The organism is Desulfoluna butyratoxydans (assembly GCF_900699765.1).
Classification (GTDB): Bacteria; Desulfobacterota; Desulfobacteria; order Desulfobacterales; family Desulfolunaceae; genus Desulfoluna; species Desulfoluna butyratoxydans.
The window spans coordinates 230,686-288,356 of the sequence record NZ_CAADHO010000005.1 but is presented as its reverse complement, the minus strand read 5'-3'; the positions used below and the strand labels follow the sequence as shown (position 1 = coordinate 288,356).

Genomic DNA, 57,671 nt, shown 5'->3' with positions numbered 1-57,671 from the left:
ATGTAGAAGTACAGCCCCCCGTCACCTGCAATACGGCCTATGCCGATCACTGTCTCGCCTTCCATGGCTACAACGGAGAACAGCGAATTGTTCAAAGCGATCTCAGTGGCGATCAGGTCTGTCTCCCACCAGCCGACCAGGTCCCTTAGTTTTTGGTACTCTTCGATAGAAGGCAAACGGTGCTTGATTTCCATAGGTTGGGACTCCAATAGGTGTATGGTGCGTGCTCCATACGATGGGGCTCGCCCGAAGCGCGATAGTATTTCAGGTTTGACAACAATTCTCATGCTGGTGGAGCTCAAGGGTTGTCGGTCTCTGGTAGGGTGGGAAAAGCCCGAGGCGTGCCCATCTTTAAGCAAAATAGAGCCGAAGCCGAGTTATTTTAAGTGGCATGTCCCATCCGGGCGCATTAGAAATGAGTGGGGTAGGGCTTCTGTAAAGAATTCCCTGGCTACCCCATTCGACAATTCCTCACCACAAGTTTGTTTGCAGCATGTGTGTGCCGGATTCCTCCCGCATGCTCATCTTCAAAGGTATAACTTTTTTTCAGGATGGTCTCCCATTCTGAGTACCTCTCGTACAGTTCCCCTTCGCGAAACAAACCGACGCAAAGTGGTGCCAAGTCCGGCGGAGCAGGGATAGCATCAGTGAAGACAGTGATGACGTTGAATCCGGAGGGCGCTGTGTGAGCCTTGAACCTCTCAATCATCTCTTCCCACTGGCTGGGCTTAACGAAGTGGAGACAGCCATGGGAAATGATCAAATCATATTCCTCCGGAAACTCGAAACGGGTCATATCCCCAACGCTGCTGTGTATTGTGAGCCCGTCGCGGGCCGCCAGCATATCAAGCTTTCGAATTCCGGCCTCAGATATATCTACGGCCGTCACAGTAAATCCTGCCCGGGCAAGCGGGATGGCATTTCTGCCATCGCCACACCCAAGGTCGAGCACCTTGGCCCTGGCCGGTAAAAGGGGAATCAGGTCCAGTACTTCCTTCCCCGCATTGCCAAAACTTTTGGCATGAAGATCAGCGTAGGTTGTCTCCCAGAGAGGGCGCATTATGATCTCTTTTTGGTGCCTGCGGTGTTTAGTTGTGTGCCGCGTGCGGCACATTTCAATAAGAATGAGCTATGATGGATGAGCTTCACCTTTCCACCCAGATATTTTTTCGCGGGTTGTTCCTTCCGGGGGTCTAACTCTTTTGATCAGCCGAACCGCCGAGGCACCCGGCCGTATGCCAGGTTGTGTGGGAAGGTCCTATCTCGTCACATGCCTTCTTTGTAGGTCTTATACTTTTTTGAATAATGAAATTCCGAATAAAAATGGTAGTATAGCAGAGAATGGCGTTGCGATTAAGTGGCTTGACCCAAAAGGATCTGCTCCAATGCGCTGAATTGTTGACCCAATAAGGTGTATACAAATTATCAATACGACGCCCAATTTTACAAAGAACCAATTTAATTTTATCTTCTCACCGCACTTCATGCATGGCCATCCAGCAAACAGAAGGGGTAAAGACAAATTAAAAACTTCCCACAGTTCGCATGCATTTTTATGACAATAAGGACACTCAAGTGATTTCATAAGTTTCCTTTTTAGAAAACCCTTGCTGGTACGTATAAAGGGAGCAGACCTAAAGACCTATACATTTAACACAAGCTTTTTTTACTTTTTGAGCCATTAGAATTCGCCTTAAAATGGGGGGCGATTCTGAAGGTGCATCCCCGCCACAAGAGTGAAAATTGCCGAATTAATCCAGCGCACGAATATTACCCGTTATTATTTTTGTTAAATGGGTGACCCCTACACCTTATCATCGGCATCTTCAGGATAAAATGTATATCCACGCCCAGGGCTTCGCCTCAAATACTCAAACATTCCAACCGGGACAATTTCCTCTACGTAAATCATTGGAGGGTCATCCCTTTGATTTAACGTTCTTTGTGTTAGATCAGGGCATTTTTTAATGAGGCCAATGGCACGTGTTTCAGCCTCATTTGCGTTAGTTGCTTTGACCCATCTTGTCGTGAAGAAACCATATTTTTCCGGTGTCGTTTCCTCAAAGTTGAAAAGGAAATTCGTGCCGTTTAAAGAAATTCTGTATCTTTTCATTGTTCTTCCTGCGAGATGTGCATGTAATTTTGGGACATTTTTTTGAAGTGTTCGGCTCCTGAGGGGCAAAAATGGAACATCGATGGTCCGCCTGCAATGACAAAATCACTTACTCGTCATCTCCTTTGCCCTGGGTACTTAACTTTTAAGTCATACGACCAAAGCCTCCAATTTTCAATTGAAAAAAACCGTCTTCCCTCGATAGGAACGTGTCCAACACGTGGCTCTTTTTGGCATATTGAGAGAGTCAGGATGGTCATAACGGGCCTGGTTTTCATGGGCTCACGTCAAATACATCCATGAACTTTTGCAATCAGTTGGTTTCTGATACTGGGAGGGGGGCTGCGGGAAGGCTTATCTGTCGGGGTTCGCTAATAAGGCTTTATCGGAAATTATTTCAGCAAAGATCGAAATGAATAACCCCATGATTTAGTGTTGAAAAAACTATTGACACGCCATGGGGATGGCATTAGGGTGGGGCGTAATAACTAGTTATTGCGAAGTTTTTGGAATTCATGATGCGACCCGACAGGATGCGCCAACATCCTGCCAGGCCTGACCAAAACAACCTTGATAGGAGGTCGTCATGGCTACACGGTTTTTTACACCACACACATCCCCATTTCAAGTCGTATTTTCCTCTATCCGCGCAACCTTGCGCCCCTTTCACCAACGCAACCGTCGTTACAAATGGCCAATGAACAGTGGGTACTAGGTTATAGGTCCCCACAGATTAGGTAATGGGTGATAGGGGATTGGCTATGGGCTAATCACATCCGGCGCGTTTCCTGTGCCTCCCCTATTGCCTGTTCATCGCCATGGCACACTGAGTGCACCGACATTCCACACACAAAAATAAACGGGAGTTCCTCATGATCTCATCGGATAGCCAACCCGGCCGCCGCATGTTTTCAGGGTCGGAAATATCTGAACTCTGCGATGCCATCAAAGACGTACACCGTTTGCTTACATCCGTGGGTTCGTTCTTTTCCGAACTGGAAGATGCCGAAGCCCCGGGGGGAAACGGCCTTCAGATCGATTTTAAGAAATGGGGCCTTCGCACCATCACCGAAGACCTTCTGGATCGTCAATACCAGGCCGTGGATCGGATTGTGTCGTTTTACAGGGCAGAGCAGGAGAGGATGGCGGCGAAGAGGAGGGGATAAAGCCCGCAGGGCTCAGGGCATTGCGGAGCGGGAGGCGCTATATGCTGGTGTGAGGGGGAGTGACGCGCCTGATGGGCACGCTCCGTTTTGCCCGTCCTGCGTGGTTTGGTGAAATGATGGTTTGTGTGCGGTATTGTTGGAATAAAGCGTGTTGTGAGGCTTTGGGGAGGCGGGTGTGAGGGTGTTGTTGAGCTTGAATGTCCATTAATTTTGATCTTTGGTTTATCGGGTTAACGGGACTTACAAATTTTACTGGAAAGTAACATATCGACATTCAAAATTCAGACCTAACCCAACATGGAGACACAGGGATTACCCATACAAAACAGCGACGACCCAGAAATCCCCGGCTACCCGAATAAGTTTTTTTGAAAACCTATAATTTTGAAGGTATTATATAAGGCTATAAGGTGCTAATATTTAGACTTTTTATATTGCATGGTGTTGTAAAATATTATTTATAGTATTCATTTGTAAGAAGAACACTTCTTGCATTTTTTTAAATACCAAGAGTATTTTGAGCCACACTTGCACTCCCAATTTTCACGTTGCAAAGCAATCCATTCGCTTGTACCAATTTCCTTTAACAAAAGTAGGTTTTTTATTGCTTCATAATGATGAGGGATTCCGTCATTGTTGAAATTTTCAAGTTTTATGCATGGAAATTCATTGCATTGACTACAAAATTCAATTTCTTTTTTTTCAGCGCAATCTTTAATTTCACATTTTCCACATTGATTTTCTAACCTACACCCTGGACAAAATTCTAAAGGGAGATCTCGAAATTTTTCATATTTTGCAGGCATACATTCAATGTGATCTCTTTCATTCGTATCAAAGGCAACTTTGAAGCTACAAGCCCCACAATACAAACCACAATACAAACCACAATATGCTATCAGTTTATTGGGCATTCTCTTTTATTCCAGATATTTAAGGTCGGTTTAAGGCTTTATTTTAAACATAAGGCGTGTTTCATCTGCCTGGCGCAGAAGCACTACAGGGGGTGATATTTGACAGCCTGCTCGAAATAAAGGCAGCCGATAAACCGCGGTAGAATCCGGTCGGCTTGAAGGTAATTGTATACACCCGGCATGGGCGTAATTTTATGATGTGTAAGGGAAGTTCTCTATGCGTGAATCATGTTGACCAATCAACGGCTTAGCATAAGCGCTATCCAAATACAAGGACGGCAACGTGAGTTTCGTCTGGAGGAGATGGAGCAGAACGGAATCACGAGCGTCAGCGAGAACGACCGGAGGGAGTGGTAACTCTACGGCAAATCTACGAGCCGACGAACAGAAACAGCATATAAGGCCAAGTCGCTGGATGAGTCAGCACAACATGACGAAGTCCAGGATTCGAGGGGATATGGTAAATGCTGCGGTTGTGTAAAGAAAGATTACGTTCTTACACCCCTCAAGGGGGTACTAAACTGAGTCCGGGGAGGCCTGTTCGACTTTGCGGCCGTATGGCAGCGCTGATTGTGGTAACACAGGCAGTGATGGAACAGGAATCAGCAGAGGTCATAGTATGTGTAGGAATACGTCATTGACGGAGTGACGTTTGGAAACGAGCAGCGAGACACCCCGAGGTAATCGCAGGAGGACTCACCCTGCCGAAGGACCGAACATGAGGAACAACGGTGCAACCATGTGTGCTGTTGCTACAATAAATCCGACAGGAGGAGTATGGAACAGGCGCGGCGTGGGTTGCGTGCCCTTGAAGGGTTAAAAGTGGAAACCGTCATCTTGATATAGGGTTAGCTTTTAACATTTTTTCCTGGCTACGACCCGGATATCTTGGTGAAACGCCCGGTGCGGACCCGCATGCCGGGTGGTGTGGGGGCTGGGGGAGAAACCCCCGGCTATCCGATTCGCCGATATTTTTAATAAATAACATATTGTAAACCTGGGGAAGAGGACCTTCTTGATGGGCCTTCTTTCTTAACTCGCGTAGATTGTTTGGCTACATAACATCTAAGAGAGGTTGAAGGCGTGGGTATGAGAGTTTCGGCTTTATTATAAGACGCAATAGCGTCATCACCCATGCCCATTCTTTCGCAAGAAACAGCGTATTTGAAACACGCAACAAAGTTGTCCGGAAAATCTTTTAGTGCGGCGGTTAATTTTGCATGGGCAGAGGCCGGGTCTCCCCATTTCAATTCTTGCCTCACTTTCTTTAGCCGAATCTTGAGTTCTTGATTCTCCTCTCCACGTATAGCAGACCGCTCAAGGAACGAAAATTCAAATTCACCACGGCGTTTACCCCAAAAATACGAAACAATATAAAACTGATAAATGACAACAAAGCATATTGGGAAGGACATTGGAGAAATCAAGGATATGCCCACCCTAATTGCAAAAATCCCGAGAACAAGTCCAGTGCCTGCAGCCATTAAAGAATTAACGGCCCAGAAATAAACGTAGTGCCCTAGTTTGACTCTCATATTGTTTTGTCCAGTTCACATCATGGGTTCCAAGGCGAACGCCATACTTCACCCGACGGGCGCGGGTACATGACGGTGTTTGATATTTGAAAACTATCGGCCAACGAACAGGGCCGAAAAGCAGCACTTGCGGTCGGTCGGCGTGCAAGTGTTTGTTCGGCTTTACTCCTATATTCATGATATATAAATAATCATTGAATAATTATTATTTGCAGCCTGATTGTAATATGAAACAAGCTTCAAATAATAATCAAGAATTGGTTCGACAGAGCATTCTCCCCATTCGGTAAATTCGGGATAAATTTCATGGTTGTTAAAACTTAAAGGACTGTACACTCTTCGTATTTGTTCTACAGAAAACCGATTCAACTCTTCGGTGATATCTCAGAACTTCTGAAGAATTTAATAGCATAGGTGGATCATACCCCATATTTTCACCAATGGGTTTTCCGCCTAAAACAAACTTTTCTAAAGGTGAATTACCACCTTCAAATTTACTGTTAACTAAAAAGTGAATAGCTTGCCAGTACTGATCAACGGATAATTCCTTTGATTCACGAAGTTGGTCGATCATCGGAATATATGACTTCACCACACCAAATTTCACTTGTAATTCGAAATTAAGATCATTTATCAATTCTGAATTGGAGTTAACTTGGTTAAGGTCATTCTGGTATTTTGTATTCTGCCTTATTTGTTAATTCTCTAAATAACGTATGTATTGGTCAAGGGATGTTATGTCAGCTGAGATTGAACCAACTAAGTAGTTAACAAAAAAAGGATACTCCAAAAGGAGTGGTACAATTTTTTGAGGAACAGCTTTGAAATGGCCATGCATTCCCATGGTGTAGATCCTTGTGTTGTAGAAGCCGAACGCGTGGCTATGCCGACCCAAAAAGCTGATAGGGGTAGCGGGTGAAGTTACGAAAGACTTGGCCAGCTTTTTGGGGGCGGCCATGAGTCAATTGTTATGTTTTTATAACGCTTTTGTCTACAGAGTGACAACGACCTAAGTACCAACCAAAAAGCCCCGGAGCACCCCGAAATAGAAAAATACCCAATGAAAAATTTGCCACTGCCCCAACAAGCCAGGGCACATAGCTCGAAGGACTCATTTGAATGTCAATATTTGAAGGTGTGAAATAATAAACAGAAAGATTCGTAGAGAGCGTTAAGAAATCGATGAAGCCACGAGAAATGTGATATAACCCCAAGATACAAAAGAGCATTCGGTATATTAGTATTTCTGTCGAGATAGAGCTAATAGAAAAGTATTTTTGTGAAATTGATTCCGTCTTTTTTAGAAGTGCGATTCCAAATATTAACATAAAAGCTGGCCCGATAAGGGAACTACACAGTACGATAATGCTATCGAGGCCTAACTCGTGACCAAATTGACGATTTATTGTGTTGCCAATAATTCCAAGACTCTCACTCAAGAGATTGATGCCACAAACGATAGCAGCCAAACCAACACTAACAATTCCTGCGCGAGCCAATATCGCTGCCTTATTTTCCGTATCCATTATTCAGGTTCCTCAATATGGATTAACAATAGAGTGTACTGAAACATAACGCTGAATTAACCGCGCGGGCGACGAGGGCCGACACCGGTAAATAGTTTAAATTATGTAAAAACCGAAGGCGCTCGCCAAAGAGCAGCTGTAAGCCCGTCCGGTGAAATGGCTTGTGTACGACCGACATGGGCGTAATCTTATGAGATGACCCGGAAGTTTAAGCGGGAGGTCCTCTTTGCGTGAATCCTGCTTACCAAACAACGGTTTAGCATAAGCACTATCCTAAGACAAGGGCGGCGCCGTGAGGTTTCGTCTGGAGGAGATGGAGCGGAACGGAATCACGAGCGTCAGCGAGAACGACCGGAGGGCTTGGTCACTCTATGGCAAATCTATGAGCCGACGAACAGAAACAGCATATAAGGTCAAGTCTCTGGATGAGTCAGCACAACATGACGAAGTCCAGGATTCAGAGTGATATGGTAAATGCTGCGGTTGTGTAAAGAAAGATTACGTTCTTACACCCCTCAAGGGGGTACTAAACTGAGTCCGGGGAGGCCTGTTCGACTTTGCAGCCGTATGGAAGCGCTGATTGTGGCAACACAGGCAGTGGTCGAACAGGAGTCAGCAGAGGTCATAGTAGGTGTAGGAATACGTCATTGAGGGAGTGACGTTTGGAAACGAGCCGCGAGACACCCCGAGGTAATCGCTGGAGGACTCACCCTGCCGAAGGACCGAACATGAAGAACAACGGTGCAACCATGTGCTCTGTTGCTACAATAAATCCGACAGGAGGAGTATGGAACAGGCGCGGCGTGGGTTACGTGCCCTTGAAGGGTTAAAAGTGGAAACCGTCATCTTGGTATAAGATTCGTTTTTAACACTTTTTCCTGGCTACGGCCCGGATATCTTTGTGAAACGCCAGGTGCGGACCCGCATGCCGGGTGGTGTGGGGGCTGGGGGAGAGAAACCCCCGGCTACCCGATTATATGTCTGTTCTCAGAGTTGAAAAAGCCAAATTAGATGTCTTCCAATAACACAGCTGTACCCGTGTATATTGATTGCGATACTTGCCACCTTGAGCCTTGTTTTTCATACGTTCCAGTGTTTAGTTTAACATCTACAACGCCATTTGCCCCTAACTGCCGAGCTTCATTTAGGAGACTTAGTAGTGCTTCTTTTTCACTTAGTTCGAACTCCGCAGTCCCTGTAGCTTGCGTTTTAGAGATACCACGTACACCGCCAATAACACTGAGAACTTCACGCCCTTCAATCTGAGAGCCAGTAATAAAAACTATGTCCTTTCTGGCTTGAATCAATTCCATTTCAATATTAGTTATACTTGTTATTGCTGCTTTGTCGCGCTTTTTGTTCGTAGTAAAAATGGAAACAAAAACCAAAAAGATAAAAACCGATATGAAAATTATAAGACCCACCACAAATTAGCTCCTTTTATTACAACTATGATTATGCTAAGACCACAAACAGCACATTTCAATTTTATTAACAAGTTAATACTGCATTCAAACGTTCCTATTGATCGAATACAGAGATTTAAAGACATATAACGCTTAAATAACCGGCGTTGCAAAGTTGCGGAGCGAGGAACGAGCGGAGCAGCTTTGTGACGTCCGAGTTTATTTTATTGTCATCTTTTTGTTGTTAAAACATTCGGAATATCAGTTGTATAAGAACCGATTTCTTCTCCATTTGTTGCTGAAACAATTTTGATTAAGCCATCTAAATTTGTATAAAAGATCTCACCATTTTTGTGTGAAATTTGTCCAATGGGAATATTATCATATGTTTGAACAACCCAAGATTTCTCACCATTTTTCATGTCAATGGCCGAAATCTCACCATTGTTTCTAATGAAAATGAAGTTATCATCGAATGTGTATGAAAAATTTATAAATTCACATTTATTATCCCATAGTAGTTCACCGCTAAGACGATCTATTGCATAGATTTGTGTTGACCCAATTATCAATACCATATCTTTTGTTGAAATTATCTGACTTCCAGTGACATCACTTATTTCAGTCCGCCAATTTTCTTTTCCATTCGATTTGTCAATTGAATGAATAAAACTTTGTGAACTTAATGTTTTTTGATCAATTATCTGAGAGGTAAAATATATATTTTTTGAATCAACTGCTAATGAACAGTAAATAACAGAAGGAAAGGTAGAGTTGTCCTTTGTTCGCTCAATACGATCATAAGATATAATAAATTTTTCAAGCAAGATTGGCGTCAAATAGTACAATATGACAACTGAAAATGCGCCACTCAAAAAAAGGGTAATGCTTTTAATCATTGGTATTTGACCCTCTATTCGGTTTACATCATGATTGTGTAAGATAACGACGCAAATAACCGGCTGCCAAAAGGAAGCAGAGCGAAGCGGCGCGACTTTTGGCAGTCCATGTTAATTTGCCTTGTTAGGCACAAAATCAATTGTTCTATGTTAATTAAGACAACATTTTTTGTATTTTTTTCCGCTTCCACAGGGACAGGGTTCATTTCGTCCTATTTTACGACCATGCCTTTTTTTTGTTCGGAAATTGAACTTCCTTCCATTGCTTAAAATCTGAGGAGCAGGTAAATCTTTTGTCAATTCATCCATTTGATCTGACTGCTCCCAGTCGAAGCTCAACTCCAAACCAAATTTAATCCTTTTGCTTTTGGGAACGATACATAACCCAAACCAAGTTTTAGCTTTAAGAGCATATTTCCTTTTGTGGCAATGATTCCTTAGCCTTGGGGCACTAACTTCTGACCTATCACTATTGCAATGGATCGTTAGCCCACTTTGTCCCTTATCAAAGCCTAACGTGAGGTCGTGATGTTTACTATCTTGCATGTGTAAATTGCATAAATGATCTATACTATTATTTATTTGGTTTACCGTGTCACTGCTTAAGGATAGCAGCATAAAACCAAGGTCAATAGTGGCAGGGTCATCCAGATTATCTATTTCATTAATAATCTGGCCAAAGGTTGTACCCCTAAATTTTGTCAGTATTCCATCTGGTGTATCTACACCAGGTGTTTTGTACCTTCTGTTTAACATAGATAGATCTAAATCTGCACAAATGTCATCTCCTAATTGGATCATTGATACATCGTTTTCTATCCAGAGGTTCTGCTTAAGATGATAAGACAGTATCGTTAGTTCATGATTAGATAAAATTCGCTCAGAATATGTAACTCTTCGGTTGATATAACTCAAAAAATATAGTGGGGACTGTAACATTTCAGTCATTACGTCTAAAAGAAACACATCCATTATAAATGGAGGCATAATTTCATTAGTCGTATTGTACTTAAGAAACTGCCGTGCTTGAAAACTAAGTGCCGGATAATGATCTGAAATAACACAAAACGGATATATTTCGCGATAATTTCTATTTAAGGTTAACTCATTACCATCCGAATCTATTAATTTATAATTTTGATCGTTTAAAAACTCTGAACAAGAAAATGCTTGATCGTATGCGTCTTGAACTGCTTTTTTAAAATCTTCACGAAGACAATTATCATTACCTTTTCTGGCGGCTATTGTGAGTTTTTTAGACTTTGCTTGTAACACAATAGCGCGATTGGAAAAGACAACAAGAACATCTATCTCTCCAACTCTTGTTTTTTTATCTTTGTAAATATCTATATTTGTAAAAACACGGTTCTCACCAAATACAAGTTTTAAACGCTCCTCTGAAAACTTCTCTGTGAACAAGCCTCTATTTTCTTTGGCTTTATTTTTATAGCCTTTATCATCGTTAAACCAAAAGAAAGGAGTTTCATACATAGCTTCTACTAAACTGTAGTTCTGAAAAAGCAGATATTCAGTGTCGCTAACTTTTATTATTGGATAAGCATTTAGAGGATTAAAATCATCTAAGGCGGCAAAAGTATTATTGTCGATACTCTCAGGAACTACAAAAGACTCAATGAAGGATTTTGTAATACTTATTTCGATGCCAGATAATTCTGAAAGTTCTTCCGCAGTAAAAGTGAAGCTCGGATAAATTGTCCATTCATTAGGATGTTTTTCTGTTAAAGCCGGAAATACTTTGTTGATTTTGTTATTTTGTAGCTGCCCAAGCGAAGATACTAAAATCCAAGCCTGCTCAACTGAATACCCTTTATTGTCTTGAAACCATTTACTGTCATGTTTATACTTAATTAATGAAAGGTCTTTATATTGAAAGTTATAAGCTGATTCCCCACCATAAAATATAGATTCTCTGAGCATATCCCCATTCTTAAAAGGATTGAAGTCAGGATCTGATAGTTTATTTGGATCAATTAGTTCCTTAATCGGGGGCATCATAGCCTTGTGAAGTTCAAGTAAAAGTGCATCAGTTCTGTCTATGTACTCTTGAATTTTAGCTGGCCCAGGATGAGTAGTGTCGAGTGTCGTTTTGCAAGCAAGACCTATGATCGTTGATATTTCTGTCCGTACAAGCCTTTCTGTTGTATACTGGCGCAATACATCATCAACATTCATTTCATCAGTATAACCTATTGTGTTATCTCTAAAACAAAAGTAAGCAATTGCATGTACATAACCTGAAGATTGGCAAATACTTTCCAATTCGCTAAATATCTCGTTTTCAGTCCGTTTTTCTGATTCCATCGGTATTATCCCTACAAGATATATATTGGTGCCTAACATATATTATGGTGCATTAATCGCTCAATAAAACGATCAAATGCATCATAAACTGTCATTGACGTGGGCTATTGTGCCTTTTTGCGCAATAAAGTCGGTATATCTGTGAACAAGTGCATTTTCCAGTTTGATTGTCCTATGTGCTGTTTTTTTGCGGTCGCAGTTGTATTAACTCCGAGTGTTCTATCGAAACAGGGCAATACCTGAAATTGACACAACATTTCAATTGATTGTCGTCATTAGTCATACGCCTGAAATCGTGAATTTTCAATTTAAAACGAGTTTTGATTTTTTGGGTGTATTGTCGGGGAATATTTGTGTTTGACTGTGACGTTGGGAGAAGGGCGGGGCGTTAGATGGGCACGCTTCGCTTTGCCCATCCTACGTGGGGTGGAGGGGTGTTGGTTTGGGGGGGGGGCGGGAATTGTGTGGGGTCGTAACCTATGGATTTTGTGTCGGTATGGGCGGGGGCGGGCCTGGTGTGAGGGGGCTCGGGGTGCTCGATGGGCACGCTCCGCTTTGCCCATCCTACGTGGGGTGGAGGGGTGTTGGTTTGGGGGACGGGAATTGTGTGGGGTCGTAACCTATGGATTTTGTGTTGGTATGGGCGGGGGCGGGCCTGGTGTGAGGGGGCTTCGGGGTGCTCGATGGGCACGCTCCGCTTTGCCCATCCTACGTGGGGTGGAGGGGTGTTGGTTTGGGGGGGGGATTGTGTGGGGTCGCAACCTATGGATTTTGTGTCGGTATGGGTGGAGGCGGGCCTGGTGTGCGGGGGCTCCGGGGTGTTCGATGGGCACGCTCCGCTTTGCCATCCTACGTGGGGTGGAGGGGTGTTGGTTTGGGGGGGGGCGGGAATTGTGTGGGGTCGCAACCTATGGATTTTGTGTCGGTATGGGTAGGGGCGGGCCTGGGGTGAGGGGGCTTCGGGGTGCTCGATGGGCACGCTTCGCTTTGCCCATCCTACGTGGATCGGCGGAATGTTGGCGTGAGTACACGGGGGGGGGAGATGAGTTGTCGACACCCTAAAAAGAAAACAGGCGGACTCTGGGAAAGTCCACCTGTTCTCTAAGGGGGAATGCTGTTGATGAGGGGATTTACTTCGGTATTTAATATAGGTGAAATCAAGGGAAGGGTCTATGAAGTAAAAGACTCAAATTTATGGGGTTTTCTCCTGGGGTGCCGGGGTGATGTGAAGGCATTGGCCTTGCGCAGAAAACGAACGGGCTCGTTGCCATAAAAAAACCGCCTTCCGGGTGTGGGGTCACCCGGGGAGGCGGTTTTTTGTTGGGAGCGGGGGCACAGGTCCCGATCTCCCTTAGCCCGGATATCTCATGGGTACAAGCTGTAACTTACTGCTATTGGGGTGCTTCGGGCAATTCGGGTCAGGGCTCTGTGGGCTCGTCCAGGCCCAGGGTGCCGCCGGGGTTCATGATGTTGTTGGGGTCGAAGTGTTTTTTTAAGGCTTTCAGGGTGTCCATCTGGCCCTTTCCGAGGTGTTTTTCCATGAGGGGGGCCATCATGCGGCCTACGCCGTGGTGGTGGGAGAGGGTGCCGCCGTTTTCCTCGATGCTTTGGATAATGCCCCGTTGAAAGGTCACGAACTCATCCCGGGTTTCGAATTTGCCGATGAAGATGAAGTAGAGGTTGGTCCCCTGGGGGTAGATGTGGGAGCAGTGGGTCATGCACAGGGTGTCCGGGCGGTTTTTGATGAACTGGCGCACGCCCATGTGGACCTGGTGCAGGTTGTCCCACTTGACGCCGGTCTCCAGGGTGTCGATGACCACGCCGTAGTCGTTCAGGTCCTCCCGCAGGTACGGGTCGCTGAAGCGGCCGTGCTGCCAGAGCTTGACGGGGTAGCCGGTGAGGCTCATGGCTCCGTTGGCCTTTGCGATGCGGCGGACGTTTTTACAGACGTTTTTGGAGAATCCCTTCTCCCCTTCGGTGTGGCCGAGGAGCAGGCAGCGCTGGCCGGATTTGTAGCCCCGAAACGTCATGAAGGTGTCCAGCGGGGTGCCTTCGATGCCGTGTTGCTTGAGGCCGATATAGGTCTCTTCCGGGTCGGAGATGCGAAACACCGAGGGCATGCCGCATTCGGCCTGGGAGATCTCTCGGGTGGCGTTCACCGCGTCCTGCCAGGTGGGGAAGATGAAGCTGAAGCGTTTGCGGGTCTCGGGGGTGTGGCGGAACACCTTGAGGGTGGCGCGCGTCAGGACCCCGTAGGCCCCTTCGCCCCCTTTGAGGATGTCGTTGACCATGGGGCCTGTGGCGGTGCTGGGAAAATCGAGGGTGGTGATCTTACCCGCAGGGGTGACGCAGGTCTGGCCCAAAACCAGGTCCACGGCGTCGCCGTAGTAGGAGGACTGCTGGCCCGATCCTTTGGCCGCAATCCAGCCGCCCACGGTGGAGAACTCGAAGGACTGGGGGAAGTGGCCGCAGGTGTAGGTGTGGCGGGTGTTGAAGGTGTTGGGGGCGTTGTTGAGGAGCTCTTCCAGGGCCGGGCCCATGATGCCGCACTCCACGGTGATGGTCTGGTTGATCTCGTTGAACTCTACCACCCGGGTCATGTGGGTGGCCATCACCAGGGTGACGCCCCCTTTTTTGGGTGTGAGGCCCAGGGTTACGGAGCTGCCGCCGCCGAAGACGTGAAGGGGGATCTTTTTCTCGTGGCAGAGGGCCACGATGCGGGAGATCTCCTCTTCGGTGCGGGGGTGAACGATGAGATCCGCTACTTTTTCGGGGGTTCCATCCCGGAGGGCGTAGATCTCCTCCATGGTTTTTCCGGTGGAGTATTTCACCCGGTCGTAGTCGCTCACAGAAACGTTTTCCTCGCCACTGATGGCGGTGAAGGCCTCCATGGTTTCTGGATCGATGGCAGGGGTGTTTTCACCTAAGGTGACAAGGTCGTCGCCGGAGGAGACCGGGGCGGTAAAGGCGTCGTCCGAGAGGCCGAAGGTCTCCTTCAGCATGGCGTACAGCTTGGCGTTGGGGTGCTTGAACCCGTCCGGGGCTCCCCATTTGAAGATGGATCGCCAGCTTCCGGGTTCCGGAGGGGTGGTTCGCCATTGGGGCTCAAAGGATGGCTTTTTTTGTTTCATGGCAGGTCTCCTTGGTGTGTTGATATCTGTGTGCGTGAGCATATTTTTGAAAGAACTTGTTAAAGGCCCATTTTTTTACCCCGGGCAACGATGGGAAAAACAATCCCTTTTCACGGGTGTAGCCCGTACGCAAATGCGGAGGGGCGAAGCCCTGGAGCATTTGCAATCCCCTGTTATTCGGGATATCCGGTGATCTCCCGGATCTCCTTGTAGATGGGGTCCAGGCGCGGGTAGATGCGCTTGTAGACCCGTTGGTAGAGTTTTCTGTAAAGGGCGGTGCGGTCTGGGCTCGGTTCGAAGGTGGTGTCGTAGTGCACCATGGCGTCGATGGCCCCCTGGAAGTCTTTGTAGATTCCTAAACCAACGGCGGTGACGATGGCAGCGCCCAGGCCCGAGGTCTCCGTGGTTTTTCCCCGCACCAGGGAACGGTTGAAGATATCGGCCGAGATCTGGCAGATCTGGTCGCTTCGGGAGGCCCCGCCGGACACGGCAAGGCGTTCCACCGGAATTTTTGTCTTTTTCTCCAGGCGTTCCAGCCCTTCCAGGAGGGCATAACCCAGGCCTTCGATGACCGCTTTGTAGACGTGCTCTTTTTTGTGGACATCCCCGAATCCGATCATAGCTCCCTTGGCGTTGGGGTGCTCCAGGCCCGGTCCCCAGTAGGGCTGGACCATGAGGCCCATGGCCCCGGGAGGGGCTTTTTCCAGGAGCCGGTCCATTTCCGCTTCCGGGGCGATGCCTTTGACTTCGGCCTTGGCCACCTCTTTGTGGGCGAACTCATTCTTGAACCAGGTGATCATCCAGTAGCCCCGGAAGATCTCAATTTCAGGGTTCCAGTGCCCGGGCACCGGGGCGGGGTAGGCGGGCATGAAGCGCAGCGGCTCGAAGTAGCGCCTGGAGGAGAGCTGCACCGTGGCCGTGGTGCCGAAGCTCAGGCTGGCGGTCTCTTCGGAGAGGACCCCCATGCCGAGTGTCTCGCACCCTTTGTCCGACCCGCAGGCGATGACGGGCAGGCCTTGGGCAAGGCCTGTCGCCGTCGCCGCCTCCGGGGTGATGTGGCCCAACACTTCGCCGGGGGGGACCACCTCGGGCAGCTTTTCCCTTTCCATGGGAAAGAGCAGGGACGAGGGGTCGAAGCGGGAGGCCCAGCAGCTTTTCTTGTAGTTGAAGGGGATGTGACCTATCTGGGAGGCCGAGGAGTCGGCGAACCGCCCGGTGAGTCGGTGGTTCAGGAACCCGGATACCTGAAGGTATTTGTGGGTTTTTTCCCAGATCTCGGGCTGGTTCTGGCGGATCCAGTTGCCCTTGCCTTCCTGTTGCACCTTGGTGAGGATGGAACCGACCCCCACGGCGGATAAAATGGGCCCCACAGGAAAGGGGGGCGTAAAGACCGGAGCGGCCTTTCTCTGGTCCAGCCAGGTGATGGCCGGTCGCAGGGGCATTCCCTGGGCGTCCACGTTGATCATGGTGGCCCGCTGGGTGGTGACACCCACCCCCTTGACCGCGGCCATGAGGTCGGGTTTGCGGGAACAAAGGGCTTTGCATCCGGCCACAAGGCTTTCCCAGAGGAGTTCCGGGTCCTGCTCGGCCCAGCCCGGCTGCTCGCTGTAGTAAGGGGCGTACTCCACCTGTTCGCTGTCAAGGAGGGTGCCCTCTCCGGAGAAGAGGAGGGTTCTCATGCTCTGGGTGCCGCAGTCAATGGAGAGGATCACAGGGGTCATGGGGGCTCCTTAGGGATCGGCTCGGTCAGGGGCAGGCGTTGCAGCCATGCCTTCCGGTCTTTGCCATCGGGGCTGTGCCTGTGGTGCGAACATGGCTGATCAACGCTACGTATGTTCACTTTGTGATGGCAATTGTTTTTAATCGGGTATTCAGACTGTTGTCGTCTTGACACAGAATAACGACTAGTGGTATGACCACTTACCAGATATCGGCTTCATTGCAAAGAAAAAAATGAAGGAGAACGTGCGATGAATAACAGTGCCGGGCCTTTACGTCCTACGAAGTTTGCAGAACACAAGTTGGTCAGCTCCATCCTCGACGGAACCTACCCGCCGGGCTCCACATTGCCCGCGGAGCGGGCCCTGGCCGGTGAGCTCGGGGTCACCCGCCCGACCTTGCGGGAGACCTTGAAGCAGATGGAGACCGAGGGGTGGATTACCATTGCCCACGGCAAGCCGACCCTGGTGAACGATTACCTGAAAACAGGGGGCCTGGGGATCCTCTCCACCCTGACACGCCACAAAGGGTACGTTCCCAGCGCCTTTGTCTCCCATTTCCTTGAGCTGAGGTCCGCCCTCATGCCCCGGATGGCCCTGTTTGCCGTGTGGGAGGAGAGGGACAGCCTTTTGGCCTACCTCAAGGAGGCCGAGGGGCTTGACGAGACCTCCGAGGCCTATGTGACCTACGACTGGGGCTTGCACCTGATTCTGGCGGATCTGTCCGGGAATCCGTTTTATCGGATGATTTTAAACGATTTTGGAGAGATGTATCTTCATATGGGAGGCATGTACTTCGAGGAGGAGGCCCACCGCAGGGAGTCGTCGGCGTATTACGAGGCCCTCCTTGAAGCGGTGGAGGCAAAGGATTGCAACGGGGCGTCTGAGGTGGTGCGGCAGACCATGGAACAGGCATCCGCACTCTGGAAGTCCATGGTGGGAACGTGACGAGACAGGCCGGGAAGGGGAACCAATGGAACGACAGCAGGAAGAGAGCAGGGTGGATTTGATCATTGTCGGTGGCGGCGTCACCGGCGCGGGGGTGTTCCGGGAAGCAGTCCGTAACGGGCTCCGGTGCCTTCTGGTGGAACAGAAAGATTTTGCCTGGGGAACCTCCAGCCGGTCCTCCAAGTTGATTCACGGGGGGCTCCGGTACTTAAAAGAGGCCCAGTTCAAGCTGACCCTGGAGTCGGTAAAGGAGAGGGAGAGACTCCTCACCGAAGCCGAGGGGCTTGTCTCTCCTGTTGATTTTCTCATGCCCCTTTACGAGTCCTCGGGGCCGGGCAGGGCGGCCATGGCAGCAGGGCTTACCGTGTACGACATCATCGCGGGAAAGTTTCGCCACCGGTATCTTCGCAGCAGCAAGGTGCAGGAGCTGGTTCCGGGGATCAACACCGGCAAGCTCAAAGGGGGGTACCTGTTCATGGACGCCCAGGTGGACGACGCCCGGCTGGTGCTTCGGCTCATCGGTGAGGGCACGCGTCAGGGGGGGCGCGCCCTGAACTACACCGAGGCCCAGGCCGTCCTGCGGGACGAGAAGGGAGCCGTTCGCGGGGTATCTCTGCGGGACGTGGCCACCGGCAAGACCTGGGAGGTGGCGGCTCCGGCCGTTGTCAACGCCACCGGGGTCTGGGCCGAGACCCTGCACCCGTCGCCGGAGTCCAAGGTTCACCTTCGGCCTCTGCGCGGGAGTCACCTTGTCTTCTCCAGGCAGACCCTCCCCGTGGACCAGGCCATCAGCTTTTTTCACCCCGTGGACAAGCGGCCGCTCTTTATTATCCCCTGGGAAGGGGTCGTGCTGCTGGGCACCACGGACCTGGACCACGACGGGGACGTGAACTTGGAGCCCTTTATCTCCGATGACGAAGCCGACTACCTGATGGCCGCCTTAAAGCGCGTGGTCCCCGATGCACAGGTAACGCGGGACGACGCCCTGACCTCCTTTGCCGGGGTGCGACCGGTGCTCAGCCAGGGCCGCAAGGAGGCCTCCCGGGAGTCTCGGGAACACGCGGTGTGGGTGGATCACGGGCTGGTAACGGTGACCGGGGGCAAGCTCACCACCTTTCGCAGGCTGGCCTGGGATACCCTTAAGGCGGCCCAGCCCTTCATCCGGGAAGATCCCCTCACCGGTGAGGGGGATGCGGTCTTTTCCGAGCGCAGGGGGACCACCCCGGACGGCCTGGACACGGAGACGTACAAGCGCCTCTGGAGCCGATACGGCAAAGGGACCCTGGATTTGCTTGCCCTGGACGTTCCCCACGGCCTGGAGCCCATCGCCGACTCGCCCTATATCTGGGCGGAGCTTGCCTACGCTGCCGAGCATGAGGCGGTGTGCCATCTTGACGACCTTCTGCTTCGAAGGGTGCGTATGGGCCTTGTCATGAAAAACGGGGGGCTGGATCTCATGGATACCATTCGGGAGGTGGTTCAACAGCCCCTGACGTGGGACGATGAACGCTGGGCACGCGAGGTGGAGGCTTACGAGGCGCTGTGGACGCGTTGCTACAGCCCGCGGCCCGCCGATGCCCGGTGACCGGACTGCCGTCTTTTCCTTAATCTTTTCCCACAGATCGTGTTGCTGCCCCGGCGCAGAGACCTGGCCGGGGCACAGCGTCCCTTCTTCTTTCCTTTCATTTCAAACGTATTTCAAGTCAATGGGTTGCTGCCTTTGGGGGATTCTGTTACATAAGGGAGGTGCCGGTTGGTTGCGCCAGGCATGGGTTCCAGAGCATATCAAGGCATGACGGCACCGTAGAAAATCAGAGATTTTTTAAGGCGATGCATCCGATGTCGGTCAGTTTCGTGCGATGGGCCAACGAATAAGGGGACAGCGCTGGTTTTGTCGCCTTCAGTGCGACGGTTCGATTACTTCTCCTACACCTCAGTGCGGACACCACCATGAAATCCTTTAAAAGGATCTTTTTTCTGTTTGTTCTTGTTGCTGTCGCCGTCTCCTTTTTCCCTGAGAAGACAGACCACCTTTGGCGAGTGGCAGACCACTGGCTTCGTGCCGTTTCCGAATCCCTTACGTTTTTTGTCCTGTTTATATACAACGACGCCCCGGTCACGGAGGAGGGCATGGCCCTGTTCCTGGTGGCGGCCCTTGTTCTCCTGAGCCTCTGGACGGTTGTCTCCTTTAAGCCGGGGAAAAGGGGGCGGGGAAAAGGGTTTTCCGATAAGACGGTCTCCGAACCGGGCCATGACGAGGCCGCCGAGATCGAGTACCGTTACGTGGAAGAGGATGTGGTCAAGCATTTCCTGGAGATCTACCGGGCCCAGGTGGGGGCGGGAAACGATGCCCCCTGTCGGTTCGAGCCCGTGGAAGGTCACCGGGCCGCCTTCGGCGTGATTTACGAGCTGGGGGTCCTCAAAGACGGAGAGTGGCATACGCGCAGGCTCACCATCGGTCCCCTGGGCGAGGCCGGGACCCACAGGAGCCACACCTGGTTCGTGATCTACGACCGCTACATCGTGGTGAAGATTCCCCCCAAACCCCTCACCGATTTCAACGTCTACATCAAAGAGCTGGTGTACGGCAATTCCCTTGCGGCCCGCCTTGCCCCCACCGAGTGTGTGGTACCCAACGTGTCGGTGATCATGGAGCTTCTGGCCCCGAACCGCACCCCGTCCCTGTCGGCCACCGAGATCGAAAAGGGGCACGTGGGACGCCTCTCCGGCAACACGGCCTTCCAGAAGCACCTCATGATCGGCCCCTCCTTTGCCTTTTTCATGGACCTGTCCCGGTACTATTTCCTGAGCCGGGTGCTGGATGATATCCATATTTCCCGCGCTTCCATTGAGGAAGAGATTGTGGGGCATCCGCACATTTTGTGGGACCTCAATGATTTCGAAGGGCGATACGGCAAGGAGCGGGCCTCGGCCTGCGCAAAGATCTCCGCGGTGTTCGACTTTTTCGAGGAAGAGGTCAACCGCCTGCTCGTGCAGTTCGGGATCAGCTCTTCCCTGCCGATTTTCAGTGTCCGGTCCTGGTTTATCCAGTTCCTTGCGGGTCGGAGCATTCCAACCACGGACCAGAACCTGTCCGCCGCCTTCATGGATGAACTCAACAGCCGGGCCACCCTGGCCATGGCCGAGCACACCGAGCCCATCACCGATTACCGGAAGATGATCCACGGCTACCTGTTCGAGAAGAATACGGTCAAGAGCCGGGCCATGATCGGCAGCATCGTGACGAACCTGCTGGACCTTCTGGCCGGCCTCAACAAACGCTATATCGCCATCCGGGACATCAAGCCGGACAACCTGCTCATTGCAGGGGACCCGGAAAACTACCCCACCTTTCTCACCAGCCCCACGGAGTTCAAGGTCGGCATCATCGATGTGGAGACCGCCGCCTATCTCTCCATGGGGGAAAAGGGCCGCATCGAGCAGCCCCTTCTGGGGGGGACCCCAAAGTACGCCACCCCGAGCAATCTCTTCGGAAACGATGTGATCCGCGAACACTTTGGCGAGGTGGCCCGGATCCTGAGGCTCCAGGACTGGTATGCCACCGCGGCCCTGATATTCAAGGTTGTGACGGGCAAAGACCTGTTCGAGGAGTCGGCCCAGCTGATCCCCGAGGTGCTCCGGATCCTCACCGTGGCCGATGACGACTCCGGCCCTTCGGTCTACGAATACGTGAGCCGCATCTATTTCAAGAAGGCACTGGAAGAGTTTGAAGAGAAGATCGCCGAGCATCGGGAGACGCTCTCGGAGTTTCAGGTCATCGTGCTTCGTAAAAACCAGAAGGTCCTCAAAACAGAGATCGATTTCTGCAAGATGGGCCTTGAAGCGCGTGTGGACCAGCTCGTGGAGGCCCAGATTTTTTTTCAGGGGGAGAAGAACACCGATACCCTCAAGCGGGCCAGCAGCGATCAGATTCAGCGCCTTATCGCCTCCTGGAAGGCGAAAAACATCACCTCGGAGGCCCACCGCAGCCGGGTGGCCGAAGCGGTTCGTTTTCTCAGGTTACTCCACGGGTTCAAGGTCCGCTACGAAGGGATCGCCCGTTTTTCCGATGGATTCAACGAAGAGGGCATGAAGGTATCGGCACACCACCTGATTCATGCCATGTTTCATACCGTCTGTTACTCCATGTACACCCGGGTCTGGGGAGAACTGAGCGGGGCCGAAGGGTTCGAGGCCAGTCAGGATGTGGCCGATGAAACCCTGGAGCGGACCCTTGACTGCGAGAAAACCGTTCCTGTCGCCTACTGAGTCAACGATATCTCATTATTCAGGAGTTCCATGGTTCGCAAGGTTGTGACAACTGTCCGGCTCCTGGCCGGGCTCCTTGTTATTCTGTTGGGCACATCCGCCCCGGTGGCGGCAGGATTTCGCCTTGTCTCCTACAATGTTGAAAATCTGTTTGATCTTACCTTGAGCGGCAGCGAATACCCCGACTACACTCCGGGTGCGGCCATGGGCTGGAACGAAGCCACGGCCCGGGTAAAATACGCCAATATCGCATCGGTGCTGGCCGGTGCAGGGGCCGATGTGGCCGTGCTCTCCGAGATAGAGTCGCCCAAGGCCCTGGCGCGCCTCCAGCGGGAGCTTTTAAACGCGGGCCACCCCCTGGCCCACGGCGTTGTGGCAACGCATCCCTCCATCGTACGCTGTGCGGTGCTCTCCTGTTTTCCCGTGTCCGAGGTTCGGGACATCATCCCCGGCCCGGAGCAGCGGGCCATCTTGCGGGTCACCCTGGATGTACTGGGGACACCGGTGGTGGTGTATGCCAACCACTGGAAGTCCAAACAGGGGCCGGAGAGCCAGCGCATGCTCTACGCCCGAGCCCTTTCAGCCGATATCGCCACGTTGCCTTCGGGCACCGATTACATCCTCGCCGGGGATTTCAATGCCCACTACAACGAGTGGCAGCGATTCCCGGAAGAACCCCGCCTCAACGACACCCACGGAAAAACCGGCATCAACCACCTGTTGGGAACCGTTTTTAACGACGCCATGGTCTCGGAAGAGGGCCTGAAAAAAGGGCGGGGGAAGCATTACGACCTCTGGATGGAGCTGTCGCCGGAGAACAGGTGGAGCTACATCTATCACGGCAGGAAAGGGAGCCTCGATCACATCCTGCTTCCCGCCGCCCTGTACGATGGTCACGGGATCAGCTATGTGGACGGCTCTTTTCAGCGCTACACCCCGGATCACCTCATGAAAAACGGCGAGATCTTTCGCTGGCAGCGCGGAGACAGAGGCCGGGGCAGACACCAGGGCCGTGGGTATTCCGACCACCTTCCCGTTTACGCGGAGTTTCGCATGGGCCCTTTTACGCCTGTGCGTACCCCCAGGGTCATCGCCCGTGCACCTTCTCCAAAACAGTCTCCCACCGATGTATCTGTGGCGGATCTGTACAATCTGCCCGCCGGCTCGTCCAACTATCGCCTCCGGGGTGTTGTTGTGCTATACAAGGCGGGTTCAAACGCCGTGGTCAAGTCTCCGCAGGGCCGGGCCATCTATCTTTATAAGGCTGGGAAGGCCCTGGAAACGGGGTGGATCGTCGATATGACGGTGACGCGTTTAAAGGATTATTACGGCCTTCGTGAGATCACGTCCCTTACCGACCTGGAGGTGCGGGGCAAGGCCGACACAGGGGCCCATCTGCTCACCGTGGACGACGGCGTGAACCTGAGCGACGCCTCCCGGGTCAATGAGGTGGTGGCCGAGGTCTGCGGCCTGTACCATGGCGGCTGGCTTCACTACGGCAAGGGCCGCTCCATTCGCGTGTACACGGTCAAAGGGGTGGCGCGTCCGCCCGACGAGACCTTTGTCTGCCTTTCCGGGGTACGCATCGGCTACCACCGGAGCCCGGAGCTGGTGGTGGACAGGGCGGGGCAGGTGAAACAGGTAAACAGGTAATAGACAATAGGTTGCAGGTAATAGGTAATAGGGCATTGGGGTTATCGTTTTTTGCGTGAAATAGTGTGCGGGATGGATAGTATGGACGTGAGTCGAGGAAAGAAATGGCAGCATCGTGAAACGGTTTCCGGCGATGCGGTCGAAGCAGGGGCCTGTCTGGCCGCCGCCACCGGGCTCTCCCGGGGGCGGGTGAAACTGGCCATGAAACAGGGCGCTGTCTGGCTGCGCCAGGGGAAAAAGAGGCGTCGCATTCGTCATGCCAAACGCACGGTGCAGCCCGGCCAGACCCTGGAAATCTATTATGACGAGGCCCTCCTCACCGCCACGGCTCCCGAGGCCTGGTGTCTGAAGGACGGGGAGCACTACAGCGTCTGGTTCAAGCCTGCCGGGCTCCTTACCCAGGGAACCCTCTACGGCGATCATTTTTCCCTTGAGAGAAAAGCAGAGCTGCATTTTGCCGGGGTCCGCCATATTCACCCCGTGCATCGGCTCGACCGCGAAACTGCCGGGCTGGTGATCCTTGCCCACGGGAGAAAAAGCGCGGCAGCCCTCTCCTCCCTATTTCGGGAAGGCAGGATCCAGAAAATCTACCGTGCCGAACTCCTCGGGGAGATCACGGACGCCGGGGAGAGCCGCTTTGTTGACGAACCCATCGAAGGCAAAGAGGCCAAAACGGAATTTGTCGTGGAAGGCGTTGACCCCGATGCCGGAACCTCGACGGCCCTTGTGCGCCTGCACACTGGGCGCATGCACCAGATTCGCCGCCATTTCGATATGATCGGTCATCCTGTCATGGGTGATCCCCGCTACGGCAAAGGGAACAAGAATCGTTTCGGTCTTCGCCTGGCCGCCGTACACCTCTCCTTTTTGTGCCCCTTCCTCCAACGACAGGTCGCTTTCACCACGGAAGAGACCCTGCCGGATCCCATATTCAGAACCGCCAATCTGTCGCTGTTTCGTTAAGCCCTGTACAGGTGGACGGCAGGCCCCCGGGGCCTGCCGTGCTCCACCGATGATGTGCGGTGGCACGGAATATGTATACCAAAAGTGCACGTAGTGTCCCGGGGTTGCCTGGCTTTGTGGGAGAGCTGTGAAGTATTCTCCTTTTATATCAGTTGATTAGACCCGTCTGTATGCCTTTCGCGATAAGTTGTTGGCAGCGCATCAATCCGTGAAAACCTTTTTTGTGTCGTGAGCGCATTTGTTTTACCTTCATTTTCAATGGTTTGGTTATGGGGGCAGACAGTGGTAATGGTGCTGAAATTTCCCGGATGGACACGACGGTGATTTTTCAGAAAAAGCCCCTTAACAAGCTGTATGTCTGCAGGCATTTATACGAGTCTTGCGAGGCCGCCTGGAATGATAAACTAGCTGTGTCATGCTTATATAAAGGGCCTTTGTCTATGGACTTGAAAGTCAATCAGGAGGTTGTACGAGATGCCATGGTGATCGGCAGTTCGGCAAAGATGGAGCACGTCATGGATATGGTCTGCAGAATTGCTCCTTCGTCGCTGCCGGTATTGATCACCGGGCCCACGGGCTGCGGGAAGGAGGTTATCGCGTCCGTGATTCATCATATGCGGGGGGATCCTCGCCTCCCCTTTGTGGACATCAACTGCGCCGCCATACCGGAGACGCTGGTTGAAACCCTGCTGTTCGGCCACGAAAAAGGGATGTTTACAGGGGCGACGGGAAAGCACCAGGGGTATCTCTCCATCACCGGCAGGGGCACCCTGTTCCTCGATGAGATCGGGGAACTTCCGCTTCCGCAGCAGGCCAAGCTGCTGCGTGTCATCGAGGCCAGGTCCTATCGGCCACTGGGGGGGGCCGTCAACCTTCCTTTTGAGGGGCGGATCATCGCTGCAACCCACGCGGATCTTGAGACGATGATCAAGCATCGCAGGTTTCGCGAAGATCTGTACTACCGCCTGAATGTCCTGAACCTGGAGGTGCCTTCCCTGCGGGAGCGGCGCCAGGATATCCCTGAGCTGGTGAGGTTTTTTCTGCGTCGCGTGGAGCAGAAGGTGGACTTTACCGACGGCGCGCTGCGGGCGATGATGGCCCTGGACTGGCCGGGAAACATCAGGCAGTTGAAGAACACCATTGAAAAGATTTCCCTTCTCTCAGACGAAAACCCCATTACGGAACAAAGCGTGGCGGCCTTTGCGCATCAGCAGGGGCTCTCCCTGGATGAGACCTTCGACAGCATGGCTGACCAGGTGATTGATCTCACCTGCGAGGACAAGGTGGAGCGCATGGAGACCGCCCTGGTGCGCAGGGCCCTTGTGAGGGCCGAGGGAAACAAGAGCCAGGCCGCGCGGTTCCTGGGTGTTCATCGTAAATATATCGAGCGGAAGGTCAAGCTGTGTAACGGCGTCTGATCGCCGGAGACGATCGTCGGTGAATCTAAGTGGTTGTATGTATCGCATGTTTTGTCGCGATGACGATGCGATGGCCGGAAGTGTCCAGTCCCTTTGGGGACGATGGACGCATCCGGCCATTTTTTTTGGCATGGGGAGGAATAAAAATCGTCGAATCGCATCAAATGGTGTTGGCACGAAGGTTGCTACATGGATACTCGTTCTCAGGATTGATCCGAAAAATTAGGGGGTTGTAAGGTACGGGGCGGAGCTATGCGCTTCGGTCCGCAACACGGCAACGACCATGAACGATTTATCTCAGAGGGAGGCTCTCATGTCGGATTTCAGCCAGGCTGTCACGGATGCGGTTTCACAGATCAATTCGCTTGTTGTCGGGTCTTCCCCGGCAATGTCTCTGGCCAGTCAGTACCAGACCCAGGGATTCAACATCGCCATGGCGTCCATGAACGCCGTGAATTCACAACAGCAGTCCTGCATTGTCCACCAAACAGCGACCGTTGAGAATGTCATCAAAATGCTTCGTTCATAACGCACCGCAAAGATGAAAAATGTCAAACAAGATAAAGAGTCTTGCCGCTGCAAATAAGGAGATCGCCACCTCGGTCAAGGGGGGGGCATTTGACAAATCGCCTTTATCAAACGGGGCGGGGCAATCCGTTCAGTCGGTCTCTCAATCCGTTGCCATTGCCGTGCAGGATGCAGGGGACACCATGCGGAACATCGCCCTTGTTCAATCCACTGCCCTGGGGGTCGCCACCCAGAAGTTCGTTGAAACAAAGGACCCGGAGTACATTCCCGTCATCAAGCAGTGCCAGGCCGTCATGAATGATTCCGTGACGTACTGGGAGACCATCGGGAAAAAAGGGGCCGAGATTCTAGAATCCTACAAGAAAATTTTCTAATCACGGGTCAGGGGGAGCAAGGACATGTCAGATGAGAATGCATTCAAGTTTACTCACCAGGATTTTGGCTCCTTTAAGAAAAACTACAGCTCGTTTCTGAAAAACTACACCTCCTCGCTGAGCGAGATGGTGAAGATGAACAATCAGTTCCTGGAGGACAAAACCAAAGAGATCGACAAGCTGATGAAGATCAACAACGTGATCTTTTCCCAGCCGGACGGTTCCGATGCGGAAGGGGACGAGGGCGGTCCCGGAGCCAGTCAGGTCAATGCGTTCATGAAGATGTCGTCCCAGACGTCGGAGCAGGTCAACGAACAGTTCAAGCACGCAGACGCCATGCTGAAGAACGCGACAAAGCAGTTGGAGGAGTTGACCCAGAAAAGCAATGAGATGCTGAAGAAGATGCACCCTGAATTTCAGGCAAATCCGGCCCCGGAGGCACCGGCTCCTTCCGATGACCCGGCCCCGGAGTCGTGATGTGGTGTGGCAGGAAGAGTAACGCGTTTACCCGATGACTCATTAATCTAAAAAGGAGAAGAAAATGACTCAACTGCAGGAAGTCAGCCCAGCGGTCACGGATGCGGTCACGGAAACAAACTTGAGTGTGTTGGGTGAATCCCCAGCCATGGCCCTCGGCAGTCTTTACCAGACCATCGGTAACTCTGTGGCGATGGCTGCTGCCAACGCGGTGTATGCCCAGCAGCAGGCCAACGTCACGTTTCAGGCAGCCACCACCTTGGCCGTGAAAAAATTGATGGAAGATTGATGATGCACGGGGCAAGGGGTCCGTGGTCAGCCCGAAGCCGGCAAGCGTCCCCAAGGGACGGGCTGATCGGATGTCTTCACATCGCATCGTGGGCCCTGGCTCGGTTTTTTACCGGTCCGTGTGGTGGGTGTAAAACGTTCTGTTAACCCTTAAGACGAAAGGAGATGAGAATGCCTCAATTACCAGAGTTGACGCCTGCGGTGACTGATGCGGTGACCCAGAGCAACGTCAGCGTGTTGGGTGAGTCCCCGGCCATGGCCCTGGGCAGCCTGTATCAAACCATCGGCAACTCCGTTGCCATGTCGGCCGCCAACTCGGTGTATGCCCAGCAGCAGGCCAACGTTACGTATCAGACGGCCACGACCATCGGGCTGACCAGGATGCTTAACGGTCAATAATCCGGGCGGTGTAAGTGCAGCCGCCGGTCACCGTTGCCGGGTCGGTCAACAGCCACCGGTGACGTCGTTACCACGTTTCATGCCTGACAACCCAAAACCATTAGGAGGTTAACATGCCGCAACTCGCCGAAATCAGCCCTGCCGTAACCGACGCAGTCACCCAGACCAACGTCAAGGTCCTTTCCGAGTCTCCTGCCATGGCCCTTGGCAGCCTGTACCAGACCATCGGCAACTCCGTGGCCATGGCTGCAGCCAACGCTGTCTACGCTCAACAGCAGGCCAACGTGACTTACCAAACGGCAACCACGGTTGCCATCACCAAGCTGGTTAACGGTTAACAAGCAGGACCCACAGGAGGTAACAAATGGCTCAACTTCCCGAACTTAGCCCCGCCGTCACGGATGCCGTGACCCAGACCAACGTCAAGGTTCTTTCCGAGTCTCCCGCCATGGCCCTTGGCAGCCTGTACCAGACCATCGGCAACTCCGTTGCCATGGCCGCCGCCAACGCGGTCTACGCACAGCAGCAGGCCAACGTGACCTACCAGACGGCCACCACCGTCAGCCTGGATAAGATGATCAACAGCAAGTAGTGCTCCGCCTCATCGCCTTCCTTAAGGCAAGGGCATCGCTTCACCTCTGTGTGGTATCCGTGGGCCCTGTCGCCGCGTCGGCGAGCGATGCCTCTTTTTAAGGAGGCTTCAAGGCAGAATACCAACACCATTAAGACAAGGAGTGCAAGCAAATGGCACAACTTCCCGAACTCAGCCCGGCCGTCACCGATGCAGTGACTCAGACCAACGTGAAGGTTCTTTCCGAAGCACCGGCCATGGCCATGGGCAGCCTGTATCAGACCATCGGCAACTCCGTTGCCATGGCCGCCGCCAACGCGGTTTACGCGCAGCAGCAGGCCAATGTGACGCATCAGACCGCCACCACCGTGGCGATCACCAAGATGATCAATCCCAAGTAAGCACCACTGAAGCGCTGAATTCACCGGCCTTCATCCCGGAGGCCGGTGTTTTCAGTCGCCAACCGATGAGGGGGTTCAATGGCTGAGATGAACAAACCGGGTACCGACGCCGGCAATTCCGATGAGAACAAGGTGGATCCCAAAGTCCTGGATGCCGTCACCAGCACCAACGTAGCCGCCATCGGGGTGGCCTCCGATGAAGCCATGGCTGTTGCCTATGAATCCCTGGCTCATTCCCTGAGCCTGGTGATGCAAAATGCAGGCTCCACGCAGTACGGGATGAAACAGATCGAGGCTGCGGCGGTGGCAAAAACCTGTCAGAAAATTCTATCTCTCATTAAATAAAGGTGAGTCTGTGGCTGAGGGTGAACGGATCACCATAAACCGCGACCAACAAAGGAAATGACATGACAGAGAAACATGTGACAGACAAACATGTTCACATTGCCGGAGCCAACAAGGAGATTGCCGCGAACCTGCAAGGGGATAAGAAGAACTTCACCCCCCTGACCCAGGGGGCGGGTCAGGCCGTTCAATCCATTGCCCAGTCCATCGCCATTGCGGTGCAGGACTCCGTGGACACCATGCGGAGCATGGCCACCGTTCAATCGGCCACCATCGGTGTGGCAACTCAGAAGTACATCGAAACCAGGGATCACGACTACATTCCCATTACCGAGCACTGCAAGGGCAACCTGAACAACTCCGTTGAGTACTGGGAACGCGTGGGCCTGACCGGCGCCTCCATCTTGAAGTCCTACAAGGAAATTTTCCAGAAATAGGCCCGGAGCGGCCACGGGGCCCGGACACGTCGTGCCCGCCGGGTTTGTCGGATATTTTTTGACGCCACACAGACGAGGACCAACCATGCAGACAGTCGGAAATTTCAATTCCCAGTTCGGGCGGGAGTTGCCCACGGAGCGGTACCTGGAGGCGATCACGGAACTGGCGAAAACGGACGAAAGGTACGTGTTTACCTGCTACCTGGGGCTGGTGCAGCGGGTTCTGGAGACGGTGACCGGAACCCTGGACACCCTTGATGAAGAAGGCGACGCCGAGGCGCAGGTTGAAGAGGTGTGCCTGACCCCGGGCCTGAACCTGGCCCGGATGATGGTGATCCACTGCGTGGCACTGGGGGCGTTGATTCGCCTGTTTACGACCACACGCAGGGCAGATGACGACAGCCAGAGGATCTTTGACTCCTTCGACGACCTGGTGGTGGTGCCGGGGGCCACGGGACCCGTGAAAAAAACGGGGATTGTGTCGAACCTGAAGCGCTACTTCAACGAGGCCAAGTTCGAGGCCAGTCATCTGACGAAAAGGCGCATTGTCCTCACCGAGAGCATCAACGCCTATTGCCTGAGGAACATCAAAAAGGCCCTGCATGTGGGAACGAGCATCACGGCCGAGGATGCGGGCATGGCCATCGAGCACCTGCCCGAAGAGGTGATATTCAAGGCCTTCAGCCTCCAGTTCGGTGTGGATGTGGGGCCGGAGCACGTGGATACCCTGGAGCACCTGGAAGGGTTTGTCAAAACCAACGGACGCCAGGTGTACGACAGCTACTGGAAGCCCCGGGGCATTGAAGGGGAGCGGTATTACGTGGAAGCCTTTGCTCCGGTGGAGGGGTACATCACCGGCCTTGCCAGGAGGCCCTTTGCCAAAATGATGCAGGTGGTCTGGTACGCAACCCACAGGTTCGGCAACGGCGACTCTCCGGCAACGCAGGTGCGCTTTTTGCTGAAAGTACCCGATGTCCGGCCCGAGGGAAGCGGCTCCACGTCCAAGGGGCTTGTGGATATTCTCTCCCTGTACGACCAGTGGGTTGCATCCGGGGAGGGCCTTCAGCCAAGGCTGGTGGGGGTGGATCTCACGGGGCCCGAGGACGATGCCGTGGACGTGGAGGCGGTGAAATCCTTTTTCAATGAGCTGCACAACAGGGTTTTTATCGAACGCGATGATCTCCTGGTGGTGCATGTGGCCATGGACACCCTTCGCCTCTCCCGGGACGAGCTCATGGAGACCAACCCGTGGGCGGGCAAATGGGAGGATATCAAGAATCCCTTCAAACGGCTCCACGGGTATGTGAGCAACGAGCTCCTGATGAATTACGGCAAAATCAAGCGGCTGGCCCTGGAACTGGAAGAGACCAGGCTGATCCGGTTCTGCTACAGCGGACTGGAGGGCCGTATCGGGGAGCGGGACCCGGCCTTTGCCGCCCCTGCCATGGTGCTGAAAAAAGAGAGCTTCGAGGCTGTCAAGGCGCGCAAGCTCACCGTGCTGTATCGGGTGGTGTCGGCTTATCTTGCCAGTATTTTCAATTTCAAAAACGCCAAGCTCAGGCTCGGCTCCCTCACCCAGGTCGACCATGAGACCCTGGACCTCATGGCCGACACCGAGAAAATCTACGTGGATCTTCGTCCCGGATGGACCATCCGGGAGGCGATCCAGAATCTCAATATCACCCCCCGGCAGCTGACCATCGCCAAAGAGCTGCTTCTGGTAGAGAGCGGCATCGGCCCAGGCCGCGACAGCCGAAAGCGCGGCGGGGACCTTGTGGTCATCGAAAAAGCGGTGGAGATCCATACCCGGGAAAAGGGGGGCACGGAGCCTCCGAGGCAGACGATCCTTGCCCACTCGCCCATGGGACATATTGTCGAGGCGATCCCGTCGCAGTTTGTCCTGGGTGACGGCGGGGGAGGGACCGAGCGCATCGGCATCGCCAAGGAGTACGAGCTCTACAACGATCTGGTGGGCCTGCCCCGCCTGCTGGACGAAAACGTCAGGCGATATGCCGACTTTGTCCTGACCACCCGCTTTGAGAAGGGTGACAACAGCCTGGCGGCACCGGAACCGGTGAAAAGCGGTGAACCCGAACCGCCCGCGGCATTGCCCGCGGCCGCCGCACTTCCCGCCGATGAGCCCCGTCGCTCGGGCGAGGGGGAAGACCCCCTGGATGATGACCTGCTGCTGGGCCATCTGTTTTATGACGATTATTAGCCGGGCCACGGCCCGGCATCTGATGGGGGGCGCGCGGCGGTCGGGCCGCAGCAGAAAGCACGAGGCGGCCGTCATGGAGGCCCTGTGCAGGGATCCCTGCCTGCGGGAGTGCATGGACTGGGTCGAACGGTGGCATCTCCACCGGTCCCCGGGGGCGTTGGAGGTCCTGACTCTTCTGTGCGAATGGTTTCCGGGGCACCACAGCTGGCACCGGTCCCTCAAGGAGGTTCTCAAGGGGCAGGCCCCTTTTCATCGGCACGGGGCTCCGCGGGTCAGCTGTGCCTCCGATGCCCTTCAGCTCCTGTTTTCGGAGACCTTCACAACCGTGGAGGAGGGATACGCCCTGAGGCGGTGGGTGGATCGTCTCCTGAAAAAACCCCCGTGCAGGCTCCACGAGTTTTTCTCCGCCCTGGGGGTGCACAGCACCGGAGGGCGCAGGCTGGTATGCGTGATGTCCGAGCGCCAGCTGGAGAAGATGGTGAAACGGCTCGCCCCCGGCCCCGCAGACCGGATCCTTGACCTGGTGGCGGAGCTGGTCTCCGACCTCCAGGGGTTCCGCAAAGTGCCCGGGGTCCAGGGGCGATTCTGGGTCCTTGACGACGCACATCATCAGGTGGCCCGTATCTCGACGCAAGGTTGGAACCCCTGGGGGCGCGAGGCGAGGGTTTCCTGCCCGGATCGTTCCTTTTTTGAGGCCGATTACCGGCGGGACCCGTTGCTGCTGGTCTGGTCGGCTGTGTTGGGGGATCTCGCAGGCGAGGACCGGCGGTGGGGCTGACCCGGAGGGTGGGGAAGGCGAGCAGAAAACCGTGAATTGCATTTCTGCGCAACGGTAACCGACGTTAACACCAGCAGGGAGGATCACCATGAAGATTTTGAAACAAGGGGATGGCTTTGCCCGTCAATCTCCGGAGTTGCGACCGGATGTGAAAGTGTTGCAGCAAGCTTTGGTCAAGGCCGGCTACCCTGTGACCGCCGACGGCCTGTTCGGCAGGGGCACCGAAGACGCCCTGAAGCGGTTTCAGGCGGACCGGGGGCTTCCCGTCACCGGCGTGACGGATGCGGCAACCTGGAAGGCCCTTGGGGAGGATGGCGGCGTGTTGCGGGGCTTCCGCGGGGACGCGGCATGGGTCCATGCCCGGGAAGGCTATGCCGGGAAAGCCTACTGGCCCGGCGGTGAGTCCGGGGTGACCCTGGACCCGGGCATCGACCTGGGGTACGCCGAGCTGGCACTGGTGGAAAAACTCTACGGGAAGCTGTTTTCCAGGGAGCAGCTCAACGCCGTTAAAGCCGTGGCCGGGATAAAGGGCGAGGCGGCCAAGAAGGCCCTGGCGGCCGACCCCGTGCTCCAGGGCATCCGGGTGAGCCGGGAGCAGTCCGACGTCATCTTCCCCTATGCGGCCGACCCCTATTGGAAAAAGATTGCCGGGCGATTCGAGACCCTGGCCGATAAGGACACCTTCCCCCCGGTCCAGACGGTGATGCTCTCCCTGGCCTACAACAGGGGGCCCTACAACAAAGGCCTGGAGGTATTGCGACAGCCCATCAGGGAGAAAAACTGGGCAAAGGTGGCCGATGTGGTGGGGGCCATGCAGCAGGACCACCCCTTGGAGGGGATCCGGAAGCGCAGGCGCATGGAGGCGGAACTGATTCGGTCCCACCTGTAATAGGTGGCGGCGCCCCGGTGTGACACCGGATCATGACGGACAGATCACGCTTTACCCTGTCGGGAGGGCGGGGGTATGTCGCCTGCAGCAATGTGGGTGGCCCATGGCGTTCGAGGGCACGCCATGCCCCGTTCTCCCGTCCATTTTCAAGGAGGCCTGTGGTGGATCGAGACTTTCATTTTTTCGGGACGTTTACGGCAGCTGCACAGGCCGGTTTTTCCGGGGCCGAGGCGCTGACCATCGCCACGGCGGCGCAGTTCGTGGATGACTGCACCGAGAGCGTCACCCACAAGCCTGCCCCCCTCCATCGCTGCCCCAGGCAGGTGTGGGTGCTCTCCAGGGGCGGGTATGTCTTTACCCCCATCATCACGGCGGTGGAAGACATTTCGGCCTGGGCCGGGGCCTTTGAATCCGATGAAACCCGCCAGATCTGGATGCCCTTTCATTACCTGCCGGGCAACACCCCAAGCAACCTCGACCCGGTGACGGTCCGCAGGGGCAGGGCGGGGGAGTCCCTGGACTGCCTGTGCCGCCCCGGAAGCGAAGCGGCCCGGGAACTTGTGAACTTTGCCGTGGCCCGGTACGGCGAACTTGCAGCCGTGGACCGGCGCCTTGCCCTGATGCTGGTGGGGATCTGCATGCATGTGTTTGCAGACACCTACGCTCATCAGGATTTTGCCGGGTGCGCCTCCTCGGAGCTCAACGCCCCGAGCCAGGGCATCTGGCGAAACACCGGCTCCTTCACCAACAAGGGGCGCTGGAAGGGGCGGCGCTGGATACCTCGGGGGAAGAGTTACAGGGAGATCGCCTGGCCCTGGCGGGTGGAACAGGTCCCGGACTCCCCGTTGACAGCCTACTCCGATGCCCCCACAGACGCCACCCGCCTTGGGCATTGTCACATGGGGCACCTTCCGGACATCTCCTCCATCGCCTATGAGTTCTATCCCTGCTGGGCCGACGGCCTTGCGGATACCAACCGGAACAACCCCGAGATTTTTCTGGCCTGTTTTATGGAGATGGTGCGCGCCCTGCGCGCCGTGCGGAGCGGAGATCGCTTTGCCTTCCTCGCCTCCGAGGGTGAGGCGGACGAGGCCTATGACCGGGACGCTTCGTTTTTTAACGGGGTGAAAAAGGTCATCAGCCCGTCGGATCACGACCCGTGTGACCGTGACCTTTACGGCACCGGGATGAACATGGCGGCGGACATCTGGTTCCGGGCATCGGAAGAGCGGTGGAAGCGGCTGGTGGCCGACACGGTGGCTCCGGGTATCCGTGTGGACATGGCGGTGTATGACGCCACCCGGGATGCCTGGGCGGATCAGGTCAAGAGCGCAGGCGGCAGGGAAATGGCTGTCCGTGAGTTTACGGAGCTGCCTTTTGTCAAATGGAACTGCGCGGCCAAGGCGGTGTTTGCCCACCTGTTTCAACGGCTCCAGACCCCGGGCAACAGGATGAAGGTGCTGCCCTTTGACAAGCTCTCGGCCTGCATGCCGTCCCAGTTTCACCTCCTTGATGAGATCGCCGAGTTCTGGGTCCCCAAGGGCAAGAGAGGCGGCGGGTACTATTATTCGGATCAGGTTGCTCGCCTCAAGGTGAGGAACCGTGCCCTTCAGAGGGCCACCACCCCCTTTGAAATCGAGACCCTGTTCTTCTGTTGAACACCCATGAATCCGCATTTCAACCGCAAGGGAGCTTCCATGAACTCATCATTTAACTCATCGCTTCTGGGTCACGCCTTATCCTGGCTCATCCTCGGGGGGTGTGTCTCCGTTTTTCTCGGGGTTTACGGTGTGGTGACCTACGGAAGCCTTCTGGGGATCTTTCTTGCAGCAGCGGTTGTGCGTCAACGGTTCTGCGGTACCTGAAAAGGGGATAGCATGCTTCACCATGCCATGCAGCACATCACGGCTTCGCTGAACAGGTACTTAAGGGGGCGTTTTGACCTCCCCCAGGATGTGGCGGTCATGTCCGGCATCCTGGACCAGGACGGAGCCGTTGAAACCCAGATCCACAACAAGCTGGTGGTGAGCCTGGTCAACCTCGAGAAGGAGCAGGTCCCTGCGGCCTTTATCCGTGAAAGCTCCAGGGAGACGGGGCTGACCAGCATCGGGTTCCCGCCCATTCACCTCAACGCCTATCTCCTTGTCTCCGCTTATTTCCCCGGCAGCAACTACGCCGAAGCCTTGAAGTTCATCTCCTACGCCGCCCTTTTTTTCCAGGGGAACCCCGTCTTTACCCGGGAAAATTCACCGGACCTGGAGGGCGACATCGAAAAGATCGTCATGGACATCGAGAACCTCAACTTGCGGGACCTGAGCAGTCTGTGGTCGGTGGTGAGCGGCAGGTACCTGCCCTCCATTGTCTATAAAATGCGCATCATCACCCTGGACTCCAGGGGCATCGGCAAGCAGGTGACCGAACTGTCCGGTACGGACCCGTCGGTGAGGAGGTCCCCGTGAAGACACTGTTTCTCCTTGAAGGGGAGCACCCCTATTTCGGAAAGGGGGGCGGGGCCGGAGTGTGTTTTGTCCCCACCAGGAGCTGCCGGTACATCGCGGACAAGGCGGGCCTTCGGTTTTTTCCCCGGGAGAGCGGGCTTCGGGTCTGCTTTGACCCCAGGGACCTTCCCAAGCTCAACGCCTTCACCGACGACACGGTGGAGCCCTTGGAGCTGACGATCCTGGTGCGCCCCGCCGGGGAGGATTTCTGGAACTACACAGCCTTTCCCGAGGTGCCCGACGGGTGGTTTCTCATGGGCGCCAACACCGACGGCGATCTCGACCCTTTACTGTTCACCCGGAGCCCGGCGTCATCGGAGTCCCTTGCCGAAGGGGCCGCCTTGACGGCGGACGGCACCTGTTCGGGGGCGGAGCTGGCAACCACACCCGCGGGCCTGGTGCACCTGGCGTGCCGGGGCGAAAAAGGGCGGGAGGCGTTGCAGGGTGCCCTGGAGGGAAGCCCGCAGGCGTGCCGGTTTGTTTTTAAGAATCGAAAGACCTTCTGGCGTTACTTCATTCCCTGTGACGGAAACCCAGAGGACCTGCGTATCGACGATCGCAGCGGGAGCGTCTCCTTCGGCCTGGCAGGGGGCTTAAGGACGCGGGGGCATCCGTATTACGCCCGCTTTGTATCGGATCGCCCCCTCGGGCTTCACCGGCAAGGGGAGGCTCGGTTTCAACTGACGTGCACCGGGGGCGGTCGGTCCCGGACCCTTGTGAAGGCGTTGCCCAATGCCCCGTCGGACCCTCTGCATTGTATGGCTTTGGACAGCGGAAAGGTGTATGTTTCGGATATTTTCGTTAATAACTACGTCTACGGGAGGTGAACATGGGTCAAATGAAGACACCGGGTGTCTACATTGTCGAAAAAAGTGCGTTTCCAAATTCGGTTGTGGAAGTGGCTACAGCCGTACCGGCCTTTATCGGCCATACGGAGATGGCGGTGAACGGTGGGAAATCCCTTGCCGGAAAGGCGTGGCGCATCACCTCCATGGCGGAGTTCCACAGCTTTTTCGGCGGGGGGCCTTCCCCCAAGTTCACCCTGGCAGAGGCTGCGGGGGGCGGTGGCGAGGCGGCAACACCCCCTGAAGGCGGGGAAGGGGCTGCCGCGGCTCCGGCCGAGGGGGGCGCTGCACCGGCCGCACCGGCGGAATCGGATTTCACCTTCAAGGACAAAGCCTACACCCTGGAGCAGTCCGAGGGGCGCTACATCCTCTACGACTCCATGCGCCTCTTTTTCCAGAACGGCGGCGGTCCCTGTTACATCGTCTCCGTGGGGGACTACAAGGCGCCCGTCGAGGCGGATCGTTTTAAAAAGGGCATCGAAGAGCTCATCAAGGAGCAGGAGCCCACCATGGTGGTGGTGCCCGAGGCGGTGCTTCTTGAGTCAGCCGACTGCACCGGCGTCCAGCAGGCGGCCCTTCAGCACTGTGGCGGCAAGATGCGGAACCGCGTGGCCATCCTCGATGTGTACGACGGTTTCAAGGACCGCCAGGACCCTTCCGGCGACTGTGTCGACAACTTCCGAAACGCCCTGGGCATCAACTACCTTGATTTTGCGGCGGCCTACTACCCCTGGGTGGATACCTCCATCGTCCAGGACAAGGAGCTGAACTACGAGAGCATCGGCAACACGGACATGGTCAAGACGCTGATCTCCGACGAACTCGGCCTGGGGGAAGACGCAGGGGACGACCCCAAGAAGGCCCAGCTCAAAGAGACCCTTGAGAAGATGACGGACACCTCCCTGCCCGAGGATGAAAAAGAGCTCCTTAACAAAACCCTGGTGCAGGTCAGCCCCCTGTTCAAGACCATCTGCAAGGAGCTCAAGGCCAAGCTGAACCGCCTGCCCCCTTCGGCGGCCATGGCCGGGGTCTACACCATGGTGGACAATGCCAGGGGTGTCTGGAAAGCCCCGGCCAACGTGAGCCTCAGCGCGGTGGTTGCCCCGTCCGTCAACATCACCCACGACGATCAGGAAGACCTTAACGTTCCCACAAGCGGCAAGTCCATCAACGCCATCCGGTCCTTTATCGGCGAAGGTGTCCTCTGCTGGGGTGCGCGGACCCTGGACGGCAACAGCCTGGACTGGCGCTACATCAACGTGCGCCGCACCATGATCATGCTGGAAGAGTCCATCCGCCTGGCCAGCAAGGCCTATGTGTTCGAGCCCAACGACGCCAACACCTGGGTGACGGTCAAGAGCATGATCGCCAACTTCCTGACCGGCATCTGGAAACGCGGCGGGCTGGCCGGGGCCGTGCCTTCGGATGCCTTCAGCGTCCATGTGGGGCTGGGGGAGACCATGACGCCGGAAGACATCCTTGAGGGGATCCTTCGCGTGACGGTTCTCGTGGCTGTCTCCCGACCCGCGGAGTTCATCGAGATCACCTTCCAGCAGCAGATGCAAAAGTCTTGACAGGGCCCTGCGATGCTGTAAGACAGCTTATCCAGCTGTGATGACAACAATCCTTAAAGGAGGAATGATGCCATGAGTGATGACGGTTCCGCACAATCGACCACTGTCTGGCCGATGCCAAAGTTTCATTTTGAGGTGAAATGGGACTCGGAGGTGATGTCGTTTCAGGAAGTTTCCGGCCTGGATATCGAGGCACAACCCATTGAATACCGCCACGGGGACAGCCCGGAGTTCTCCACCATCAAGATGCCCGGGATCAAGAAGAGCGGCAACGTGACCATGAAAAAGGGTGTCTTCAAGTCCGACAACAAGTTCTGGGACTGGTTCAACCAGATCAAGATGAACACCATCAAGCGGGTTCCGGTGACCATCAGCCTGCTGGATGAGACCGGGGCCCCCACCATGGTCTGGACCCTGGCCAACGCCTGGCCCACCAAGATCCAGGCCACGGACATGAAGTCCGACGGCAACGAAGTGGCCATCGAGTCCATTGAGATTGCCCATGAGGGCCTGGTGATCGCCAACGCGTAATCGCTTCAGTCAGACACTATAGGGAGTCCGTACCATGGTAGCCATACCGGATGCAGGCCTCATGTCCGCTGCCCTTGGCGCAATGCTCGGTGGGTCCCTGCCGGCGGCATTTCACTTCCGGGTGGTCTTCTCGGCCACCCAGGGAGCCACCGACACCTCGTTTCAGGAGGTGTCGGGCATCGGCTCGGAGATGGAGCTCGAAGAGGTGGTGGAAGGGGGAGAGAACCGCTACGTCCACAGGCTTCCCAAGGGGGTCAGGCACCCCAGGCTCGTTCTGAAACGGGGGGTGGCCGACGCCTCCTCCCCGTTGGTGATCTGGTGCAAGTCCGTGTTCGAGTCGGGGTGCCATGTGGCCCTGGTGCCCATGCCCATCCTGGTTTTTCTGCTGGACGAGAACCGGCTTCCTTCCCGGGGGTGGTTCTTTGCCAACGCCTACCCGGTGAACTGGAAGATGGATCCCTTCAATGCCACCGGTAACGAGGTGGCCATCGAAGAGATCGAGCTGAGTTACAACCACATGTTTCGCATTGTCTGACAAAGGAGGCTTTCATGGCGGTTGAGATTCGCGAGATGGTGGTGCGGACCACCATCTCCTCAAGCCCTGCGAAAGAGCCGCGCGAGTCCCTTTCCTGCAGCGGCATGGAGCAGGTGAAGCGGGAGGTGGTGGCCGTCTGCATGGAGCGGCTTGCCGACTACCTTGCCAGGCAGAAGGAACGATAGATGACGGCATCGGGAACGGGGCTAAAGAAAAAGCTGAAGCTCACCACGGTTGCCGTGAGCAAGGGCAAGCTGGGGGCCGAGGGCGACAGCTTTGAGGTGATGATCAACCCGGCCGGTTTTTCACGGACCCTGGGGATCTGCTTCAGCGAGGACCAGGCCCAGGGCGCCATCGGCAGCGAGCAGAAGTTTACCCGGGTCAGCCCGGACAAGCTCTCCTTCGACATTGTCCTGGACGGCACCGGTGTGGTGGAGGTCCCCGAGGGAGGGGACGGGGCCGATGACGTCAAGACCCAGGTGAAGAACCTTCGGACCGTGGTGAGCCGCTACGAGGGCAGCATCCACGATGTCAACGTGGTGAAGGTTCTCTGGGGCACCACCCTGTTTTACGGTCGCCTGGATACCCTGGAGATCGAATACACCCTCTTCAAGCCCGACGGGGACCCTTTGCGCGCCAAGGTAAAGATGAGCTTTACCGAGTTTTTGAGCAAAGAGGAGGAGGTGAAGAAAAAGGCCAACGAATCCCCGGACATGACCCACCTCATCGAGGTGATGGCCTTTGACACCCTGCCGGCCCTGTGCCGCAAAATCTACGGTGACGATGCGTACTACCCGGATGTGGCCCGCATCAACAACCTGGTCAATTTCAGGCGGATCGAACCTGGAACCCGCCTTCGGTTTCCCCCCTTGAGGTAACCTGTGCCAGACTCCCCGAAAAAAGAGGCCGACGGTGTCCTAAAGCTGGTGGTGAAGAGCGACGGCAGCGAGGTGGATGAAAAGAAGTGCCGGGTGATCTCAGCCATCGTGGACAAAAAGATCAACCGCATCCCCTGGGCCCAGCTGGTGCTCATCGACGGCGACATGAGCGACAAGACCTTTGAGGTGAGCAGCGATGCCGCCTTTAAGCCCGGCGCCGAGATCACCCTGGAGGTGGGCTACGGCAAGACGGCGGTGCCGGTGTTCAAGGGCGTGGTGATCACCCACGGCATCAACATCCACGAGGGGGGCTCGCACCTGGTGGTGGAGTGCCGGGACAAGGCCGTGGCCCTGTGCACCCTGAGGAAAAACACCAACCACACGGACAGCTCGGACAGCGATATCCTTTCTAAAATGATCAAGGCCTGCTCGGGTCTTTCCGCGGACGTGGCATCCACCCGCCCCGTGCATCCACGCATGGTGCAGTACCAGGCCACGGACTGGGATTTTATGCTCACCCGTGCCGACGCCAACGGGCTTTTGGTGACGGTGGAGGACGCAAAGGTCTCGGTGAAGCCTCCCAAGACCGACGGAGAGGCGGTGCTCAAGGTCACCTGGGGGGACGATCTGGTCCGGTTTCGTGCGGAGATGGACGCCCGTCAGCAGGTGGCGGCGTCCCGGGGGGTCTCCTGGGACCCCAAGACCCTTGCCATTGCGGAAAAGACCGGCTCCAAACCCTCACTCCAGGCCCAGGGGAACGTCACCACGGACCAGCTCGCCAAGGTGGTGAAGGCCGACAAGGCGGTGCTGCGAAGTGCCGTGCCCATGGAGGGGGATTCCCTCAAGGCCTGGGCTGATGCCAGGCTGCTGAAGGCGGGCATGGCACGCATTCGGGGGACCATGCGGTTCCAGGGCAGCGCCAAGGTCTCTCCCGGTGACCTGGTGGACGTGGAAGGGGTGGGAGAACGGTTTAACGGCAAGGTCTTCGTGGCAACGGTCCATCACGACATCTCCCAGGGAGACTGGTACACCGACGTGGAGTTCGGCCTGTCCCCGGAGTGGTTTTCAGAACGGGAGGACATCTCCCCGCCCAAGGCGTCGGGGCAGCTCCCCGGGGTGGACGGGATCCAGGTGGGGCTGGTGACCAAGCTCGATGCGGACCCGGCCAAAGAGACCCGGATCCAGGTCTCCCTGCCCGTCATGGAGAACAGCACCCAGGGGATCTGGGCCCGGCTGTCTACCCTGTACGGTACCAACGGCGCCGGGACCTTTTTTATCCCGGAAGTGGGGGACGAGGTGGTGCTGGGTTTTTTCAACTCAGATCCCCGCCACCCTGTGATCCTCGGGTCCCTTCAAGGCAGCCGCCACAAGATGCCGAACCAGCCCGAAGCCAAGAACAACACCAAGGCCATCGTCACCCGGGAGAAGATGAAGATCACCTTTGACGAGGAGAAGAAGGTGATCACCGTGGAGACCCCGGGGGGCAACAAGATGACCATCAGCGACGACGCCAAGGGCATCACCCTGGAAGACCAGAACAAAAACACCCTGACCTTGAACGACAAGGGCATTACCCTGGACAGCCCCAAGGACATCAAGGTCACGGCCAAAGGCAAGATCACCCTGGATGCCATGGGCGCGGCGAGTGTTACCTCCAAATCGGACGTCAAGCTCAAAGGGATGAACGTCAACGCCGCCGCCGACGTTGGGCTGGTGGCCAAGGGAAACGCCAGCGCCGAGCTCTCGGCCTCGGGCCAGACCACGGTGAAGGGCGCCATGGTGATGATCAACTGATGCCTCCTGCAGCCCGCCTCACAGACATGCACACCTGCCCCATGCAGACCCCTGCCTTCCCCTCGCCCATCCCCCACGTGGGCGGCCCCGTGACAGGACCCGGAGTTCCCACCGTCCTCATCGGCAAGATGCCCGCCTCGGTGCTGGGGGACACCTGCGTTTGCGTCGGCCCCCCGGACGCGGTGGCCAAAGGATCGGCCACGGTGCTGATCGGCGGACGGCCCGCAGCCCGGGTGGGCGATACCACGGCCCACGGCGGCACCATCGCCATGGGCTGCCTGACGGTGATGATCGGAGGATAACCCATGGACGATACATCCCTGTTTCTCGGTTCGGGCTGGCGTTTCCCTCCGTCCTTTACGGGAAAAGGGCGCCAGGCAAGCATGGCCCAGGGCGAGACGGACATCAGGGAGAGCCTCCGCCTGCTTCTCTCCACGGTACCCGGAGAGCGGGTGATGCAGCCGGAGTACGGGTGCAGCCTCTCCTCCATGGTGTTCGAGACCTTTGACCGGAGCACCCTCACCGATGTGGAGGACCGGGTGAAACGGGCAATCCTGTTCTTTGAGCCCCGCATCATCGTGGAGCGGGTGATGGTGGACCTCTCCAGGGAGCCGGAAGGCTACCTCTCCATTGTGGTTTCTTATCGCGTCCGTGCCACCAACAACCGCAGCAACATCGTCTATCCTTTCTACTTCCTCGAAGGAACCAACCTGTAGATGACCCCTGTCATTCACCGACAGTGCCACCCCCTCACCGAGACCGACGGCACCGGGCGGGACGATCGCCTGAAAGGGCTGCCCGCTCCGTCGGGCCTGGCCGTGGACGGCATGGACCTGACGCGTCGCCTGGCCCTTGCCGCCGCGTTTTCCGGCCAGGTGGCCTTCATCGGCGACACGAACCTTCCGGCCGGAAGCTGGAAAGGGCTCTTCACCTCCGATGCAACCATGCTGTTGTCCCTCATCGCCTGCTCGCCCCTGGAAGACGCCGAAAAGAAGATGCGGCGGTACAGGGGGCGTCACCGGGGAGAGGCGGCCTGGGACATGGGGCGGGTGATCTATCGTGTGGCCCGGCTGCTCAACGACTGGTATCAGGCCCTCTCAGCATGCGACGGCCGTGAACCTTCGGAGCTGGGCAGGGCCCTGTCCGAGCTGATCCGAAGCAGCCTGAGGGACGCCCTGGCCATCCTGTGCCTTGCCGGTGAAGCCCTTGAGCAGGAGCTTGCCGACAAGCGTCCCTTTGTAAGCCCTTCGACCTTTCACACCGTGTGGGCCCTTACAGAGCGCATGGCGTCCCTGGCAGCGGCTGAGGAGACCGGCGGGGGGGTGCACGCGGACCTGTTTTCGCCCTTTTACAACGCGGCCCTTCATATCCGGGAGAAAGCCCGTCAGCTGGTACCCCGCACCCTTTCCGACGGGGACCACGATCCGTCCGCCGGGCTCTTCATCGCCTTTCTGACGCTGTACCAGAAGGCCGCGGACCGCATCAACGAGATGCCCGGACGCCACAGGGACCTTTATTACGATGGCATCCTCGGCTTTTCCAAGAAGGCGGGGCGCTCGGACAGCCTCTACCTGGCCCTGTTTCCCGACGGGTCGCGACCGGTGGTCCCGGTGCCGTCGGATACCCTGTTTTTCGGAGGAAAAGAGAGCCTGGGCCATGATGTGGGCTGTCGGACGGCCCGCCTGCTTTCCGTTCACCAGGGGAGGGTGGCCAGGGTGGAGACCCTTTTTTTTGAACGGCATCCGTTGATCACCCCGGAGTGTGACCTGGGCCTGGTGAGCTCCGTGCACCATGCCGCCCGGGCGTTGGAGGATCCCGCCGAAGAGGACGCTTCCGGGGACGGCCCCGGGTGGAGCCTTTTTGGGGCCCACCACTGCGAGGGGGAGGATGGCAAGGAAGCAACCCTCGGGTTTGCCGTGGCCTCTCCGCTGCTCCTCCTTGCCGAGGGGCGTCGCCGCATCGAGATGACGGTTTACACCCATGCCCTGGATGACGAGACGTCGGATCTTTTCCAGCGCACCTTAGAGACCCTGGAGCAGAGCCGCAAAGAGGGGATCACAGGCGCCCTGCGTCTCCTCTTCGGCAACGCCTTTCACCTGTATGTCTCGGCGGAAGGGGGTTGGTTTTCGCTGGCCGACTGCACCTTGTCGGTGGCTCTGTCCGGGCCGGGGCCGGTCCTCACCTTCCAGATGGAGCTGGAACCCCGGGACCCTGCCGTGGTGCCCTGCACGGCAGAACAGCACGGAGACATGAGCCTGGGCGAACCCGGGGTCCCCGTGCTCCGGGCCGTGTTGAACCCCAAGGCCCATGTGAACCCGTACACCCTTTTGTCCCGGCTGAAGCTGACGCGCATCGGCCTCGGGGTGAAGGTGATCGGGGCCCGGAACCTGAGCCTGGCCAACAACCTGGGCATGCTGGACGTCAACACCCCCTTTGCCCCCTTCGGACCCTTGCCCAGGTGCGGATCGTTTCTGGTACTCGGCCACCGGGAGTCCGCGGGAAAAGAGATGACAAAGCTGGCCGTGGAGTTCGCCTGGTCGGACCTTCCTACCCAGTCCGGTGGGTTTGCCGAATACTACCGGACCTACGGGCGGCCCGTGGACAATGGTTCCTTCAAGGTGACCCTGGCGGTCCTCAAGCAGGGGCAATGGGTGGAAGAGAGCGGGCATCCCGGGTACCGCCTGTTTGACGAAGATCCCGGCCCCGGGGAGAAACCGGCGGCAACGGGCAGGCTGGTCTGCACCAGCGAAAAGCTCCTGGATGCCGTACCCGATGAAGAGGGGGCCTTTGTCTTCGGTCCGGGCGTGCGCAACGGGTTTTTCAGGTTCCAGCTTTCTGCCCCGGAGATGGGCTTCGGGCACGGGATCTATCCGCAGCTCCTCACCCGCGGCCTGATGGAAGAGTCCAGGGCCAAGGGAAAGCTGGCCGTGGACCTGCCCAACGCCCCCTACACGCCCATGGTTTCGGGGGTAAGTCTCTCCTACGACGCCGTGGAGACCCTGGACCTCTCCTGCGGCCAGGGTGCCGGTCGCTTCTATCACCTCTATCCTTCGGGCTATGACCGGCTGGACGACCGCGAAGAGGGGGAGGAGGTTCCCCTGATTCCCCATGCCGACGGGGACGGCCAGCTTTTTATCGGGATCAGCGGGCAACGCCTTTCCGGCATGGTGAATCTTCTCTTCTGCCTGGAAGGGGACGGCCTCCACTCTTTTCACCTGCCCCTGCCCGAGACCCGGTGGGCCTACCTTGAGGCGGACCGCTGGCAGGCACTTCCCGAACGCTGCGTGCTCCTGGACAGCACCCGGGGCTTCCTCACCTCGGGCCTGGTGGTCCTCGATCTGCCGCCTGAAGGGATCCCCAAAGATCACACGGTGATGCCCACCGGTCTCTTCTGGCTGAGGGCCGTGCCCACGGTGCCGTCCGGGGACCCGGCCACCCTCCAGCGGGTCATGGGTTCCCTGAGCCGTTGCCGGACCGTGGTGCTCAACGGTGTCCCGGCCCGTCTGGAACATGACACCGCAGCCGATGCCGCCGTGCCCTGCGGAAGCCCTTTTCGGCCTGCCGCGCCCCTGGCCGGGGTGGGGACGGTGCGTCAGTTCATGGACTCCTTCGGGGGGAGGGGAGAAGAGACCGCCCAGGAGCGCATGGCCCGCATCGGCGAGCGGTTGCGCCACAAAGGGAGGGCCGTGACCCCCTGGGATGTGGAGCGGATTCTCCTGGAGCGGGAACCCGGCATCCGAAAGGTCAAGTGCTTCCCCGGCATGAGCCTTGAGCGCAGACACCACCCGGGCCGGGTGCTGGTGGCGGTGCTGCCCGACCGTCAGGGAAGGGACAGCGGTCCGCCGCTCTTTACCATCCTGGAGCTGGGACGCATGGCCTCACGGCTCCGGGGGCTGCTTTCGGCCCACGCCGATGTGGATGTGATCAACCCCGTTTATGAGAGGATCCAGGTGCGGTGCACCCTTGTCCTGAAAGAGGGGCAGGGGGACGCCCTGAAACGGGTTCATCGGTCCGTCAGCGATTTTATCTCGCCCTGGGTGCCGGAGGTGGGGTATCCGGCCCGTTTCGGCTGGTGTGTCCGCGAGGTGGAGGTGGAAGCTCACATCGCCGCCCACCCGGACGTGGTGTCCGTCACCGATTTTTCCATGCTGCACCTGACCCGGTCCCCGGAAGAGGGCCACGCCATGATCGATACGGTGATCATGGAAGACAAGCGGGCCGATGAAGTGGCCCAGCGCCCCTGCGAAGGCATCGCCGATGAGGAGGTCTCCATCACCCGCAAGGAGATCCGACCCAAAAAACCCTGGAGCATCGCGGTTCCGGCAGACGCACACTATTTTCAGACCATTCCCGAGCCCCGCCCCATTGCCCCCCAGCGCACAGGCATCGGGGAGCTCGAAGTGGGGCGGACATTCATTGTTTGACAAAGGGAGCGAACCTTAATGGCCCAGCAGAACCGCAACACCCTGAAAAAGTACTTTAAGAAGGGCGCCCTGCCGACGGAGAAGCAGTTTGCGGACTTGATCGATTCGGTGATCAACATCATCGACGACGGCTTTGAGAAGTCCGCGGAGCACGGCCTGAAGATCGCCGCCATCGGTGAACGGGAGAAGCTGATCAGCTTTTTCCGGAAGATGGAGATGGTCTGCCCGGACTGGTCCATGGGGATCCATCCGGATACAGGGTGCTTTCATCTGCGCAACGGCGAAAACAAGAGCCTCCTGACCCTGACCCCCGAGGGAAAGGTGGGCATCGGGTGCGAGGACCCCCGGTCCGACCTCGACCTCCACGGCACCATTGCCATGGAAGGGCGCACAGGCCGCTTTGGCAACGGGGTGATCCCGGCGGATGGTCGCTGGCACACCCTGGTGAACGGGCTTGACGGGTGCCAGGCCTTTGAGGTCATGGCCGGGGCCGGGAAAAAGAGGGAAGGGCGGTATGCCCTGGTGCACGCCGTGGCCCTGAACACTTTCAGGGGGCGGGGAAAGGTCGTTATGCACCAGGCCTACTTCGATGCCCGGCGCAACCGCATCCTGCTTCGCTGGCGTGGAAAGCGCCATGACTATCGCCTGGAGATGCGCACCTGCCGTGCCTACGGGGGCGATGCTGCCGTCCGGTACGGCCTCACGCGGCTCTGGGACGATCCGTTTATGGACACCTGCGTGCTGCCGTCCGATGAAGGGCAGGTGTGACATGGGCACCCTGGTTCTGAAAAAACGGGACTTCAGCCGGGACGACACCAGCTTTGAACGCCTTCGGGCGGAAGGACTCCGGCTGGTCCAGGAACTCTGCAGCGAGGTGTGGACGGATTACAACCTCCACGATCCCGGGGTCACCATGCTGGAGCACCTCTGCTACGGCATCACCGACCTGGTCCATCGCACGGGGTTTCCCGCCGCAGACTATTTTACCGGAGAAGAGGGGTTTGTCCCCGAGGCCGTGGGCATGTTCCGGCCCGAGGCGATCCTGCCCTGCGGACCGGTTACGGGTGAGGATGTGGAAAAGCACCTTTTCGACCGGCTGGACAGGGTGGAGAATGTCTGGGCCGAAGCCCTGCCCGCCGGGCTGTGGCGACTCCTTTTGCGGGCGGCCCCCGGGGTGGACGCCTCTGCCCTGGCCGCAGAAGCGCGGGAAGCCTACCATGAGGTTCGCAACCTGGGGGAAGATCTGCAGGAGGTGGTGGTTCTCACCGAAGACCCCTATGCCCTGGAGGCGGAGATGGAACTGGACGGATCCCGGCCTCCCTCCACGGTCATGGCCGAGGTCTACCATGTCTGCAACGGGCTCCTGGCTCCGGGGCTGCGGCCGGAGTCTCACCTGGCGGTGCTGGAGGATGGGATGGAGCCCGCCGACATATTCCATGGGCCCCTGACGCGTCACGGGATCCTGTCGCGGCGCGGACGCTCCCAGGTGGCGGAGAGAGTGGCCGTCACCGAGGTGATCGGTGCGGTCCGCAAGGTCAAAGGGGTGGTGTCGGTGAAAAAACTCTGTTTTTTCAAAGGGGGGCTCCGCCACTTTGTCTGCATCCAGCGCGCGAACCAGGGGAGCGTGCTCTCCCTTGAGATCCCCGAGCGGGCCGCTGATAACCGGGTGACGTTTTACCTCGACGGCAAGGGGCTTGCCGTGGACATCGATCAATTCAAGGGGCTCTATTCTGCCCTGGAGTACGGGGGCCGACGGCCCGCGCCCCATGACCCCGCCTCCCTGTACACCCTGCCTGCGGCCACGTTTCGGAATTTCGGCGATTACACCTCCGTCCAGGACCACTTCCCCAATGTCTACGGGATCAACGCCTTTGGCGTGCCCCCCACCTATCCTGTGGAGAGAAAGGCAGCCGCCCGGCAGCTTAAAGGGTATCTGGCCCTGATGGAGCAGTTCCTGGCCGACGGCATGGCCACCCTGGACGCCATGCCCGATCTCTTTTCCCCGGAGGCCCGGGTGAGGCAGACCCGGTTCGGAGCGTTTCTGGGCCCCGACCACATCAGCGGCATGGACGAGCTCCGTACCAAAAAGGACCCGGAGGCTTCCCACACAGCCCTTTTGAGAAAACACGACGATTTTCACCGGCGCCGCAACGGGTTCCTCTCCCACCTCCTGGCCCTGTACGGGGAGGCCGTGGATGCCGAGCCCCTTCGCCGGGACGGCAGTTACTTCAGCGACACCGCCCTTGAGGAGTCCTTGATCCAGGTGCGCATCGCCCTGTTGAAACGGCTTCCCGAGATCTCTGCCCACAGGTTCCGGGGGGCGTGCCTGACCACCCCTCCGCAAGGGCATCGGAACATCCCCCCGTTTCAAATGAAATGTGAGATCCTGCTGGGGTTTTACCACCACAAAAGCGATTCGCTCACCCGGGCCGTCACCCGGGACAGCCTCCAACTTGTGTCCGATGACGACTACCTGAGCCGGCATGGCGGGGCTCTTGCCACGGATCCGGAGGCCGAAGATCCCGGGCAGATGGTGCCGGTCTCCCCCACACCCAGGGATCCCCGGCTCACCTGCGGGGCCGTGCGCGAACTCCTGGCGTCCGTGGAGCCCTTTCGTCACCACCTGATTTTCGATTCCCTTCTTCGGGGCGGGGGCCGCCTGGAGAGTTATCGGCTGATTCACCTCTCCGAGTGCGACGATGTGCAGATCGCCTTTGACGCGGGCGACTCCTGGGTCTACCTGGGCAGCACCCGGACCATCTGGCGGGCCACCCACCTGGTGCACCTGCTGCGCCGCTACCTCATGTACCTCAACATGGCCACCGAAGGAATGCATGTGGTGGAGCACATCCTCCTCCGGCCCCGGCCACCGGACACGGTCCCGGATATCCCCGCAGACGAGTTTTACCCCCACCGTATCAGCATCCTGTTCCCGGACTGGAGCGACCGGTTTGCAAACCCGGTTTTCCGCGAAACCGCCATGGAAATGGTGGCCGGTCAGCTTCCGGCCCACCTGCTGCCCTCCTTTCTTTTTCTCTCCTTTGACGAGATGCTCCACTTCGAAACCCTTCGGACCCGCTGGCAGGAAGCCCTGGCACGCGGGGACGAGAGTCTTCAGGACGAGTTGGCCGAGGCCCTGAGGACGTTTCTGGAACGAGCCTGATACCCTGCCGCCTGCAAAAAAGAAAACAAAGGAAGATACATGGAAATCATTGTGCTGCTGGCCCATGGCGAGGCCTCGGGCGGTTGTTTTTCCCATCCGAAGATACGGGTCATTGCCAGGGCGGGAGGTCCGCTGTGCGGAAGCGAAGTCCGGGACTACCTCCGCGGGGCCTCCGCCCCGGAGTGCGCCACGTGTTCTTCGGGTGCTTTTTCCGGGATCAGCGACGCAGAGTGCAGCCGGGACCTCGGGGTGATCCCCGGGGCCGGTCCCGGGTTTGTGGACAGCGGCAGGCGAAGCGGCGGCGCCCTGTCGGGAAACCGGGTGTTTGTGCTGCGGGGGACAACGGTGTCGTTCCATGAGATCGCTGAGTTTGCCCAACCCTATCGGAAGGTGATCCTGCTGCCCTGCAGCCGGGAACCGAGTCACATGACTTCATGACAACGGAGGAGAATCATGCCTGCAAACTGTTTGGCCTACGCCTGCGGCAGAGAAGAGATCCCCATGGCCGTCGAGCGTTGCCCGGGATGGGAAGTGTGGTGCAAAAACAACGAGAAAAAAACGGCCCTGACCTGGGGCTACCTGGCCTGTGCCGTTGTGTACCTGGCCACGGTGACCGGGGGGCGGCCCGATAAAAAGAACGTGTTCCGAAGCAAAGAGACCATCAACGGGTACGGGCTGGACCTTCTCAGGATTCTTACGGGAAAGAACGACGGGCAATACCTCAGCGCCCGGGGCCGGATTCCGGAGGAGGGGGACCTGCTCATCTGCGGAACCCCGGCGGACCCTCATTACGTGCGGTACGCAGACGGGACCTTCACCGGGCAACCGGCGGCTGCGGATATCCAGTTCGAGGCCGTGGTCACCGGGGAGACCCTGATGCAGTATACGGACATTGCCGGGGGACGCCGGAACTATGGGATACGGGGGACCTTTCGATGAACGGCTGATGTTTGGGACAGGTAACAGCGGCGGTTTTGCCCCGGCCGTGTGCCGGGCGGCACCCGCCTCGTATACATTCGGTGCCGCAACGGCACACAAACAGAACCCACCTGGGGAGGACGACAACGCATGAAACGGATGAAGGTTGCAACCAAACGTGAAATCGACAGTGAAATCACCGGGCAGCTCCTGAAAATCGATGCCATCCGAGGGGAGCTGATGGCCTATGCCAACCGGTTCATGGAAAAGTACCATACCGACAACCGCCCGCTGCTTGATGCCCTTCCCCTCCATGAACTCTGTTCCCTGAGCGTAAAGGGCGGGCTGGGCCTGAGTAACCTCAAGGCCCAGATCAGCCCCAACCCTCCGGATACCCTGGTCTGGGACGGGTACGCCGGGGATTGCGACCTGAACCTCATCGTGAAGCACGACAAGATCCCCAAGGGCAAAACCGTGGGAGAGGTGATGGCCGCCGTGGCCCAGCGCATCAAGATCCTTCTGGTGGAGAGCATCGAAGACACCCGGTACAGCACCCTCCTAGAACATCTGCCCCATGGCGCCCTGGGCGGGGACAAGCTCTACCGGTGCTCCCAGCTTGAGGCCCTGGCAAAACTCATCGATTTTGCCTCAAAGAAACTGGACATGCCCCTTCAGGTCCCTGTGGAGATGGCAGGGGCCAAGACCATCGTCAACGTGTTCAAGGACCTTATCCCTGTTCTCACCGCCGTGGGCGGTGCCAACCTGAAAAGGGTCTTTGATCTGATCACCACGGCCGATTCCAAGGACTGGCTGGTGTACTGCACCGATACGGTGTTTTTCGTCTCCGACCTCAACCGGGTGAACTCCGCCTGGAACGATGTGGATCACAGCTTTTTTCCTTACGCCCCGGGCCGCATGGATACCCTGGGCCATGAAATCTCGGAGCTGGCCATCGAGCAGCAGAAGGCGCGCCAGAAAGAGGCGGAGGGGCATCAGCCCTACGGCGTGTTCAAGATCATTACCTCGGATTTCAGGTACAGCCTCAGGGACATCTCCGAAGAGCCTGTCTCCGATGACGAGGACACCCTCTTTGAACCTGAGGAGAGCTACAACCTCTCCATGTATGCCAACAACCTCATCGATGACTTCACCCTGATCCGGACGGCCCTGAAATTTCTCGGATACTCCGTGGAATATCGGGACGTGCCGGAAAACTCTCCGGAGGCGGAAAAGCTCGATGTGCGAAACGGTGCGGCCAAGTGCGAGTTCGTGGATGTGGCCGTGCCCCACATTACCTCCCCGGAATGGTATTTCTGTCAGGACCGTACCTACTACCACCAGATTCCCGATCCCGTGCCCGACGGCCAGTGGGGCTTCAAGGTCTGTGATTTCGACTACCAGCTGGAGGAGAACGTCAACCTCATTATCGAAAACTCCTGCGGCCTCAGTCACAGCGCCCACAAGCTGGGCAAGCGCATCGCCCGCATGAAAGAGACCTGGCTGCACTGTGACCATGTGCAGGTGTTTCCCAGGAAGCACGGCGGGCCCAGCCCTGCCAGCATCAAGGAACCCTTTGACGCCCCCAAGGCCCTGGTGGACTCCTTTTGCCGGGATTATGAGCTGCTCTACTCCATCCATACGCTTCCTGACTGGCTCTACGACGGGATGTTCATTTCCCTTAAAGAGCTCAAGGACAAGGCCGATGCCGGGTCGGCGGACGAGGTGGTGGAGGCTGCGAAAAAACTCGGTGAAACCGGTATCTTTGAAATGATGTGCATGGCCGATGTGGTGGACGGCCCGGCCATTGCAGAGCTCAGGGCCTTGCTGGAAGACGGGCATATCAAGGTCAACTGGGTGGTGGCCGCCTACCTGCTTCTCAAGGCGAGCCGGGTGTCCGACGTGATCTGGTTTCCCACCTTCGGGATCCTTCAGGTGGAAAATCCCGAAGAGGTCCAGAAGACCCTCGCCGTAACAAATAACAGCAATGCTCCCATGGCTGCCGGGGATTTGATCAAGGTGGACTGGGATGCCAGGCCCGGGGTGCCGCCCCTGACCTACTTTACCCTCCTGGCACAGGACATCATGGGGCCTTCCCCCGATCACCCCACGCCCTTTTTCGGCTCCGGCCTGGATGCCTCCCGCCGTGCGATTTATCGCGAAATCCGGTTCCGGCTTCGACGCGCCAACAACCAGATGCTGCGCATTGCCTACGGCCGCATGCTCAACGCCTTGATGCGGGGCGCCGCAGAGAGTTTCTCCCTGGAAAAATAGTCGTTTTCCCACATACCAACTCGAACAGGTGAAAGGATGGACCCATGGATACCTTGCACATGGTGTGGATCGGAGACCCGGTTCAACATGAAAAAAATGCCCTGATGCTGCTGACCTCCATCGTGAACGACTCCGGCCTCGCCGCGGACAAGTCCCTGAAGATTAAATTCTGGTGCAACGGGGACAAGGTTGAGGACTTGACCCAGATGGTCAGGAAACTGGAGGCCGCCGGTGAAGACAAGAAGGCCCTTCAACCGACCGAGGTGGTGAACGTCGACACCACCCTGGAAGGTGATATGAAAAACGGATTCCGTTTGACCTATGAGAATTTCGACGGCCAGGTCTTTGTGGAAAAAGAGGGGGCCGTCAAGGAGGCGGCAATGGGCGTAAAACGGGTGTATGACAAGCTTAAAACCGTGGCACCCGTGTCGGCGAAGGACCTCATCGCCCAGTACATCATGTGGCGTGAAGGGGGGCTCTTCATGGATACGACCATGGAACTGGTCGACGGAAAGGCGCTTCTCGCAACCCTGAGCCATGGGGAGAGCTTGAACACCGTGCCTGTTTTACTCGATGTTTCCCAGAACTATCCGGATTTTCTTCAGAGCAAGATGGATACCGATGAGGAAGACCAGGGGATCGCCCATGAATGGAGCTGGATGAATATTGGGCTCTACAGCTCTGATTTTGGGCGTTACGTTCATGAGTACAAAAATAATCTCGAGTGCTGGGCGTTGCGCGCCACCGTTTCAAACCGCCGTATTTTTTCCGTGACGCTGGGGCGTCTTCTCAGGTTTTGGGAGACGGTCTATTTTCTTGATCCTCCGGTGAAAGGGACGGAAAAGGAGGTGGAGAACTTACAAGAGGCCATGGCATCGGGGAAGGGGAACGAAACCCGTGCCACGATGATCGGGGGCTCTATTACCTACAGCCTGTACGAGGGCATGAAAAATGCCACAAAAAAGGGGTTTGATATTGAACGCGGGCTTCCCTGCTGGGTGGAGGACTACTGCTGGACCGGGAAAAAGGAGTCGGGAAAGGTGACCATCGATGCCCTGGGTGTCACCAAATGCTACCAGGGAAGCTGGCGGTAGTGAACGTGAAATGAAACGTTTCATAACATGGAGGAAACAACATGCCTACGAGCATTCCCTATGATCCGTCCCTTGTGTTGGGCAACATCGTCAAACCCGAAAAAATAAAGGCCCTTGAGCACATCGCCACCCTGCAGAAACCCGTGGATGATGCCCAGCAGGAGCTCAATGCCCTCATCCTTGCAAAGCGAAGCATGGACATGACGATCCAGGAAATGATGAACATGAACGTGGATGCCAAGGACCTGGATAAAGTGGCCAAGGAGGTCGAATCCCTGAAAACCTCCATGGCCAATGCGGCCGTGGACCTGGCCAAAAAGACCATCGACGCCCAGAACAACATTAAATCTGCACGGGACAGCCAGAAGGAAGACAAGATAAGCGCCAGCGTGGAGAGCCCCATTGATTATAACAAGTCCGCCATCAAGCAGATGCCCCTGTCGTCGGACTCCATGATCATGGATGCCCAGTACTTTCGATTTGAGTCCAACAAGCAGAGTTCGGACGCCCATTCGAGTTCCATCGCCACCTACGTTTCGGCCCAGACGTCAGGTTTTCTTGAGCCCTCCTACGGAGCCTCCGTGGGGTCGTCGGCCAAGAGCGCCATGGAGAGCCAGCATGCCAACCACAAGCTCGAAGGCACCCTGGTGATCACCGCCAACTGCACCCACAAGATCTGCGATATCTTCGCCCCCTTTGTCCTGGACCCGGAAAAGGGGATCCGTGCATGGAATGTCTACTGCCCGGACCGGAAAATCAATACCGACGACAACACCTCCATGGACCAGGCCATCGAGGGCAAAGACGCCGACACCCCGGGCATGCAGCTCCTCTCCGGTGCCTCCTACGGGTCGAGTTTTGTGGGCCTGGTTCATCTGCTCAAGGATGAGAAGAGCGACTCCTCCCAGTCGGCAAGTTCCCTGGCCGAGTCCCTCAGCACCTCCATCAGCGAAAACCTGTGCCTCTCCAACTACAGCGGGAAGTTCGGCCTGGATTCCTCCTTTGCCGACAGCGTCAAGAGCCTTTTGAGCACCTCCAACCTCCAGACCCATGCCAGCGTCATCACCATGGGCCTGATTCCCTCCATTGTTTCCAACAAGATCGAGACCTCGGTGCAGAACCTGAAGCCCGACCCCAAGGAGGTCATGTCCCAGCTTGCCGCTATCCAGGGGTCCAGTGATTCCGAGGTGAACACCATGGGTTCTGCCGCGGACAAGGCCAAGGCCGGTGAGAGTTTCATGCAGCTGAACAACGCCTATGTCAAAAACGTGGTCTCCAGCCTCGGCGCCTACGACGACAAGAACAACAAGGTCATCGACACCAACTCCCTCATGACCGCCTTCGAGGACTACGTGAAAAAAGCCATCGCAGGCAAATGCGGCGTTCCCATCAACTTTTTCCTGAAGCCCATCACCTCCAGGCAGCTGGCCGAGGCCTGGCTTAACAAGTTCTACCCGGGGCAGTTCATCGGGGCGAGTTCCGGTGACGACCAGTCCAAAGGCCCCGCAAAGAAATAAGGGCTATACCCCAAAATAAGAATACATAACGATGCTCCACCTCAAATTCGTTATGTGTCAAGACAACGTAACTATTCAGCTTGCCTCCGGCGGGTCGCTTTTTTGAAAAAAAGCTCCGCAAAAAACTTTCCGGTAGAAAGGTCAGAACAGTCAGAACCGCTGGAATTCATGGCAAAGCTGTCAAAGCCTGTTTGTCAAACTTTTCAAAGGGTTGGCCCCGGCAGGGCCGCCGGAGGTAAACATAAGCTGAATAGTTACAAAACAACAATCAAAAATTCATGCTGGGGACTTATGGGATGATCCCGTCATGTGTCTTGTACTCATGGCATGACCCTAACCCGGCTCGCCCGAAGGGTGAGAAAATCGAGCAGAAAATCGTGAATTACATTTTGTATTTTTGAAATGTCTGATTTTTTTCGCAGTAACCATCTGCAATGACATTGAATCATTGCAAGTCATTAGTTTTGTTGTGAAATATCACGACTAAGGAGGAAGCCTCATGTACGTCTTAAAAAGCAGCGATGGCCAGCATACGCAACTGGGAACCTCGGCTGGCAACCGGCAGGAAAATTCTGACGGATCTTTTTGGATCACAGGCTGGGGCCCGGTGACCCAGGGCAGGGTCGGCGTGGGTGCCTCCTACTTCCTGAGCGATGCCGACGGGAGTAATTTTATGTCGGTGAGGGTGACACAGATCGGTGGGGCAGGTATGGGCGGTATCTGTTTTGACTACAACGGGTAAGGTCGGCGTGTGGGGCTGGCCGGAGGCGGTCAGTACAAAACGGCATACACGTTCCAGAAGAGTACCAAATCATGGAAGGACCTGGTTGAACCCGCCCAAACGCTCGCCCTTTATGTGGGCACCACGGATCACATCAACATGAACGAGATCCTTCCGAAACTGGGCCTGCCCGATTTTACGGAAGACAACTGACCGATCTGTCCGGTTTTTTCACGAAATTAATCCAAGGAGCCATTATGGTGACATTTATTTCATCGGAAGGCACGCAATGGTACGTCAAGATGACGCTGGTCTCGGAGGAGAAAACAAGGACCCTTAACCTTGACTGCTCGGACAACGTCGCCTTTGACACCCGGTCCGGCGGATCCGTGGACGGGGCGTGGAGCGAGGTGGCGGTCTTCGGGCACAGCCTGCGCTTTGCAAAGGAGGGAAAAACCTTCACCATCTCGGCCAACATCACGGACGGAAAGGCTTTCACCGTGTGCGGAGAGACCGTGGGCACGCCCGAGGCATCATCCGGGGAATCGAATCAGCCCCATGAAGGGGGCAGCGGCGAGGCGGTAGAGATTTCTGATGAGGAAAAGGGCGATCCCCTGGTGCGGCATCCCCTGGAATCCTGGTTTACACGCTGCGTCTGGGACGAGCTCTTTCCCCATGCCAACCATCAGTGCTTTGAAGGCGTCAAACCCTACAGCTATGAGTCCTTTGTGAAAAACGTTCGCTATTTCCCTGGGTTTGCCTCCGGCGAGGAAAAAGAACAGAAAAAAGAACTCGCTGCCCTTTTCGGCATGGCCCTCCAGGAAGTGGGGGGCAAGTCCCTTCGCGACGGAGGCCCCATTGTCCTCAAGGGGCTTACACGGACCAAAGCCTACGGTTTTTCCGAAGCCTCCTGGACCGAGGAGCCCAGCCACAAGTGGAATCTTGCCTTTTCCAGCGAGCAGGGCCACGAACGAAGCCGGGTCTACGATACCGGTTATCCCCTGAAACCCAACCAGAAGTACTTCTCCGGAGCAGGTATTCTCCAGCTCAGTTATCCCGTCAACTACGCCCGTTTCAGCCAGTTTTACTACGGAGACAAGGAGGTCCTTCTCAACAATTCGGACCGGGTAAGAAAAGACCCCGACCTGGTGGTGGCCTCGGCCCTGTTCTACTGGATGGCCCAGGCCGGAACCCGCCCCTCCTGCCATTGCTGCTTTACCGG

56 protein-coding genes (2 of these 56 only partly in view) are annotated in these 57,671 nt (G+C 56.4%); 43 read left to right on the top strand and 13 right to left on the bottom strand.

Going from position 1 to position 57,671, the window contains the following annotated elements:
• From MSL71_RS15305 to MSL71_RS15295, 3 genes are all read right to left on the bottom strand, one after another.
• On the bottom strand, positions 1 to 194 hold the 5' end (the start) of the coding sequence (locus MSL71_RS15305) for a GNAT family N-acetyltransferase (RefSeq protein ID WP_180141888.1). It extends 205 nt beyond the left edge of the window; only the first 194 of its 399 coding nucleotides appear in the window; it begins with the start codon at positions 192 to 194; the stop codon falls past the left edge of the window.
• Between the two features lie 257 nt (positions 195 to 451).
• Positions 452 to 1,060, bottom strand: a complete 609-nt coding sequence (locus MSL71_RS15300; protein ID WP_180141886.1) for a methyltransferase domain-containing protein — start codon at positions 1,058 to 1,060, stop codon at positions 452 to 454.
• A gap of 744 nt (positions 1,061 to 1,804) precedes the next feature.
• Positions 1,805 to 2,113, bottom strand: coding sequence for a hypothetical protein (locus MSL71_RS15295; protein WP_180141884.1), 309 nt, complete (start codon positions 2,111 to 2,113; stop codon positions 1,805 to 1,807).
• An 872-nt stretch (positions 2,114 to 2,985) separates the two neighbouring features.
• Here MSL71_RS15295 and MSL71_RS15290 point away from each other — a divergent pair.
• On the top strand, positions 2,986 to 3,279 hold the full coding sequence (locus tag MSL71_RS15290) for a hypothetical protein (protein WP_180141882.1): 294 nt from the start codon (positions 2,986 to 2,988) through the stop codon (positions 3,277 to 3,279).
• Between the two features lie 467 nt (positions 3,280 to 3,746).
• Here MSL71_RS15290 and MSL71_RS15285 read toward each other — a convergent pair whose 3' ends face one another.
• The 10 genes from MSL71_RS15285 to MSL71_RS15240 all read right to left on the bottom strand — a co-directional run bounded on the left by MSL71_RS15285 (position 3,747) and on the right by MSL71_RS15240 (position 16,733).
• On the bottom strand, positions 3,747 to 4,193 hold the full coding sequence (locus MSL71_RS15285) for a DUF3795 domain-containing protein (protein WP_180141880.1): 447 nt from the start codon (positions 4,191 to 4,193) through the stop codon (positions 3,747 to 3,749).
• A gap of 974 nt (positions 4,194 to 5,167) precedes the next feature.
• Complete coding sequence (locus MSL71_RS15280) at positions 5,168 to 5,728, bottom strand: tetratricopeptide repeat protein (protein ID WP_180141878.1); 561 nt, start codon at positions 5,726 to 5,728, stop codon at positions 5,168 to 5,170.
• A gap of 174 nt (positions 5,729 to 5,902) precedes the next feature.
• Positions 5,903 to 6,109, bottom strand: a complete 207-nt coding sequence (locus tag MSL71_RS26955; RefSeq protein WP_425484430.1) for a DUF1877 family protein — start codon at positions 6,107 to 6,109, stop codon at positions 5,903 to 5,905.
• The gene (locus MSL71_RS26950; RefSeq protein WP_180141874.1) at positions 6,042 to 6,302 is read right to left on the bottom strand and encodes a DUF1877 family protein; all 261 of its coding nucleotides are present in this window, start codon (positions 6,300 to 6,302) and stop codon (positions 6,042 to 6,044) included. The genes MSL71_RS26955 and MSL71_RS26950 overlap by 68 nt, the downstream gene beginning before the upstream one ends.
• Before the next feature lie 394 nt (positions 6,303 to 6,696).
• Positions 6,697 to 7,254, bottom strand: a complete 558-nt coding sequence (locus MSL71_RS15265) for a hypothetical protein (RefSeq protein ID WP_180141872.1) — start codon at positions 7,252 to 7,254, stop codon at positions 6,697 to 6,699.
• A gap of 1,007 nt (positions 7,255 to 8,261) precedes the next feature.
• Complete coding sequence (locus MSL71_RS15260) at positions 8,262 to 8,678, bottom strand: heavy metal-binding domain-containing protein (protein WP_180141870.1); 417 nt, start codon at positions 8,676 to 8,678, stop codon at positions 8,262 to 8,264.
• A 212-nt stretch (positions 8,679 to 8,890) separates the two neighbouring features.
• The gene (locus tag MSL71_RS15255) at positions 8,891 to 9,559 is read right to left on the bottom strand and encodes an outer membrane protein assembly factor BamB family protein (protein ID WP_180141868.1); all 669 of its coding nucleotides are present in this window, start codon (positions 9,557 to 9,559) and stop codon (positions 8,891 to 8,893) included.
• A 150-nt stretch (positions 9,560 to 9,709) separates the two neighbouring features.
• On the bottom strand, positions 9,710 to 11,881 hold the full coding sequence (locus tag MSL71_RS15250) for an SEC-C metal-binding domain-containing protein (RefSeq protein WP_180141866.1): 2,172 nt from the start codon (positions 11,879 to 11,881) through the stop codon (positions 9,710 to 9,712).
• Positions 11,882 to 13,299: 1,418 nt separating this feature from the next.
• Positions 13,300 to 15,012, bottom strand: a complete 1,713-nt coding sequence (locus tag MSL71_RS15245) for an FAD-binding oxidoreductase (protein ID WP_180141864.1) — start codon at positions 15,010 to 15,012, stop codon at positions 13,300 to 13,302.
• A 173-nt stretch (positions 15,013 to 15,185) separates the two neighbouring features.
• Entirely contained in the window at positions 15,186 to 16,733 is a 1,548-nt protein-coding gene (locus tag MSL71_RS15240; RefSeq protein WP_180141862.1) for an FGGY-family carbohydrate kinase, read from the bottom strand.
• A gap of 249 nt (positions 16,734 to 16,982) precedes the next feature.
• Here MSL71_RS15240 and MSL71_RS15235 point away from each other — a divergent pair, with 249 nt between their 5' ends.
• The 42 genes from MSL71_RS15235 to MSL71_RS15030 all read left to right on the top strand — a co-directional run.
• Positions 16,983 to 17,678, top strand: a complete 696-nt coding sequence (locus MSL71_RS15235; protein WP_180141860.1) for a GntR family transcriptional regulator — start codon at positions 16,983 to 16,985, stop codon at positions 17,676 to 17,678.
• A gap of 25 nt (positions 17,679 to 17,703) precedes the next feature.
• Entirely contained in the window at positions 17,704 to 19,263 is a 1,560-nt protein-coding gene (locus MSL71_RS15230) for a glycerol-3-phosphate dehydrogenase/oxidase (protein ID WP_180141858.1), read from the top strand.
• A 365-nt stretch (positions 19,264 to 19,628) separates the two neighbouring features.
• Entirely contained in the window at positions 19,629 to 21,947 is a 2,319-nt protein-coding gene (locus tag MSL71_RS15225; protein WP_180141856.1) for a protein kinase family protein, read from the top strand.
• Between the two features lie 30 nt (positions 21,948 to 21,977).
• Positions 21,978 to 23,600, top strand: a complete 1,623-nt coding sequence (locus tag MSL71_RS15220; RefSeq protein ID WP_180141854.1) for an endonuclease/exonuclease/phosphatase family protein — start codon at positions 21,978 to 21,980, stop codon at positions 23,598 to 23,600.
• Between the two features lie 81 nt (positions 23,601 to 23,681).
• Positions 23,682 to 24,563 carry an RluA family pseudouridine synthase gene (locus MSL71_RS15215; protein ID WP_180141852.1) on the top strand — a complete coding sequence of 294 codons (882 nt, stop codon included), beginning with the start codon at positions 23,682 to 23,684 and terminating at the stop codon, positions 24,561 to 24,563.
• 479 nt (positions 24,564 to 25,042) lie between these two features.
• Positions 25,043 to 25,981: a sigma 54-interacting transcriptional regulator gene (locus MSL71_RS15210; protein WP_180141850.1), complete on the top strand. Its 939-nt coding sequence runs from the start codon at positions 25,043 to 25,045 to the stop codon at positions 25,979 to 25,981.
• A 313-nt stretch (positions 25,982 to 26,294) separates the two neighbouring features.
• Entirely contained in the window at positions 26,295 to 26,510 is a 216-nt protein-coding gene (locus MSL71_RS15205) for a RebB family R body protein (protein WP_180141848.1), read from the top strand.
• 19 nt (positions 26,511 to 26,529) lie between these two features.
• A complete protein-coding gene (locus MSL71_RS15200; protein ID WP_180141846.1) occupies positions 26,530 to 26,883 on the top strand; it encodes a hypothetical protein in 354 nt (117 codons plus the stop codon).
• A gap of 24 nt (positions 26,884 to 26,907) precedes the next feature.
• On the top strand, positions 26,908 to 27,360 hold the full coding sequence (locus MSL71_RS15195) for a hypothetical protein (RefSeq protein ID WP_180141844.1): 453 nt from the start codon (positions 26,908 to 26,910) through the stop codon (positions 27,358 to 27,360).
• 64 nt (positions 27,361 to 27,424) lie between these two features.
• Positions 27,425 to 27,649 (top strand): RebB family R body protein, encoded by a 225-nt coding sequence (locus MSL71_RS15190; protein WP_180141842.1) that lies wholly within the window; start codon positions 27,425 to 27,427, stop codon positions 27,647 to 27,649.
• Between the two features lie 170 nt (positions 27,650 to 27,819).
• Positions 27,820 to 28,047 carry a RebB family R body protein gene (locus tag MSL71_RS15185; protein WP_180141840.1) on the top strand — a complete coding sequence of 76 codons (228 nt, stop codon included), beginning with the start codon at positions 27,820 to 27,822 and terminating at the stop codon, positions 28,045 to 28,047.
• Between the two features lie 113 nt (positions 28,048 to 28,160).
• Positions 28,161 to 28,385 (top strand): RebB family R body protein, encoded by a 225-nt coding sequence (locus tag MSL71_RS15180; protein WP_180141838.1) that lies wholly within the window; start codon positions 28,161 to 28,163, stop codon positions 28,383 to 28,385.
• A gap of 26 nt (positions 28,386 to 28,411) precedes the next feature.
• Positions 28,412 to 28,639 (top strand): RebB family R body protein, encoded by a 228-nt coding sequence (locus MSL71_RS15175; RefSeq protein ID WP_092210099.1) that lies wholly within the window; start codon positions 28,412 to 28,414, stop codon positions 28,637 to 28,639.
• Between the two features lie 152 nt (positions 28,640 to 28,791).
• Positions 28,792 to 29,019, top strand: coding sequence for a RebB family R body protein (locus MSL71_RS15170; protein WP_092210098.1), 228 nt, complete (start codon positions 28,792 to 28,794; stop codon positions 29,017 to 29,019).
• A gap of 78 nt (positions 29,020 to 29,097) precedes the next feature.
• Positions 29,098 to 29,364, top strand: coding sequence for a RebB family R body protein (locus tag MSL71_RS15165; RefSeq protein ID WP_218951047.1), 267 nt, complete (start codon positions 29,098 to 29,100; stop codon positions 29,362 to 29,364).
• A 62-nt stretch (positions 29,365 to 29,426) separates the two neighbouring features.
• On the top strand, positions 29,427 to 29,801 hold the full coding sequence (locus MSL71_RS15160; RefSeq protein ID WP_180141836.1) for a hypothetical protein: 375 nt from the start codon (positions 29,427 to 29,429) through the stop codon (positions 29,799 to 29,801).
• A gap of 85 nt (positions 29,802 to 29,886) precedes the next feature.
• Positions 29,887 to 32,019, top strand: coding sequence for a hypothetical protein (locus MSL71_RS15155; RefSeq protein ID WP_180141834.1), 2,133 nt, complete (start codon positions 29,887 to 29,889; stop codon positions 32,017 to 32,019).
• Positions 32,006 to 32,797, top strand: a complete 792-nt coding sequence (locus MSL71_RS15150) for a hypothetical protein (RefSeq protein ID WP_180141832.1) — start codon at positions 32,006 to 32,008, stop codon at positions 32,795 to 32,797. The genes MSL71_RS15155 and MSL71_RS15150 overlap by 14 nt, the downstream gene beginning before the upstream one ends.
• 88 nt (positions 32,798 to 32,885) lie before the next feature.
• On the top strand, positions 32,886 to 33,686 hold the full coding sequence (locus MSL71_RS15145; RefSeq protein WP_180141829.1) for a peptidoglycan-binding protein: 801 nt from the start codon (positions 32,886 to 32,888) through the stop codon (positions 33,684 to 33,686).
• Between the two features lie 161 nt (positions 33,687 to 33,847).
• Positions 33,848 to 35,344, top strand: a complete 1,497-nt coding sequence (locus tag MSL71_RS15140) for a DUF6765 family protein (RefSeq protein ID WP_180141827.1) — start codon at positions 33,848 to 33,850, stop codon at positions 35,342 to 35,344.
• Between the two features lie 39 nt (positions 35,345 to 35,383).
• Entirely contained in the window at positions 35,384 to 35,551 is a 168-nt protein-coding gene (locus tag MSL71_RS15135) for a hypothetical protein (protein WP_180141825.1), read from the top strand.
• A 12-nt stretch (positions 35,552 to 35,563) separates the two neighbouring features.
• Positions 35,564 to 36,145: a Pvc16 family protein gene (locus MSL71_RS15130; RefSeq protein WP_180141823.1), complete on the top strand. Its 582-nt coding sequence runs from the start codon at positions 35,564 to 35,566 to the stop codon at positions 36,143 to 36,145.
• On the top strand, positions 36,142 to 37,011 hold the full coding sequence (locus MSL71_RS15125; protein ID WP_180141821.1) for a hypothetical protein: 870 nt from the start codon (positions 36,142 to 36,144) through the stop codon (positions 37,009 to 37,011). The genes MSL71_RS15130 and MSL71_RS15125 overlap by 4 nt, the downstream gene beginning before the upstream one ends.
• Before the next feature lie 2 nt (positions 37,012 to 37,013).
• Positions 37,014 to 38,603 carry a phage tail sheath family protein gene (locus MSL71_RS26500; protein WP_180141819.1) on the top strand — a complete coding sequence of 530 codons (1,590 nt, stop codon included), beginning with the start codon at positions 37,014 to 37,016 and terminating at the stop codon, positions 38,601 to 38,603.
• A 72-nt stretch (positions 38,604 to 38,675) separates the two neighbouring features.
• Positions 38,676 to 39,134 (top strand): phage tail protein, encoded by a 459-nt coding sequence (locus tag MSL71_RS15115; RefSeq protein ID WP_092210079.1) that lies wholly within the window; start codon positions 38,676 to 38,678, stop codon positions 39,132 to 39,134.
• 34 nt (positions 39,135 to 39,168) lie between these two features.
• Positions 39,169 to 39,669 (top strand): phage tail protein, encoded by a 501-nt coding sequence (locus MSL71_RS15110; protein WP_218951046.1) that lies wholly within the window; start codon positions 39,169 to 39,171, stop codon positions 39,667 to 39,669.
• 14 nt (positions 39,670 to 39,683) lie between these two features.
• On the top strand, positions 39,684 to 39,854 hold the full coding sequence (locus tag MSL71_RS15105; RefSeq protein WP_180141817.1) for a DUF5908 family protein: 171 nt from the start codon (positions 39,684 to 39,686) through the stop codon (positions 39,852 to 39,854).
• Positions 39,855 to 40,547: a CIS tube protein gene (locus MSL71_RS15100; RefSeq protein ID WP_180141815.1), complete on the top strand. Its 693-nt coding sequence runs from the start codon at positions 39,855 to 39,857 to the stop codon at positions 40,545 to 40,547.
• A 3-nt stretch (positions 40,548 to 40,550) separates the two neighbouring features.
• Positions 40,551 to 42,341: a type VI secretion system tip protein VgrG gene (gene vgrG / locus MSL71_RS15095; RefSeq protein ID WP_180141813.1), complete on the top strand. Its 1,791-nt coding sequence runs from the start codon at positions 40,551 to 40,553 to the stop codon at positions 42,339 to 42,341.
• Positions 42,341 to 42,643 carry a PAAR domain-containing protein gene (locus tag MSL71_RS15090; protein ID WP_180141811.1) on the top strand — a complete coding sequence of 101 codons (303 nt, stop codon included), beginning with the start codon at positions 42,341 to 42,343 and terminating at the stop codon, positions 42,641 to 42,643. The genes vgrG and MSL71_RS15090 overlap by 1 nt, the downstream gene beginning before the upstream one ends.
• A gap of 3 nt (positions 42,644 to 42,646) precedes the next feature.
• The gene (locus MSL71_RS15085) at positions 42,647 to 43,057 is read left to right on the top strand and encodes a GPW/gp25 family protein (protein ID WP_180141809.1); all 411 of its coding nucleotides are present in this window, start codon (positions 42,647 to 42,649) and stop codon (positions 43,055 to 43,057) included.
• Positions 43,058 to 46,765 carry a baseplate J/gp47 family protein gene (locus MSL71_RS15080; protein WP_180141807.1) on the top strand — a complete coding sequence of 1,236 codons (3,708 nt, stop codon included), beginning with the start codon at positions 43,058 to 43,060 and terminating at the stop codon, positions 46,763 to 46,765.
• 18 nt (positions 46,766 to 46,783) lie between these two features.
• A complete protein-coding gene (locus tag MSL71_RS15075) occupies positions 46,784 to 47,533 on the top strand; it encodes a hypothetical protein (protein ID WP_180141805.1) in 750 nt (249 codons plus the stop codon).
• Position 47,534: 1 nt separating this feature from the next.
• On the top strand, positions 47,535 to 49,928 hold the full coding sequence (locus MSL71_RS15070; protein ID WP_180141803.1) for a hypothetical protein: 2,394 nt from the start codon (positions 47,535 to 47,537) through the stop codon (positions 49,926 to 49,928).
• Between the two features lie 39 nt (positions 49,929 to 49,967).
• Entirely contained in the window at positions 49,968 to 50,366 is a 399-nt protein-coding gene (locus MSL71_RS15065) for a hypothetical protein (RefSeq protein WP_180141801.1), read from the top strand.
• A 15-nt stretch (positions 50,367 to 50,381) separates the two neighbouring features.
• Entirely contained in the window at positions 50,382 to 50,867 is a 486-nt protein-coding gene (locus tag MSL71_RS15060; RefSeq protein WP_180141799.1) for a hypothetical protein, read from the top strand.
• 129 nt (positions 50,868 to 50,996) lie between these two features.
• Positions 50,997 to 53,117 carry a hypothetical protein gene (locus tag MSL71_RS15055; RefSeq protein WP_180141797.1) on the top strand — a complete coding sequence of 707 codons (2,121 nt, stop codon included), beginning with the start codon at positions 50,997 to 50,999 and terminating at the stop codon, positions 53,115 to 53,117.
• A 44-nt stretch (positions 53,118 to 53,161) separates the two neighbouring features.
• Positions 53,162 to 54,211, top strand: coding sequence for a hypothetical protein (locus tag MSL71_RS15050; RefSeq protein ID WP_180141796.1), 1,050 nt, complete (start codon positions 53,162 to 53,164; stop codon positions 54,209 to 54,211).
• A gap of 41 nt (positions 54,212 to 54,252) precedes the next feature.
• The gene (locus tag MSL71_RS15045; RefSeq protein WP_180141795.1) at positions 54,253 to 55,728 is read left to right on the top strand and encodes a hypothetical protein; all 1,476 of its coding nucleotides are present in this window, start codon (positions 54,253 to 54,255) and stop codon (positions 55,726 to 55,728) included.
• 499 nt (positions 55,729 to 56,227) lie between these two features.
• Complete coding sequence (locus MSL71_RS15040; protein WP_180141794.1) at positions 56,228 to 56,470, top strand: hypothetical protein; 243 nt, start codon at positions 56,228 to 56,230, stop codon at positions 56,468 to 56,470.
• A gap of 9 nt (positions 56,471 to 56,479) precedes the next feature.
• Positions 56,480 to 56,662, top strand: coding sequence for a hypothetical protein (locus MSL71_RS15035; RefSeq protein WP_180141793.1), 183 nt, complete (start codon positions 56,480 to 56,482; stop codon positions 56,660 to 56,662).
• 44 nt (positions 56,663 to 56,706) lie between these two features.
• Positions 56,707 to 57,671 carry the 5' portion of a chitinase gene (locus tag MSL71_RS15030; protein ID WP_180141792.1) on the top strand. The gene runs 259 nt beyond the window's last position, so only the first 965 of its 1,224 coding nucleotides appear in the window; it begins with the start codon at positions 56,707 to 56,709; its stop codon lies off the right edge, out of view.

What these genes read in the sequence shown, in the direction of transcription:
- MSL71_RS15300 (WP_180141886.1), bottom strand. Translation starts at nt 1,060, where the DNA reads ATGCGCCCTCTCTGGGAGACAACCTACGCTGATCTTCATGCCAAAAGT.
- MSL71_RS15295 (WP_180141884.1), bottom strand. Translation starts at nt 2,113, where the DNA reads ATGAAAAGATACAGAATTTCTTTAAACGGCACGAATTTCCTTTTCAAC.
- MSL71_RS15290 (WP_180141882.1), top strand. Translation starts at nt 2,986, where the DNA reads ATGATCTCATCGGATAGCCAACCCGGCCGCCGCATGTTTTCAGGGTCG.
- MSL71_RS15285 (WP_180141880.1), bottom strand. Translation starts at nt 4,193, where the DNA reads ATGCCCAATAAACTGATAGCATATTGTGGTTTGTATTGTGGTTTGTAT.
- MSL71_RS15280 (WP_180141878.1), bottom strand. Translation starts at nt 5,728, where the DNA reads ATGAGAGTCAAACTAGGGCACTACGTTTATTTCTGGGCCGTTAATTCT.
- MSL71_RS26950 (WP_180141874.1), bottom strand. Translation starts at nt 6,302, where the DNA reads ATGATCGACCAACTTCGTGAATCAAAGGAATTATCCGTTGATCAGTAC.
- MSL71_RS15265 (WP_180141872.1), bottom strand. Translation starts at nt 7,254, where the DNA reads ATGGATACGGAAAATAAGGCAGCGATATTGGCTCGCGCAGGAATTGTT.
- MSL71_RS15255 (WP_180141868.1), bottom strand. Translation starts at nt 9,559, where the DNA reads ATGATTAAAAGCATTACCCTTTTTTTGAGTGGCGCATTTTCAGTTGTC.
- MSL71_RS15250 (WP_180141866.1), bottom strand. Translation starts at nt 11,881, where the DNA reads ATGGAATCAGAAAAACGGACTGAAAACGAGATATTTAGCGAATTGGAA.
- MSL71_RS15245 (WP_180141864.1), bottom strand. Translation starts at nt 15,012, where the DNA reads ATGAAACAAAAAAAGCCATCCTTTGAGCCCCAATGGCGAACCACCCCT.
- MSL71_RS15240 (WP_180141862.1), bottom strand. Translation starts at nt 16,733, where the DNA reads ATGACCCCTGTGATCCTCTCCATTGACTGCGGCACCCAGAGCATGAGA.
- MSL71_RS15235 (WP_180141860.1), top strand. Translation starts at nt 16,983, where the DNA reads ATGAATAACAGTGCCGGGCCTTTACGTCCTACGAAGTTTGCAGAACAC.
- MSL71_RS15230 (WP_180141858.1), top strand. Translation starts at nt 17,704, where the DNA reads ATGGAACGACAGCAGGAAGAGAGCAGGGTGGATTTGATCATTGTCGGT.
- MSL71_RS15225 (WP_180141856.1), top strand. Translation starts at nt 19,629, where the DNA reads ATGAAATCCTTTAAAAGGATCTTTTTTCTGTTTGTTCTTGTTGCTGTC.
- MSL71_RS15220 (WP_180141854.1), top strand. Translation starts at nt 21,978, where the DNA reads ATGGTTCGCAAGGTTGTGACAACTGTCCGGCTCCTGGCCGGGCTCCTT.
- MSL71_RS15215 (WP_180141852.1), top strand. Translation starts at nt 23,682, where the DNA reads ATGGACGTGAGTCGAGGAAAGAAATGGCAGCATCGTGAAACGGTTTCC.
- MSL71_RS15210 (WP_180141850.1), top strand. Translation starts at nt 25,043, where the DNA reads ATGGTGATCGGCAGTTCGGCAAAGATGGAGCACGTCATGGATATGGTC.
- MSL71_RS15205 (WP_180141848.1), top strand. Translation starts at nt 26,295, where the DNA reads ATGTCGGATTTCAGCCAGGCTGTCACGGATGCGGTTTCACAGATCAAT.
- MSL71_RS15200 (WP_180141846.1), top strand. Translation starts at nt 26,530, where the DNA reads ATGTCAAACAAGATAAAGAGTCTTGCCGCTGCAAATAAGGAGATCGCC.
- MSL71_RS15195 (WP_180141844.1), top strand. Translation starts at nt 26,908, where the DNA reads ATGTCAGATGAGAATGCATTCAAGTTTACTCACCAGGATTTTGGCTCC.
- MSL71_RS15190 (WP_180141842.1), top strand. Translation starts at nt 27,425, where the DNA reads ATGACTCAACTGCAGGAAGTCAGCCCAGCGGTCACGGATGCGGTCACG.
- MSL71_RS15185 (WP_180141840.1), top strand. Translation starts at nt 27,820, where the DNA reads ATGCCTCAATTACCAGAGTTGACGCCTGCGGTGACTGATGCGGTGACC.
- MSL71_RS15180 (WP_180141838.1), top strand. Translation starts at nt 28,161, where the DNA reads ATGCCGCAACTCGCCGAAATCAGCCCTGCCGTAACCGACGCAGTCACC.
- MSL71_RS15175 (WP_092210099.1), top strand. Translation starts at nt 28,412, where the DNA reads ATGGCTCAACTTCCCGAACTTAGCCCCGCCGTCACGGATGCCGTGACC.
- MSL71_RS15170 (WP_092210098.1), top strand. Translation starts at nt 28,792, where the DNA reads ATGGCACAACTTCCCGAACTCAGCCCGGCCGTCACCGATGCAGTGACT.
- MSL71_RS15165 (WP_218951047.1), top strand. Translation starts at nt 29,098, where the DNA reads ATGGCTGAGATGAACAAACCGGGTACCGACGCCGGCAATTCCGATGAG.
- MSL71_RS15160 (WP_180141836.1), top strand. Translation starts at nt 29,427, where the DNA reads ATGACAGAGAAACATGTGACAGACAAACATGTTCACATTGCCGGAGCC.
- MSL71_RS15155 (WP_180141834.1), top strand. Translation starts at nt 29,887, where the DNA reads ATGCAGACAGTCGGAAATTTCAATTCCCAGTTCGGGCGGGAGTTGCCC.
- MSL71_RS15150 (WP_180141832.1), top strand. Translation starts at nt 32,006, where the DNA reads ATGACGATTATTAGCCGGGCCACGGCCCGGCATCTGATGGGGGGCGCG.
- MSL71_RS15145 (WP_180141829.1), top strand. Translation starts at nt 32,886, where the DNA reads ATGAAGATTTTGAAACAAGGGGATGGCTTTGCCCGTCAATCTCCGGAG.
- MSL71_RS15135 (WP_180141825.1), top strand. Translation starts at nt 35,384, where the DNA reads ATGAACTCATCATTTAACTCATCGCTTCTGGGTCACGCCTTATCCTGG.
- MSL71_RS15130 (WP_180141823.1), top strand. Translation starts at nt 35,564, where the DNA reads ATGCTTCACCATGCCATGCAGCACATCACGGCTTCGCTGAACAGGTAC.
- MSL71_RS26500 (WP_180141819.1), top strand. Translation starts at nt 37,014, where the DNA reads ATGGGTCAAATGAAGACACCGGGTGTCTACATTGTCGAAAAAAGTGCG.
- MSL71_RS15115 (WP_092210079.1), top strand. Translation starts at nt 38,676, where the DNA reads ATGAGTGATGACGGTTCCGCACAATCGACCACTGTCTGGCCGATGCCA.
- MSL71_RS15110 (WP_218951046.1), top strand. Translation starts at nt 39,169, where the DNA reads ATGGTAGCCATACCGGATGCAGGCCTCATGTCCGCTGCCCTTGGCGCA.
- MSL71_RS15105 (WP_180141817.1), top strand. Translation starts at nt 39,684, where the DNA reads ATGGCGGTTGAGATTCGCGAGATGGTGGTGCGGACCACCATCTCCTCA.
- MSL71_RS15100 (WP_180141815.1), top strand. Translation starts at nt 39,855, where the DNA reads ATGACGGCATCGGGAACGGGGCTAAAGAAAAAGCTGAAGCTCACCACG.
- MSL71_RS15090 (WP_180141811.1), top strand. Translation starts at nt 42,341, where the DNA reads ATGCCTCCTGCAGCCCGCCTCACAGACATGCACACCTGCCCCATGCAG.
- MSL71_RS15085 (WP_180141809.1), top strand. Translation starts at nt 42,647, where the DNA reads ATGGACGATACATCCCTGTTTCTCGGTTCGGGCTGGCGTTTCCCTCCG.
- MSL71_RS15080 (WP_180141807.1), top strand. Translation starts at nt 43,058, where the DNA reads ATGACCCCTGTCATTCACCGACAGTGCCACCCCCTCACCGAGACCGAC.
- MSL71_RS15075 (WP_180141805.1), top strand. Translation starts at nt 46,784, where the DNA reads ATGGCCCAGCAGAACCGCAACACCCTGAAAAAGTACTTTAAGAAGGGC.
- MSL71_RS15070 (WP_180141803.1), top strand. Translation starts at nt 47,535, where the DNA reads ATGGGCACCCTGGTTCTGAAAAAACGGGACTTCAGCCGGGACGACACC.
- MSL71_RS15065 (WP_180141801.1), top strand. Translation starts at nt 49,968, where the DNA reads ATGGAAATCATTGTGCTGCTGGCCCATGGCGAGGCCTCGGGCGGTTGT.
- MSL71_RS15060 (WP_180141799.1), top strand. Translation starts at nt 50,382, where the DNA reads ATGCCTGCAAACTGTTTGGCCTACGCCTGCGGCAGAGAAGAGATCCCC.
- MSL71_RS15055 (WP_180141797.1), top strand. Translation starts at nt 50,997, where the DNA reads ATGAAACGGATGAAGGTTGCAACCAAACGTGAAATCGACAGTGAAATC.
- MSL71_RS15050 (WP_180141796.1), top strand. Translation starts at nt 53,162, where the DNA reads ATGGATACCTTGCACATGGTGTGGATCGGAGACCCGGTTCAACATGAA.
- MSL71_RS15045 (WP_180141795.1), top strand. Translation starts at nt 54,253, where the DNA reads ATGCCTACGAGCATTCCCTATGATCCGTCCCTTGTGTTGGGCAACATC.
- MSL71_RS15040 (WP_180141794.1), top strand. Translation starts at nt 56,228, where the DNA reads ATGTACGTCTTAAAAAGCAGCGATGGCCAGCATACGCAACTGGGAACC.